Origin of the sequence: Lentzea sokolovensis (assembly GCF_033949975.1) — a bacterium.
GTDB lineage: Bacteria > Actinomycetota > Actinomycetes > Mycobacteriales > Pseudonocardiaceae > Lentzea > Lentzea sokolovensis.
Genome location: NZ_JAXAVU010000012.1, coordinates 449,322 through 492,712, shown reverse-complemented (window position 1 = coordinate 492,712; position 43,391 = coordinate 449,322). Strand labels below are relative to the sequence as shown.

Annotated in this window: 49 protein-coding genes (1 of these 49 only partly in view); 26 read left to right on the top strand and 23 right to left on the bottom strand. The window is 68.3% G+C overall.

Features of this window, described 5'->3' with window-relative positions; all coding sequences use genetic code 11:
- Positions 1 to 48: 48 nt before the first annotated feature.
- On the bottom strand, positions 49 to 990 hold the full coding sequence (locus SK854_RS31155) for a helix-turn-helix domain-containing protein (RefSeq protein ID WP_319978674.1): 942 nt from the start codon (positions 988 to 990) through the stop codon (positions 49 to 51).
- 147 nt (positions 991 to 1,137) lie between these two features.
- Between SK854_RS31155 and SK854_RS31150 the strand changes: the two genes are divergently transcribed.
- Positions 1,138 to 1,941, top strand: a complete 804-nt coding sequence (locus SK854_RS31150; RefSeq protein WP_319978673.1) for an alpha/beta hydrolase — start codon at positions 1,138 to 1,140, stop codon at positions 1,939 to 1,941.
- A complete protein-coding gene (locus tag SK854_RS31145; RefSeq protein ID WP_319978672.1) occupies positions 1,938 to 2,717 on the top strand; it encodes an MBL fold metallo-hydrolase in 780 nt (259 codons plus the stop codon). Before SK854_RS31150 ends, SK854_RS31145 begins: the two co-directional genes overlap by 4 nt.
- On the opposite strand, the gene SK854_RS31140 is transcribed toward SK854_RS31145, so the two are convergent.
- Positions 2,714 to 4,933, bottom strand: coding sequence for a P-loop NTPase fold protein (locus tag SK854_RS31140; RefSeq protein WP_319978671.1), 2,220 nt, complete (start codon positions 4,931 to 4,933; stop codon positions 2,714 to 2,716). The genes SK854_RS31145 and SK854_RS31140 overlap by 4 nt on opposite strands.
- Positions 4,934 to 5,022: 89 nt before the next feature.
- Between SK854_RS31140 and SK854_RS31135 the strand changes: the two genes are divergently transcribed.
- From SK854_RS31135 to SK854_RS31115, 5 genes are read left to right on the top strand one after another with little or no spacing between them, the layout of a single operon-like run.
- On the top strand, positions 5,023 to 6,654 hold the full coding sequence (locus SK854_RS31135) for a circularly permuted type 2 ATP-grasp protein (protein WP_319978670.1): 1,632 nt from the start codon (positions 5,023 to 5,025) through the stop codon (positions 6,652 to 6,654).
- A gap of 13 nt (positions 6,655 to 6,667) precedes the next feature.
- The gene (locus SK854_RS31130) at positions 6,668 to 7,615 is read left to right on the top strand and encodes an alpha-E domain-containing protein (RefSeq protein WP_319978669.1); all 948 of its coding nucleotides are present in this window, start codon (positions 6,668 to 6,670) and stop codon (positions 7,613 to 7,615) included.
- A 2-nt stretch (positions 7,616 to 7,617) separates the two neighbouring features.
- The gene (locus tag SK854_RS31125) at positions 7,618 to 8,460 is read left to right on the top strand and encodes a transglutaminase family protein (RefSeq protein WP_319978668.1); all 843 of its coding nucleotides are present in this window, start codon (positions 7,618 to 7,620) and stop codon (positions 8,458 to 8,460) included.
- A 59-nt stretch (positions 8,461 to 8,519) separates the two neighbouring features.
- Positions 8,520 to 9,365 (top strand): helix-turn-helix domain-containing protein, encoded by an 846-nt coding sequence (locus tag SK854_RS31120; RefSeq protein ID WP_319978667.1) that lies wholly within the window; start codon positions 8,520 to 8,522, stop codon positions 9,363 to 9,365.
- Complete coding sequence (locus SK854_RS31115; RefSeq protein WP_319978666.1) at positions 9,340 to 9,516, top strand: DUF397 domain-containing protein; 177 nt, start codon at positions 9,340 to 9,342, stop codon at positions 9,514 to 9,516. Before SK854_RS31120 ends, SK854_RS31115 begins: the two co-directional genes overlap by 26 nt.
- On the opposite strand, the gene SK854_RS31110 is transcribed toward SK854_RS31115, so the two are convergent.
- Positions 9,501 to 9,929 (bottom strand): type II toxin-antitoxin system PemK/MazF family toxin, encoded by a 429-nt coding sequence (locus tag SK854_RS31110; protein ID WP_319978665.1) that lies wholly within the window; start codon positions 9,927 to 9,929, stop codon positions 9,501 to 9,503. The two genes, SK854_RS31115 and SK854_RS31110, sit on opposite strands and share 16 nt — an antisense overlap.
- A gap of 83 nt (positions 9,930 to 10,012) precedes the next feature.
- Here SK854_RS31110 and lepA point away from each other — a divergent pair, with 83 nt between their 5' ends.
- Positions 10,013 to 11,848 (top strand): translation elongation factor 4, encoded by a 1,836-nt coding sequence (gene lepA, locus SK854_RS31105; RefSeq protein ID WP_319978692.1) that lies wholly within the window; start codon positions 10,013 to 10,015, stop codon positions 11,846 to 11,848.
- Between the two features lie 75 nt (positions 11,849 to 11,923).
- Here the strand turns inward: lepA and SK854_RS31100 are convergent, their stop codons facing one another.
- The 3 genes from SK854_RS31100 to SK854_RS31090 all read right to left on the bottom strand — a co-directional run bounded on the left by SK854_RS31100 (position 11,924) and on the right by SK854_RS31090 (position 13,869).
- Entirely contained in the window at positions 11,924 to 12,829 is a 906-nt protein-coding gene (locus tag SK854_RS31100) for an AAA family ATPase (protein ID WP_319978664.1), read from the bottom strand.
- 96 nt (positions 12,830 to 12,925) lie between these two features.
- A complete protein-coding gene (locus SK854_RS31095; protein ID WP_319978663.1) occupies positions 12,926 to 13,285 on the bottom strand; it encodes a PPOX class F420-dependent oxidoreductase in 360 nt (119 codons plus the stop codon).
- Positions 13,282 to 13,869, bottom strand: coding sequence for a dihydrofolate reductase family protein (locus SK854_RS31090; protein WP_319978662.1), 588 nt, complete (start codon positions 13,867 to 13,869; stop codon positions 13,282 to 13,284). The genes SK854_RS31095 and SK854_RS31090 overlap by 4 nt, the downstream gene beginning before the upstream one ends.
- 90 nt (positions 13,870 to 13,959) lie before the next feature.
- Between SK854_RS31090 and SK854_RS31085 the strand changes: the two genes are divergently transcribed.
- Positions 13,960 to 14,421: a winged helix-turn-helix transcriptional regulator gene (locus SK854_RS31085; protein WP_319978661.1), complete on the top strand. Its 462-nt coding sequence runs from the start codon at positions 13,960 to 13,962 to the stop codon at positions 14,419 to 14,421.
- A 37-nt stretch (positions 14,422 to 14,458) separates the two neighbouring features.
- Complete coding sequence (locus SK854_RS31080) at positions 14,459 to 15,070, top strand: class I SAM-dependent methyltransferase (protein WP_319978660.1); 612 nt, start codon at positions 14,459 to 14,461, stop codon at positions 15,068 to 15,070.
- A 53-nt stretch (positions 15,071 to 15,123) separates the two neighbouring features.
- Here the strand turns inward: SK854_RS31080 and SK854_RS31075 are convergent, their stop codons facing one another.
- Positions 15,124 to 15,351 (bottom strand): hypothetical protein, encoded by a 228-nt coding sequence (locus SK854_RS31075; protein ID WP_319978659.1) that lies wholly within the window; start codon positions 15,349 to 15,351, stop codon positions 15,124 to 15,126.
- A 73-nt stretch (positions 15,352 to 15,424) separates the two neighbouring features.
- A complete protein-coding gene (locus SK854_RS31070; RefSeq protein ID WP_319978658.1) occupies positions 15,425 to 15,856 on the bottom strand; it encodes a phosphohydrolase in 432 nt (143 codons plus the stop codon).
- A gap of 97 nt (positions 15,857 to 15,953) precedes the next feature.
- Here SK854_RS31070 and SK854_RS31065 point away from each other — a divergent pair, with 97 nt between their 5' ends.
- From SK854_RS31065 to SK854_RS31050, 4 genes are all read left to right on the top strand, one after another.
- Positions 15,954 to 17,426, top strand: coding sequence for a chitinase (locus SK854_RS31065; RefSeq protein WP_319978657.1), 1,473 nt, complete (start codon positions 15,954 to 15,956; stop codon positions 17,424 to 17,426).
- Between the two features lie 129 nt (positions 17,427 to 17,555).
- Entirely contained in the window at positions 17,556 to 18,602 is a 1,047-nt protein-coding gene (locus SK854_RS31060; protein ID WP_319978656.1) for an NAD(P)H-dependent flavin oxidoreductase, read from the top strand.
- Positions 18,603 to 18,612: 10 nt separating this feature from the next.
- A complete protein-coding gene (locus SK854_RS31055; protein WP_319978655.1) occupies positions 18,613 to 20,136 on the top strand; it encodes a DUF885 domain-containing protein in 1,524 nt (507 codons plus the stop codon).
- Positions 20,136 to 21,668, top strand: coding sequence for a DUF885 domain-containing protein (locus tag SK854_RS31050; RefSeq protein WP_319978654.1), 1,533 nt, complete (start codon positions 20,136 to 20,138; stop codon positions 21,666 to 21,668). Before SK854_RS31055 ends, SK854_RS31050 begins: the two co-directional genes overlap by 1 nt.
- On the opposite strand, the gene SK854_RS31045 is transcribed toward SK854_RS31050, so the two are convergent.
- Both SK854_RS31045 and SK854_RS31040 read right to left on the bottom strand, forming a co-directional pair.
- Positions 21,643 to 23,061 carry an amino acid permease gene (locus SK854_RS31045; RefSeq protein ID WP_319978653.1) on the bottom strand — a complete coding sequence of 473 codons (1,419 nt, stop codon included), beginning with the start codon at positions 23,059 to 23,061 and terminating at the stop codon, positions 21,643 to 21,645. The two genes, SK854_RS31050 and SK854_RS31045, sit on opposite strands and share 26 nt — an antisense overlap.
- A gap of 69 nt (positions 23,062 to 23,130) precedes the next feature.
- The gene (locus tag SK854_RS31040) at positions 23,131 to 24,099 is read right to left on the bottom strand and encodes a zinc-binding dehydrogenase (RefSeq protein WP_319978652.1); all 969 of its coding nucleotides are present in this window, start codon (positions 24,097 to 24,099) and stop codon (positions 23,131 to 23,133) included.
- A gap of 79 nt (positions 24,100 to 24,178) precedes the next feature.
- Here SK854_RS31040 and SK854_RS31035 point away from each other — a divergent pair, with 79 nt between their 5' ends.
- The 4 genes from SK854_RS31035 to SK854_RS31020 are packed head-to-tail and all read left to right on the top strand — an operon-like array spanning position 24,179 to position 25,557.
- Positions 24,179 to 24,391, top strand: a complete 213-nt coding sequence (locus SK854_RS31035; protein WP_319978651.1) for a hypothetical protein — start codon at positions 24,179 to 24,181, stop codon at positions 24,389 to 24,391.
- Entirely contained in the window at positions 24,388 to 24,837 is a 450-nt protein-coding gene (locus SK854_RS31030) for a ribonuclease domain-containing protein (protein WP_319978650.1), read from the top strand. The genes SK854_RS31035 and SK854_RS31030 overlap by 4 nt, the downstream gene beginning before the upstream one ends.
- A complete protein-coding gene (locus SK854_RS31025) occupies positions 24,834 to 25,097 on the top strand; it encodes a barstar family protein (protein ID WP_319978648.1) in 264 nt (87 codons plus the stop codon). The genes SK854_RS31030 and SK854_RS31025 overlap by 4 nt, the downstream gene beginning before the upstream one ends.
- A gap of 43 nt (positions 25,098 to 25,140) precedes the next feature.
- Entirely contained in the window at positions 25,141 to 25,557 is a 417-nt protein-coding gene (locus SK854_RS31020) for a hypothetical protein (RefSeq protein WP_319978647.1), read from the top strand.
- Between the two features lie 4 nt (positions 25,558 to 25,561).
- Here SK854_RS31020 and SK854_RS31015 read toward each other — a convergent pair whose 3' ends face one another.
- Complete coding sequence (locus SK854_RS31015; RefSeq protein WP_319978646.1) at positions 25,562 to 26,329, bottom strand: enoyl-CoA hydratase family protein; 768 nt, start codon at positions 26,327 to 26,329, stop codon at positions 25,562 to 25,564.
- A gap of 62 nt (positions 26,330 to 26,391) precedes the next feature.
- Between SK854_RS31015 and SK854_RS31010 the strand changes: the two genes are divergently transcribed.
- Positions 26,392 to 27,006 (top strand): DJ-1/PfpI family protein, encoded by a 615-nt coding sequence (locus SK854_RS31010; protein WP_319978645.1) that lies wholly within the window; start codon positions 26,392 to 26,394, stop codon positions 27,004 to 27,006.
- Positions 26,993 to 27,445: a MarR family winged helix-turn-helix transcriptional regulator gene (locus SK854_RS31005; protein ID WP_319978644.1), complete on the top strand. Its 453-nt coding sequence runs from the start codon at positions 26,993 to 26,995 to the stop codon at positions 27,443 to 27,445. The genes SK854_RS31010 and SK854_RS31005 overlap by 14 nt, the downstream gene beginning before the upstream one ends.
- Before the next feature lie 30 nt (positions 27,446 to 27,475).
- On the opposite strand, the gene SK854_RS31000 is transcribed toward SK854_RS31005, so the two are convergent.
- From SK854_RS31000 to SK854_RS30950, 11 genes are all read right to left on the bottom strand, one after another.
- On the bottom strand, positions 27,476 to 28,090 hold the full coding sequence (locus tag SK854_RS31000; protein WP_319978643.1) for a cyclase: 615 nt from the start codon (positions 28,088 to 28,090) through the stop codon (positions 27,476 to 27,478).
- Between the two features lie 163 nt (positions 28,091 to 28,253).
- On the bottom strand, positions 28,254 to 28,883 hold the full coding sequence (locus SK854_RS30995) for a hypothetical protein (RefSeq protein ID WP_319978642.1): 630 nt from the start codon (positions 28,881 to 28,883) through the stop codon (positions 28,254 to 28,256).
- 173 nt (positions 28,884 to 29,056) lie between these two features.
- A complete protein-coding gene (locus SK854_RS30990) occupies positions 29,057 to 29,752 on the bottom strand; it encodes a sirohydrochlorin chelatase (protein ID WP_319978641.1) in 696 nt (231 codons plus the stop codon).
- Positions 29,749 to 30,621 carry an ABC transporter permease gene (locus tag SK854_RS30985; protein ID WP_319978640.1) on the bottom strand — a complete coding sequence of 291 codons (873 nt, stop codon included), beginning with the start codon at positions 30,619 to 30,621 and terminating at the stop codon, positions 29,749 to 29,751. The genes SK854_RS30990 and SK854_RS30985 overlap by 4 nt, the downstream gene beginning before the upstream one ends.
- Positions 30,605 to 31,381 carry an ABC transporter ATP-binding protein gene (locus SK854_RS30980; protein WP_319978639.1) on the bottom strand — a complete coding sequence of 259 codons (777 nt, stop codon included), beginning with the start codon at positions 31,379 to 31,381 and terminating at the stop codon, positions 30,605 to 30,607. Before SK854_RS30980 ends, SK854_RS30985 begins: the two co-directional genes overlap by 17 nt.
- Positions 31,382 to 31,412: 31 nt before the next feature.
- Complete coding sequence (locus SK854_RS30975; RefSeq protein WP_319978638.1) at positions 31,413 to 32,462, bottom strand: ABC transporter substrate-binding protein; 1,050 nt, start codon at positions 32,460 to 32,462, stop codon at positions 31,413 to 31,415.
- A gap of 14 nt (positions 32,463 to 32,476) precedes the next feature.
- Positions 32,477 to 33,823 (bottom strand): sulfate adenylyltransferase subunit 1, encoded by a 1,347-nt coding sequence (locus SK854_RS30970; RefSeq protein ID WP_319978637.1) that lies wholly within the window; start codon positions 33,821 to 33,823, stop codon positions 32,477 to 32,479.
- Positions 33,824 to 34,723, bottom strand: a complete 900-nt coding sequence (gene cysD, locus SK854_RS30965; protein WP_177320624.1) for a sulfate adenylyltransferase subunit CysD — start codon at positions 34,721 to 34,723, stop codon at positions 33,824 to 33,826. It lies immediately after the preceding gene.
- Positions 34,720 to 35,415: a phosphoadenylyl-sulfate reductase gene (locus SK854_RS30960; RefSeq protein ID WP_319978636.1), complete on the bottom strand. Its 696-nt coding sequence runs from the start codon at positions 35,413 to 35,415 to the stop codon at positions 34,720 to 34,722. Before SK854_RS30960 ends, cysD begins: the two co-directional genes overlap by 4 nt.
- Positions 35,412 to 35,570: an Insertion element protein gene (locus SK854_RS30955; protein WP_090006108.1), complete on the bottom strand. Its 159-nt coding sequence runs from the start codon at positions 35,568 to 35,570 to the stop codon at positions 35,412 to 35,414. Before SK854_RS30955 ends, SK854_RS30960 begins: the two co-directional genes overlap by 4 nt.
- Positions 35,567 to 37,246 (bottom strand): nitrite/sulfite reductase, encoded by a 1,680-nt coding sequence (locus SK854_RS30950; protein ID WP_319978635.1) that lies wholly within the window; start codon positions 37,244 to 37,246, stop codon positions 35,567 to 35,569. The genes SK854_RS30955 and SK854_RS30950 overlap by 4 nt, the downstream gene beginning before the upstream one ends.
- A 369-nt stretch (positions 37,247 to 37,615) precedes the next feature.
- Between SK854_RS30950 and hemW the strand changes: the two genes are divergently transcribed.
- Positions 37,616 to 38,824: a radical SAM family heme chaperone HemW gene (gene hemW / locus SK854_RS30945; protein WP_319978634.1), complete on the top strand. Its 1,209-nt coding sequence runs from the start codon at positions 37,616 to 37,618 to the stop codon at positions 38,822 to 38,824.
- On the opposite strand, the gene SK854_RS30940 is transcribed toward hemW, so the two are convergent.
- Entirely contained in the window at positions 38,825 to 39,019 is a 195-nt protein-coding gene (locus SK854_RS30940; RefSeq protein WP_319978633.1) for a hypothetical protein, read from the bottom strand. It abuts the gene before it with no gap.
- 125 nt (positions 39,020 to 39,144) lie between these two features.
- On the opposite strand from SK854_RS30940, the gene hrcA reads away from it, so the two are divergent.
- The 5 genes from hrcA to SK854_RS30915 all read left to right on the top strand — a co-directional run.
- A complete protein-coding gene (gene hrcA / locus SK854_RS30935; RefSeq protein WP_319978632.1) occupies positions 39,145 to 40,167 on the top strand; it encodes a heat-inducible transcriptional repressor HrcA in 1,023 nt (340 codons plus the stop codon).
- A gap of 43 nt (positions 40,168 to 40,210) precedes the next feature.
- Positions 40,211 to 41,359 carry a molecular chaperone DnaJ gene (gene dnaJ / locus SK854_RS30930; protein ID WP_319978691.1) on the top strand — a complete coding sequence of 383 codons (1,149 nt, stop codon included), beginning with the start codon at positions 40,211 to 40,213 and terminating at the stop codon, positions 41,357 to 41,359.
- Positions 41,356 to 42,087 carry a 16S rRNA (uracil(1498)-N(3))-methyltransferase gene (locus SK854_RS30925; RefSeq protein ID WP_319978631.1) on the top strand — a complete coding sequence of 244 codons (732 nt, stop codon included), beginning with the start codon at positions 41,356 to 41,358 and terminating at the stop codon, positions 42,085 to 42,087. The genes dnaJ and SK854_RS30925 overlap by 4 nt, the downstream gene beginning before the upstream one ends.
- 541 nt (positions 42,088 to 42,628) lie before the next feature.
- Positions 42,629 to 43,285: an alpha/beta hydrolase family protein gene (locus SK854_RS30920; RefSeq protein WP_319978630.1), complete on the top strand. Its 657-nt coding sequence runs from the start codon at positions 42,629 to 42,631 to the stop codon at positions 43,283 to 43,285.
- Between the two features lie 9 nt (positions 43,286 to 43,294).
- Positions 43,295 to 43,391, top strand: partial view of a TetR/AcrR family transcriptional regulator gene (locus SK854_RS30915; protein WP_319978629.1) — the start only. Its footprint extends 494 nt past the window's final position; only the first 97 of its 591 coding nucleotides appear in the window; it begins with the start codon at positions 43,295 to 43,297; its stop codon lies beyond the right edge, outside the window.

The following is a 43,391-nucleotide window of genomic DNA, read 5'->3' as shown; positions in this document are numbered from 1 at the left end:
AATTTGCCCTGCGGGTCGAGCGCCACAAGCGCTCCCCGCAGGGCTTTTTCACGTACTGCGCCATTCGCTCGGCAGCATGCCGAACGCGAGCCGGAACCTTCGCGTGAAGTGCGTCTGGTCCTTGAAGCCCCACCGCCGGGAGATCGTGCCGATGGACCGGTGCCGGGAACTGGGATGGACCAGCTCGGCCTTCGCCTGTTCCAGCCGGCACGCGATGATCCACTGCTCCAGGCGCAGGTTGGCATTGGAGCAGACGCGGTGCAGGTGACGGGGTGAGATGGCGAGCGCCGCGGCGATGTTGCCGGGACCGAGATCCGGATCACGCAGGTGCTGCCGCACGTAGGCGCGGATCTGGACGATCAGGGTCTGCTCGACGATGTCACGCGTGCTGGCGAAGTCGTCGACGGCCGTCGCGATGAGAGCGCGGGCGAGCTCTATGCTCGCGGCACCCAGCATGCCGGCCGCCGGGCTGTCGCTGAGCAGGTCCGCGTTCCTGGTGATGTCCAGCACGTGGCGGCTGAACAGCCCGTACAGCGGGCTCGATCTCAGTCTTGGCCCAGCCCGCCGCACGAGGTCGGCCGGCAGAGCCAGGTCCTCGGTCCACGTGTTGAGCGACTGCGCCGCACCGAATCCGCGCCAGCCGAAGGTGAACGGCTGGCTGACGTCCACCACCAGGATCTCCCCGCAGGACACCATCCGCAGGGTCGATCCAACCTGGTAGCGGGCCACACCGCTCTCGTGCACACCGATGGCGATGTGCTCGCCCGATTCCGCACGGGCGGCCTTCGCGGTGCGGACGTTGGCGAACGCGGTCGACTCCGCGCGCAGGATCGACGCGGAACCGAACGACCAGAGGTCCACCCTGGCCCGCACCGGCTCGTCGTCCTCCACATCCACCCGCGTCACCCCGGCGGCCTCGCGCATCGTGGTGATCAGCGCGTCCCGCCGATCGCGCGGCGCGAGCGTTGCGGTGTCGAGCAGAACGGCCATGCGAGATCCCCCTGTAGCGACGGCTGGTTGGCGTTGTGAGCCGACGGCACGGCGTTGTGGACCGATTTTGGCGCGCAGGCTTGATCTTAGGCTCGGACCGTCCTGGCGCGGACAGCTCGCATTCGTCGACTTCGGAAGGGCCGCAACATGAAGACCATCGTCCTGGTCCACGGTTTCTGGGTGACGCCCCGCAGCTGGGAGCAGTGGGTCGACCGCTATCAGCGCGCCGGCTACGACGTGGTCGCCCCCGCCTACCCCGGTTTCGAGGTGGAGGTCGAAGCGCTCAACGCCGACCCGTCGCCGATCGAGGCGGTCACCGCGCCCGCGATCATCGAACACCTCGAGTCCGTCATCAGACAGCTCGACGAACCGCCGATCATCATCGGTCACTCCGCAGGGGGTGCGTTCACCCAGGTCCTGCTCGACCACGGCTTCGGCGCCGCGGGCGTGGCGCTCAACTCCGCGCCGACAGAGGGCGTGCTCGTCACGCCGCTGTCGCAGATCAGGTCGACGCTGCCGGTGCTGAAGAACCCGGCCAACCGGCACAAGGCCGTCGGCCTCACCGCGGAGCAGTGGCGCTACGCGTTCACCAACACCTTCACCGAGGAGGAGTCGCTGGCGCTCTACCAGCGCTACCACGTCCCGGCCTCGGGGCGGATCCTTTGGGACGGTGTGCTGGCCAACTTCATCCCCGGCCCGCAGGACATCCACGTCGACTACCACAACGACAAGCGCGCGCCGCTGCTGTTCGTGTCCGGCAGCGAGGACCACATCATGCCGCCGTCGGTGCAGCGGTCGAACGCCAAGCACTACAAGTCGAACACCGTCACCGAGATCAAGGAGTACGAGGGCATGGCGCACCTGCTGCCCGCCCAGCAGGGCTGGGAGAAGGTCGCCGACGAGGTCCTGGCCTGGGCCGTCGACCAAGCAGGCTGGCCGGCCACCGCGTGAAGGACGTCCGTCTCACGCACATCGGTGGCCCGACGGTCCTCATCGAGGTCCACGGATGGCGCCTGCTCACCGACCCGACGTTCGACGCCCCCGGCCGCAGGTACGCCTTCGGCTGGGGCACGTCGTCGCGCAAGCTGACCGGCCCCGCCATCACTCCCGCCGACCTGGGGCCGGTCGACGCCGTGCTGCTCACCCACGACCACCACGCCGACAACCTCGACGACGCCGGCCGCGCACTGCTCCCCACCGCGGACACCGTCGTCACCACGGTCTCCGGCGCCCGCAGGCTCGGCAACGCCCGCGGCCTCGCGCCGTGGACCACCACCCGCCTCGACAAGCCGGGAGCGCCGTCGATCGAGATCACCGCGACCCCGTGCCGGCACGGCCCACCCCTGTCCCGACCCATCACCGGCGACGTCATCGGCTTCGCACTCCACTGGGACGGCCAGGACCACGGCGCGCTGTGGATCTCCGGCGACACGGTCCTGTACGACGGCGTCCGCGAGGTCGTCACCCGCGTCGAGGTCGACCTGGCCCTGCTGCACCTCGGCGGCGTCCGCTTCCCGATCACCGGGCCGCTGCGCTACACGATGACCGCCGCCGATGCCGTCGACCTGTGCCGCCACCTGCGCCCGCGCACCGTCGTCCCCGTTCACTACGAGGGCTGGCAGCACTTTCACCAGGGCCGCGCCGCCGTCGAACAGGCCTTCGCCGCCGCACCCGACGTCGGCGCGCTCGTTCGCTGGCTGCCGCTGGGACCCGGTGCAGACGCCTAGAAGAGCCTGGTCGTCAGCGCCGCAACCGCTTGCGCATCGCAGTCGCGTAGCAGGTCCCGCAGGTTCGCCGCCGCGTTGCGGTCGGCGTAGGTGAACCCGAGCTTGGCGATCGTCGCGCCCCACCGGACGTCGTCGTCGAGCGCATCGGCCAGGTCCTGCCAGCCACCGCGCAGCCGGTGCAGGTAGGCGGGCCAGCGCGTGGCTATCTCGGCGACGGCGACCAGGTGGCTCGCCTGTCTGACGTCCGCGGAGGCCAGCACGCGCAGGTAGAACTGCCACACGTTGAGCAGCCTCTTCTCCTCACGCACCGACTGCTCGGGCTGGGCCTTGAGCCGGTGCCGCAGATGTTCGCGCACTTCGGCGTGCTGCTCGATCGCGACGACGACCTGGTCGACGGTCGCCTGCTCGGGGACGACCGTCGAGGCCTCCGCGGTGGTGAGCGCCTCGGCCGTGATTTCGGCGCTGGCGTGGGGTTCCTCGCGATGTACTGGCCCGAGCTGGGCTAGCAGGATCCGGTCGACGGCGTCCTCCGTGGTGCGGGGCAGCCGAATCGGGAGCTGGATGAGTTTGCGCAGGAACGTCCACCCCGGACTCGGATCGTCCGGGTGCGTCACGATCTTCGCGTCGGCGAGCTCCTGGTAGGCGTGGTCGACGTGCGATGCGACGACCGTGGTGTCGAGACCCAGCACGAACCTCGTGGCGGGGAAGTCATCCGACAGGAACACGTTGATCGCCTCGAACACCTGGGCCGTGGTGCGCGGGGTGCACCGGTCGAGGTCGTCGATCAGCAGAATGAGCCGGTACCTGTGCGACTCCAGGTCCTTCAACAACGCTCTGATGTCGTGCTGTACCAGGTAGAGGTAGCCGGATCGGGCGTTGTAGTACGGGTCGCGGACCAACGGATCCGTTGTGGTGGTGGAGAAGGCATTGCTGACGACCGGTCCCGCGAACAGCTCACCCGGCAGGAACGCCGAGGCTCTGCCGAAGAGATACCGCAGTCCTGTGTGGACGACACCGGCCGCCGCGAGCCCCGCCGTCGCCCACCACGCCCAGCCGAGGCTGAGTTTGGTGAGCGCGCCCAGCAGGGACAACCCGAAACCGAGGCCCGCGAACGACAACAACGGCGAGGAGATCCGCCTCCACAGCTGACGCTGGAGATGACGGCGGTCCACACGGCCGGCGTTGCGGGAGAACCAGTACCGCTCGCGGTTGTTCTGGTGCGGCATGATCGCCGATTCGGCCGCCTCGGTCACCGCCTTCGCGAGGCCGGCCCACACCTGCTCGCTCGACTGGTGCCGCCACGGGTTGAACGGCACCACCAGCGGGTGCACCATCGGTTTGATCTTCGTCGGCTTCTGCTCGGGCGGCTCCACCACCTCAGGAGGCCGGTACAGCATGCGGTCCGCCTGGCCCGCGGTGAACCTGCGCCGCGGCCGTGTCGTGGTGGGCGGGGTGGGCATCCGGTTCCTGACCAGCTCAAGCAGCGTGCTCTTGCCCGAGCCCCAGGCGCCCTCCACCGCGATCACGGTCGGTCCGTCGTCATCACCTGGCCGGAGAACGTCCCGGAGCGCTTCGACCAGGGTGCCGCGGTCGAGCAGGTCTTCCTGCGCAACGCGGTCGCTGAACCCGCGGGTGGAGACCTGTCCGATGCGCGGAACAGGCGGTAGCAGCGGATTCCAGATCTGCACGTTGCCGTCGTCGTCACCGGAGACGATCCGCGGGCGCCCGTCGGGTCCGACGTAGCTGACCACGTGGTCGACCCGGCTGCCGGGAGCACCGATGCGCTGCTGCTCTCCACTGCGCGGGTCCCAGAGACGGATCGTGCCGCCCAGACTCGCGGACACGACCAGCGGTCCACTCGGTGTCGGGCACGTCGTGACCGTGGTGATCGACGTGGTGTGGCCGCTCAGAGTCCGCCACTCGCCCGTGTCGCCCGTGGTGCGGACGAGGACGTCCTTGCCGTCGACCCGCACGTGAAGCCCGTCGGGCCGGGAGAACCCCGCCAGGTTGTCGGCCGCGGGTCGCCAGTAGACCCGCTGCTCGCCTTCGTAGCGCAGTCCGGTGTTCGCGTGCACGATCTCGTGCACCCGGTGCCCGTGCACTTCGAGCAGCGGATCCGCGGCGACGTCCGTGTTGACCGCGAGCCGTGTGATCGGTTCCCCGAACCCGATGACGCGATCGAGAGTCATCCGCACTGCCTTGTCCGCCGCTGTCACGCCTGGAAAGTACCGAGTTTCGTTTCCGGCAGGTTTCTGTCCGGTCGGACTAGTGCGAAATCGGCCTGAACAGGGTGAAGATGTGGACCATGGAACACCGAGCCCGCACCTCTGGACTGCGCCGCAGCCGCACGGTCACCACGCCGAGGCTCGGTGAGCTGTTCAACGGCTATCTCAATCCGGAACGGCCGCACGCCGGCGCCTACGACGAGATGTTCTCCACGGACAACGGGGTGCGGAGTGCTTACCGCGCGCTGTACGAGTCGGTGGCTCCGTCGCAGGTCAACGAGCTGAACGCGCGCTCCGAGGCCTTGGGACGAGCCTTTGTGGACCAAGGGATCACGTTCTCGTTGAGCGGTCAGGAGCGGCCGTTTCCGCTTGATCTGATTCCTCGGATCATCACCGCGAGTGAGTGGTCGAAGCTCGAAAAAGGCATCGTTCAACGGGTGCGGGCGATGGAGATGTTCCTCGCGGACATCTACGGCGACGCGCAGATCGTTCGGGATGGAGTGTTGCCGCGGCGTCTCATTACGAGCTGCGAGCACTTCCATCGGGAGGCGGCCGGCATCAGTCCGCCCAACGGGGTGCGCATCCACGTGTCGGGTGTGGACCTGGTGCGGGACGAGCAGGGGACGTTCCGGGTTCTCGAAGACAATCTTCGTTGCCCGAGTGGCGTTTCCTACGTCATGGAGAACCGGCGGACGATGGCGCGGGTGTTTCCCGACCTGTTCGCACGGCATCGCGTGCGCGCGGTGGGTGACTATGCGGTGCATCTGCTCAGGGCACTCCGCAACGCTGCCGCGCCTAACGCGGCGGATCCGAACGTTGTTGTGCTGACGCCTGGTCTCGGCAACAGCGCCTATTTCGAGCACTCGCTGCTCGCGCGGCAGATGGGCGTGGAGCTGGTCGAGGGGCGGGATCTGTTCTGCCGCGACAACTTCGTTTACCTCCGGACGACCGAGGGTGAGCGGCAGGTCGACGTCATCTATCGGCGCATCGACGACGACTTCCTCGACCCCGTGCACTTCCGGCCGGACTCGGTGCTGGGCATCGCCGGGCTGTTGAACGCGGCGCGGGCGGGCAACGTCGTCGTGGCCAACGCCGTGGGCAACGGGGTGGCGGACGACAAGCTCGTCTACACGTACATGCCGGAGATCGTGAAGTACTACCTCCAAGAGAAGCCGTTGCTGCCGAACGTCGACACGTACCGGTGCTGGCTGTCCGAGGAGCGGGCGCACGTGTTCGACCGCATCGACGAGCTGGTGGTGAAGCCCGTCGAGGGGTCCGGCGGGTACGGGATCGTGTTCGGGCCGGACGCGACGGTCCGGGAGCTGAACTCGCTGCGGAAGCGGATCAAGAGCAACCCTCGCGGGTGGATCGCGCAGCCTGTCGTGCAGCTGAGCACCGTGCCGACCAAGGTCGGGGACAGGCTCGCGCCGCGGCACGTCGACCTGCGGCCGTTCGCGGTGAACGACGGCAACTTCATCTTCGTGCTGCCCGGCGGGCTCACTCGCGTGGCGTTGCCGGAGGGGAGTCTCATCGTGAACTCCTCGCAGGGCGGCGGGTCCAAGGACACGTGGGTGCTCGCGGCGAAGTCGTCGAACCAGGAACGGGAGCTCGCGGAGCCAGGGCTGGCCGGGCCGGGCGAGATGGAGGCCGCTGCCGCCGAACAAGGGCCGGAGCTGTCCACTTCCCAGCAACAGCAACAACAGCAGCAGTAGGGAGGCGCGCGAAATGCTGGCACGCAACGCGGAGTCGCTGTACTGGATCGGCCGTTACGTTGAACGGGCCGACGACACGGCGCGCATTCTGGACGTCTCGGTCCATCAGCTGCTGGAGGACGCGACCGTCGACCCGGACGCCACGTCGCGGCAGTTGCTGACGGTTCTGGGCATCAAGCCACCGGTCGGGGCCGACCAGTTCGACGTGTGGTCGCTCACGGAACTGGTGGCGTACAACAAGGACAACCCCAGTTCGATCGTGTCGTCGGTCAACAGCGCGCGCGAGAACACGCGTGGTGCTCGCGAAGTCGTGTCGACCGAAATGTGGGAGTGCCTCAACGCGATGTGGAACGCCGTCGCGGAACGGCAGACCTACGCGCGCACGATGGGGCCGCACGCGTTCTTCAGCTTTGTGGAGGAACGGGCGGCGATGTTCGCGGGCCTGGCCGACTCCACGATGTCACGGGACGACGGCTGGCGGTTCCTCGTGCTGGGACGGTCGGTCGAACGCGTCGACATGATCGTGCGGCTGCTGTTGGCTCGTGTGGGAGACAAGGCGTCCTCTCCTGGATGGGTCACGGTTCTGCGGTCGGCCGGTGCGCACGACACGTACCTGAGGACGTACCGCGGCGCGTTGGACGCGTCGAGAGTGGTGCAGTTCCTGTTGCTGGACAGGCTGTTCCCGCGGTCGGTGTTCCACGCGCTGAGGCAGGCCGAGTCCTGTTTGGAACAGCTGGAGAACCAGCCGTCGGTGCGTGTGGGGGCGCGGGCGGAGGCGCTTCGGTTGCTGGGCCAGGCGCGCAGCGAGCTGGAGTTCCTGCGGCCGCACGACCTGCTGGACGACCTGCCGAAGCGGCTGGCGGCCTTGCAGAAGACGGTTCGTGACGTCGGTGAAGCCGTGTCGCAGCAGTACTTCCACGTGGCGCAGTGGGTCGCCTGGACGAACACCGAGGTGGGCTGACCATGAGCTGGCGAGTACGTGTCGTGCACACGACGGGCTACCAGTACGACGCACCTGTTTCGCAGTCGTACAACGAGGCGCGACTGACACCGCGTGGTGACCGCCGACAGAACGTGGTCGTCTCACGCGTCGAGACCACCCCTGCGACCCGTGCGTACCGGTACACGGACTACTGGGGCACGGAGGTCACGTCGTTCGACCTGCACGCTCCGCACAAGGAACTGCAGGTAGTCGCGTCATCGGTCGTCGAGACGAGTTCGGAGATCGAGCCGGTGACCACGGGCACGTGGGGTGACGTGCGCGCGGAGAACATCGTTGACCGCTACACGGAGTTCCTCGAGCCCACCCGCTACACGCCGCGCAACCGCGACCTGCTGGCCGTGGCACGCGACCTCAAGAAGGGGCAGTCGCCCTCGGGTGCGGTGCTCGCGGCGTCGCAGTGGGTGTGGGAGCAGCTGACTTACCAGCCGGGGTCGACCGGCGTGCACAGTTCCGCCGTCGACGCGTGGCAGGAGAAGAAGGGCGTCTGTCAGGACTTCGCGCATCTGACGTTGGTGTTGTTGCGAGGCATGGGGATTCCGGCGCGTTATGTGTCCGGATACCTGCACACGAAGAAGGACGGCGCGCTGCGAGAGACGGTGCGCGGCGAGTCGCACGCGTGGATCGAGGCGTGGACCGGCGGATGGTGGGGGTACGACCCCACGAACGCGATGCCGGTCGGACCTCGGCACGTGTGGGTGGCGCTCGGCCGCGACTACGCGGATGTGGCTCCGTTGAAGGGGATCTACTCGGGTAGCGCGGCGACCGCGTTGGAGGTGACGGTCGACATCACGCGCCTCGCGTAGGACGTTTTCACCCGAATGAGCACCTTATTTGGACCTGCTACAAACCCTAGTTTCGGCCTATGACTGTGATCACATCCACTGCGTACAGCCGGGACCTCGGGGAAGAACTGCGTCGGTTGCGGGAGACCTGCACCGAGCTGGGTGGCCGCGCGATGGCCATCCGGCTCGGCTGGGATCCGAGCAAGATGTCCACCATTGAGCACGGCAAGGCTCGTGCGACCGAGATCGACCTGGTGCAGTTCCTGACCGCATGCGGCAAGGACGCCGACTTCTTCGAGGAGTTCCGGCGGCGCTACGCGAAGGCCTTCGACGAGTACATCGTGCAGGTGCCGGACAACACGCGGACGATGGCTCTGGCCGAGGCGACCGCCAAGACGATCACCAGTTACGACCCGCGGTCCGTGCCCGGTCTCTCCCAGACGCCGGAGTACGCCGACGCGCTGTACCGGCTGGGCGGCTTCATCGCGGAGGAACGAATCCCGACGATCGTGCAGTTCCGCATCGAACGCCAGGCGATCCTGCGACGACACGATCGGCCGACTTGCTTGTTCTACGTCCACGAGCTCGCACTGCGGCAGCAGGTCGGGAACGACCAGATCATGGAAGACCAGTGCGCGAAGCTCCTGTTCGGAGCGCCCGAGATCCGGATCGTGCCGGCGCACGTCGTGGTTCCGTCGTCGGGCTGCGTGCTCTGGGAGTACGAGAAGGCGTACCCGGTCGCCTTCGGTGAGACCGACCTCGCAAAGGTGTTCGTGCAGGATCCAGGGGCCATCGCGCGCACCAGGCTGCTCTTCGACCACCTGGATGAGGTCGCGCTGGATGCGGAACAATCGCGGAGCAAGCTGGCGGAGTACGTCAGCCCACCGCGAGAGGAATTCGATGGCCGAGGACCGCGCCTGGCGTAAGAGCAGCTACAGCGATGCGACCGAGGACGGGAACTGCGTCGAGGTCTCGATCGCTCAGGACGTGCTGGTTCGTGACTCCAAGAACGCCGACGCGGGCACGCTGAGCTTCAGCGCACCCGCGTGGCGTGCGTTCGTTCAGCGCCAGCCGTGACGTTCGCGTAGGACGTCCACGACCTGGCCGAAGGCGGCGGGTGCCAGCACGGCACCCTCACGCCGGATGTCGTCATCCGAGTCGAGGGCGAAGACGCGGTCGAGGCGCAGGTAGGAAGGCCTGCCCTCGCGGTCCCAGGCGCCCGCGCCCAGTTCCAGGAAGTCGTCGCGCGGCTCCTTCGACGAGAGCATCAGCGCCACGAGATCGGTGCCCGCATGGCCCACGACCAGCAGCGGGCGGTCCTTGCCGCGGTTGGCGTCCTCCTCGAAGGGCACCCACGCCCACACGACCTCACCGGGGTCGGCGTCGCCGTCCATGGTGGGCGCGTAGTCCAGCTTGGCGGCCTGTGCCGCGTCGAAAACCTCACGGACCGCGCCCTTCGCCGGGCGGGGGTCTTCACCGTTCGTCTGCACGGACGCACCCTAGTGGTGCAGGGCACAGCGACCTCTATGGGACCATAAGGGGACACCCGTCCGATTTCCTGTTGAGGACTGCCTTGACCTCGTTCGCCGACACGACCTTCACGCCGCCGGAGCTCATCCGGAACTTCTGCATCATCGCGCACATCGACCACGGCAAGTCGACGCTGGCCGACCGCATGCTGCAGCTCACCGGCGTGGTCGACGCGCGGGCGATGCGGGCGCAGTACCTCGACCGCATGGACATCGAGCGTGAGCGCGGCATCACCATCAAGGCGCAGAACGTGCGCCTGCCGTGGCAGCTCGACGGGCAGGACCACGTCCTGCACATGATCGACACGCCTGGGCACGTCGACTTCACCTACGAGGTGTCCCGCGCACTGGAGGCCTGTGAGGGCGCCGTGCTGCTGGTCGACGCCGCGCAGGGCATCGAGGCGCAGACGCTGGCGAACCTGTACCTGGCGATGGAGAACGACCTCACCATCATCCCGGTGCTGAACAAGATCGATCTGCCCGCCGCGGACCCGGACAAGTACGCGAAGGAGATCGCGCACATCACCGGCTGTGAGCCGGACGAGGTGCTGCGCGTCTCGGCGAAGACCGGTCTCGGCGTCGGCGCGCTGCTCGACGAGGTCGTGAAGAAGGTGCCGGCGCCCGTCGGCAGCGACGACGCCCCGGCCCGCGCGATGATCTTCGACTCGGTCTACGACACCTACCGCGGCGTCGTCACCTACATCCGCGTCGTCGACGGCAAGATCACGCCGCGCGAGCGCATCAAGATGATGTCGACCGGTGCGACCCACGAGATCCTCGAGGTCGGCATCGTCTCGCCGGAGCCCAAGCCGTCGCAGGGCCTCGGCGTCGGCGAGGTGGGCTACCTGATCACCGGCGTGAAGGACGTGCGCCAGTCCAAGGTCGGCGACACCGTCACGTCGGAGCGCAAGGGCGCCACGGAGCCGCTGGCCGGCTACCGCGAGCCCCGCCCGATGGTCTACTCCGGCCTGTACCCGGTCGACGGCTCGGACTACCCGGAGCTGCGCGAGGCGCTGGACAAGCTCCAGCTCAACGACGCTGCTCTGACCTACGAGCCGGAGACCTCCGCCGCGCTGGGCTTCGGCTTCCGCTGCGGCTTCCTCGGCCTGCTGCACCTGGAGATCACCCGCGACCGCCTGGAGCGCGAGTACGGTCTCGACCTCATCTCCACGGCCCCGAACGTCGTGTACCGCGTGGTGATGGAGGACGGCGCCGAGATCGTCGTGACGAACCCGTCCGACTGGCCGGAGGGCAAGCGCGCCGAGGTCTACGAGCCCATCACGAAGTGCACCATCATCGCGCCGTCCGACTACATCGGCCCGATCATGGAGCTCTGCCAGTCCAAGCGCGGCCAGCTCGGCGGCATGGACTACCTGTCCGAGGACCGCGTCGAGCTGCGCTACACGATGCCGCTCGGCGAGATCATCTTCGACTTCTTCGACTCCCTGAAGTCGCGCACCCGCGGTTACGCGTCGCTGGACTACGAAGAGTCCGGCGAGCAGGACGCGGAGCTCGTCAAGGTCGACATCCTGCTGCAGGGTGAGACGGTCGACGCGTTCAGCGCGATCGTGCACAAGGACTACGCCTACGCGTACGGCACGCGCATGGCGACCCGTCTGCGTGAGCTCATCCCCAGGCAGCAGTTCGAGGTGCCGATCCAGGCCGCGATCGGTGCCCGCGTGATCGCCCGCGAGACGATCCGCGCCATCCGCAAGGACGTGCTGGCCAAGTGCTACGGCGGTGACATCACCCGTAAGCGCAAGCTGCTGGAGAAGCAGAAGGAAGGCAAGAAGCGCATGAAGATGGTCGGCCGCGTCGAGGTGCCCCAGGAGGCCTTCGTCGCCGCGCTGTCCACTGATGAGCCGAAGGGCAAGAAGTAGGTTCGTCGCGTGCTGGAAGCCGGATCCGCTTGGCGGGTCCGGCTTTCGGCTGTTCGAGCAACTGGTTCACGGGCGTCAGGCGGTGATGTGCCGTACGACCGCGGCAAGGGACCGCTCGCTTGGTTGAACGGTGTCCACTGAGAGCGCCTCCCCGTGCCAGGACGGAAAGCTCGCCAGTCGCTGCCGCACGTCGGACCAGTCGCCGGCGTCGTGCCAGCCGGGGATTTCGCGGCTGCGGCCTTCGAGCCTGCCACGGTGGACTTGCGGGTCTGAGCACCGGCACACGACCACACGGAACTCCGCACCGGTCCGGCGGGCCAGGCTGCGCCAGCGGTCCCTGGTCGCGACCCGTTCGGTGGGGTGATCGAGGATGACGGACTGTCCGGCGGCGAGCTGCCGCAGAGCGAGCGTGGTCAGCACCTCTTCGGCGATGGCCAGTGAAGCCTCGAAATGGCGACCGCCGAACGGGGTCAGCGCGCCGAGCAGCCAGTCCGTGGCGAAGACCGGGATCCCCAGCTCGGCACCCGCGGCGTCGGCCAGGGTGCTCTTTCCGCTGCCGGGCACCCCGGAGAACACGACCAGCCGGGCATCCGTGGCGGCGGCAGGCAGGTCGTAGTCGGTGAAATCGGCCGGCAACCTCGGTGTCAGGTCGGTCGGCACCAGTCCGGCAACCCACGTGGAGGCGATTCGATGCGGCCGTGCGGCCTCGACGACGCAGGAAACGACATCAACGGTGCCATCGTGACGGCGGATCCGCGCCCGCGCGGTGGTCTCGCCGACGTCGAGACCGACCACGACGACCGGCGCGTAGTGGGCAGCTCGACCACGGGTGACCTCGACGTACCTCTCGGGCGTGACGACGGCGGTGAACGCGGCCGCGAGCACGTCGGACGCGTCAGCTCCCCAGCCGGGTTTCCCGTCCAGGCCGTCGAGAATCCATTCCAGCCGCTCCAGGGCAGGACTGGCCGCGAAACGGTGCACTGTTCCCCCAGGGCAAGGTGGTCGAGGCGCGCCGATCAAGCCTAGCGAGGGCTGCCCGGAGACAGGCCGGACGTTCGCTCACGACTGAAAGAGAGCTCAGGAGGCTGCGATGAGCACGACGACCCGTTCTTCGTCGCGCGAGTAGGGCCCACCGATGTACTTCCGGGCGATCGCGTCGATGATCTCCCACGCCGCGTCCCCTTCGAGCCACTCCACGACCCGGCCGCGCAGGACGACCGGCTGGAACGGGTTGTCCGGCGGTGTCAGGGAAATCGCCACGCGCGGGTCACGGCGCAGGTTGCGGGCCTTCTGGGACCCAGGCCCGGTGAGGATCGCGATGTGGTCGCCGTGCGTGCCGATCCACAGCGGCACCGAGTGAGGCGCGCCGTCGGGCAGGAGCGTGGCGAGGTGGGCGATCGGGGTGCCGTCGAGCACCGTGCGGACGTCCGCGTTCATCGCTGCACCTCGTAACGGAGGTGGGTCACGCCGGGGGCAGGGGTGGCGTCGATCAGGGTGAGGCGCACGTGCTTCGGGAGTTCCTGGAAGAACGGGCGGCCGCCGCCCAGCAGGATCGGCACCTGGTGCAGCACGACCTCGTCGACCAGTCCCGCCTGGAGTGCCGCGTTCAGCACGCCGCCGCCCATCAGGCCGACGTCCTTGCCGTCAGCGAGTTCCAGGGCCTTGGCGATCGCGTCCTCGATGGACATGGCCGGCGTCTGGCGGTCGGTCAGGTCCGCGGCTCGATGGGAGAGCAGGACGAGCTTGGCGTTCGGGTGCGGGCTGCCGCCGCCGAAGCTCTCGGAGTCGTCGAAGGTGTTGCGGCCGGCGACCACGGCGCCGACGCGTCCGGCGTGGAAGTCGAAGACCTTCGCGCTCGGCTCGCTCAGCTTGAAGCCGCCGAACTCCTGGCTCTCCACGGAGCCGTTGAAGTACCAGTCGAACAGCATGCCGCCGTCGCCGAGGCCCTGACCCGGACGAGGGTCGTGGCCGGTGATGTACCCGTCGACCGACACCGAGTGGGCGCTGATCACCTTGCTCATCTCGTGCTCCCTTGGAGTTCCTTTAAGAGACTCCAAGACCGTAGCAGGCTGGAGTTCCTTAAGGGAACCCCGAGTTGCTAGAGTGGTGACATGCAGCGGACGAGCTTCAGCGGGATGGCGTGTTCGATCGCGCGCACGCTCGACGTCATCGGGGAGCCGTGGTCGCCGCTGATCCTGCGCGACGTGTGGGTCGGGATGAACCGGTTCGAGCAGCTCCAGGCCGATCTCGGGATCTCGCGCAAGGTGCTGACCGAGCGACTGAATCACCTTGTGGAGCAAGGAGTTCTGGAGCGCCGGCCGTACGACCAGCGGCCGCGCTACGAGTACGTGCTCACGATCAAGGGCACCGAGCTCATCGACCTGCTCATGGTCATGAAGGGCTGGGGTGACCGGTGGCTCGCGGGCGAGGCGGGGCCGCCGGTGCTCTACCGGCATCACGCCTGTGGGGAGATCGCGGACGTCGAACTGCGGTGCGACCACTGTGGTGAGCCGATGCGGGCCGGTGACGTCGACCTGCTGCCCGGCCCCGGCGTTGCCGGATCAGCAACGTAGTTTGCCAATCCGGCACGAACGGGAGCATCGTCGGAGCATGACGACCGCACAGGAGTTCTGGGAGACCTTCTACTCGGAGCGGGACCAGGTCTGGTCCGGCAAGCCGAACCCGTTGCTGGTGCGCGAGGTCGAGCGGCTCACGCCCGGCAGCGCGCTCGACATCGGGTGCGCGGAAGGTGGTGACGCCGTCTGGCTCGCGAAGAGGGGCTGGCGGGTACTGGGCGTCGACGTGTCGCAGGTCGCGCTGGATCGGGCGCTGAAGCACGCGTACGACGCCGGCGTCGAGATCTCGGTGGAGCAGCACGATCTCAAGGCCACGTTCCCCGACGGCCTGTACGACCTGGTGAGCGCGCAGTTCCTGCACTCGCCGGTCGAGGAGGACGGGGAGCGCAACAGCATCCTGAAGCGGGCCTCGAAGGCGGTCGCGCCGGGCGGATACCTGGTCGTCGGCGGGCACGCGGGGGCGCCGTCGTGGTCCGAGCACCAGGACTACTACTTCCCGACGACGAAGGACGTGCTCGACCACCTCGCGCTGAAGGACAACTGGATCATCGTCACCGACGAGGTGGTGGAACGGCCGCTCGTCGGGCCGGACGGCCAGGAGGAGACGCGCAAGGACAACGTCCTGACCCTCAAGAGGTTGTTCTAGAAACGCGAAGGCCACCCTCGGCAACGTTGCCGGGGTGGCCCCAGGGTGACTCGTCAGGCGGACCGCAGAAGGCGGTCCATCGCCTGCCGGTTGATGATCGAACGGAGCTCGCCGGTCTCCTCCGCGCTGTGGCGCGACAGGATGGCGTCCAGTTCGAGGCGGTCGCTCTCGGTGGTGTAGCTGGCCAACTGCCGTTCGAGGCTCCGGCGCGAGAAGCGAGCTTCACGGCGCGAGGCCAGGCTCGAACGCAGGGACTTCACGGACAGGTCGTGGCGGGTCATCGTGTCCTTCCAATCTTGGTTACGATTCGATAATACACCCTGTTCAAGCGACCTGTACCGATGAAGAAGCGAGTTAGCTCACGTACTCCGCGAGCAACCCGAGGGCGCGCGCGTACTTGGTCTTCAAACGATCTTGTGTGGCGGGATCCAGGCGGGCCATGCGAGCGGGGGAGAGGTTGTCGCTGATGTCCGCGCGCTTCACGGAGAGTGCCAACGGGTTCGCGGCGACGCGGCGGAGGTAGTCCTCCTGCGGCTCCTCCGGGAGATGCGACAGGGCCACGACGGCGTCGACCACGACATCGGGGCAGCCGCGCGCGAGGAGATCGTCCGCGGTGACCGGGGTGTCCTCGATGACGTCGTGCAGGACGGCGGCCATCTGCTCCTGCTCGCCCGTCATCGACGCCATGACCCGCAGCGGGTGGCCGATGTACGGCCGGCCCGCCTTGTCGACCTGGCCGTCGTGGGCGGCGGTGGCGATCGTGATGGCGTCTTCGAGGGTGAACACGCCCTCAAGTTAAACCAGGGCTTGACCGAACGCAGTGGTCTAGTCCATTTTTAGTCCACTCACAACATGGCCGCCGCATGATGTGTGGAGGTGGACCATGTCCAAGACCAGACGAGCAGCTGTAGCGCTGCTGTCCGCGCTGTTCGCTTGTGCCGGTCTGGTGTTGGTGATCAACGGAAGCGCTGCCGCCGCGAACCTCGCGGCCAACAGCGGCTTCGAGGCCGGCAACCTGAGCGGCTGGACCTGCACCGAGGGCACGAGCGTCACCAACAGCACGAAGCGCACCGGCACGTACGCCCTGCAGGGCGCACCCGCCGGACAGAGCAACGCGCGGTGCCAGCAAACCGTGACGGTGCAACCGAACACGGCTTACAAGCTGTCCGCGTGGGTGCAGGGCAGCTACGTCTACCTCGGCGTCACCGGTGGCGTGGAGAAGAACACCTGGACGCCCGGCACGAGCGGGTTCTCGCAGCTGACCGTGGACTTCACCACCGGCAGCGCCACCAGCGTCACCATCTACCTGCACGGCTGGTACGGCCAGCCCGCGTACTACGCCGACGACGTCAACCTCGACGGCCCCGGCACGCCGCCGACGACCACGAGCACCACGACGTCGACCACCACCACTACGACGACGACCACGACGACCACCACCACGACCAGCAACCCGCCGAACACCGGTCTGCCGAAGCACGTCCTGACGGGCTACTGGCAGAACTTCTACAACGGTGCGCGCGCTCTGAAGCTGGCGGACGTTCCCACCACCTACGACATCATCGCGGTCTCGTTCGCCGACGCCACGGCGGTGCAGGGCCAGGTCGCGTTCAACCTCGACCCCGGCCTGAGCAGCCAGCTCGGTGGCTACACCGACGCGCAGTTCCGCGCGGACATCAAGACCGTGCAGAACCGCGGTCAGAAGGTGATCATCTCCGTCGGCGGTGAGAAGGGCACGATCAGCGTCGGCAACTCCACGGCGGCGACCAACTTCTCCAACAGCGTCAAGAGCCTGATCTCCAGCTACGGCTTCAACGGCGTCGACATCGACCTGGAGAACGGCGTCAACGCCCAGTACATGGGTCAGGCGCTGCGGGCCATCCACGCCGGCGGCGGCACCGTCATCACCATGGCGCCGCAGACGATCGACATGCAGAACGTCAACGCGGAGTACTTCAAGCTGGCGCTGGCCACCAAGGACATCCTGACCATCGTCAACATGCAGTACTACAACTCCGGCTCGATGCTCGGCTGTGACCAGCAGGTCTACAGCCAGGGCACGGTCAACTTCCTGACCGCGCTCGCGTGCATCCAGTTGCAGAGCGGCCTGCGCGCCGACCAGGTTGGCCTCGGCCTGCCCGCGTCGCCGTCCGGTGCCGGTGGCGGTTACCAGTCGCCGTCCAACGTCAACAACGCGCTCAGCTGTCTCGCCCGCGGCACCAACTGCGGGACGTTCAAGCCGAGCACGACCTGGCCGTCCATCCGCGGCGCCATGACGTGGTCGATCAACTGGGACGCCTCGAACAACTGGCAGTTCGCGAACACCGTTGCCCCTCATCTGGACTCCCTGCCCTAGATGATGGAACCGTCGGCGTCACGTCCACAGTGGACGTGACGCCGACGTCCGTTCGGACCAGTCCTTGCGTCATCAAGGACACAGGGCTTCACCAGGCATTTGCCGGCCGATCCAACTAGGTTGTCTTCCATGTTCCACACGCTGGCCGTGCCTGTGATCGCCGCGCCGATGGCAGGTGGCCCCTCCACCCCCGAACTGGTCGCCGCGGTCAACGAGGCAGGCGGGTTCGGGTTCCTCGCGGCCGGGTACGTCACCGTCGAGCAGCTCGCGGAGAAGATCACACGCACGAGCGAGCTCACCGCGAAGCCGTTCGGGGTCAACCTCTTCGTGCCTGGAACACGGCCTACCAGCGACATCTCGTCCTACGTGCGTCGCGTCACGGCCTGCGCCGAGAAGGTCGGCGCCGCGCTCGGCGATCCCCGCTGGGACGACGACAACTACGCGGCGAAGCTCGAACTCGTGCTGGCGCTGCGGGTTCCGGTGGTGTCGTTCACCTTCGGCCTGCCCGACGCCGACGACGTCCAGCGGCTCAAGGCGGCGGGCTCCACGATCGTCGTGACGGTCACCACCCCGAGCGAGGCGAGGCAGGCCCGGCAGATCGGCGCCGACGTCCTGTGCGTGCAGGGCTCGGACGCGGGCGGCCACCGCGGCACGTTCGCCGACGACGGCATCTCGCCCGGCGGCGGTGAGCTGTACGGCACCCTCGCGGCGATCAGGCTGGTGAAGAGCACCGTCGACCTGCCGGTGATCGCGACCGGTGGTCTCGTCAGCGGCGCCGACGTCGCCGCCGTGCTGGCCGCGGGTGCGGTCGCGGCGCAGCTCGGCACCGCTTTCCTGGGCTGTCCGGAGGCGGGAACCAATGCGACGCAACGAGAAGCGCTCGCCGAAGGAGCCCGGCGCACGGCGCTCACGCGGGCGTTCAGCGGGCGGCCCGCGCGAGGGCTCGTGAACCGGTTCCTGATCGAGCACGGCCCGCACGCTCCCGCCGCGTACCCGAACGTCCACCACTTGACGCGACCAGTGCGCGCGACCGGTGAGGTGGAGGTCATGTCGCTGTGGGCGGGCACCACGTATCCCCTCGCGACGGCCGAACCGGCGGGCGCGGTCGTGAGGCGAATCGGCGCGGAGCTGACCGAAACGATCAAATCCCTGGCTCAGCGGTTCTCTCGCGGCTAAGAAGGAGAGCGTGACCTCGCTCTCCGATGAGATGTTCCACGCTCTGATGGACTGGAACCCGCTGTTCGCCACGCTCGTCGGTGTGCCGGGCTGGGACGACCGGCTCGAAGACCTCAGCGTCGACGGCCACCAGGCACTGCGGGCGCGGCTGACCGGCATCCTCGAGCGCCTCGACGACAGCGACGAGGACCAGGTCTCGCGGGACGTGATCCGGCACCAGGCCGAGTCGATCATCACCCGCGTCGACGCGCGGCTGGTCGAGCACACGGTGTCGCGAGGGGCCAACGCGCCGGTCGCGGGTCTGCTCAGGGCCGCCTCCCAGGTGGACTTCTCGCAGCGGCTGCACCTCGTTCCGCGCTTCCTGGAACAGGCGCAGCGACGGTTGCTCGACACCGACCGCACACCGTTGCGCCGGCACGTGGAGAACGGCGCGGCCTACGTCGAACGGTTCCTCGCCTCTCCCCGTCAGCAGTGGGAGGGCGACGCGGACCTGCGTCCGGCGTTCGCCCGGTACCGCGAGGTCCTGCTCGGCCTGCCGGGACGGGACGACGAGCAGGCCGGTCTCTGCTGGCTGCCCAACGGCGAGGAGAACTACCGCAAGCTCGTTCACGACTACACGACCGCTCCCTACAGTCCCGCCGAACTGCATCGGCTCGGGCTCGACCTGATCGCGTCGCTGCGGGACGAGTACGCGGAGATCGGTTCGCGGGTGTGGGGCATCTCGGACGTGCCGGAGATCTTCCGGCGGCTGCGCACGGATCTGTTGTGGGACAACGAGGACGAGATGCTCGTCAGCGCGGTCGACGCCGTCGCGCGGGCCGAGGCCGAGACGCCGAACTGGTTCGGGCGGTTGCCGAAGGCGCGCTGCGAGATCAGGTTCGTGCCGGAGGTCGACCGCCACAACGCCGCGTTCGCGTACTACGAGGACGCCGCGCTCGACGGGTCTCGTCCCGGCACGTACTTCGTGAACCCGTTGAACGCCACCGGACGCAGCCGCACGGTGTCCGAGGTGACGGCGTTCCACGAGGCCATTCCCGGCCACCACTTCCAGCTCTCGATCGCCGCCGAGACCGAGCTGTCGAACGTGCGCAAGTTCGCGTTCATCGAGTCCTACCTCGAAGGATGGGGCCTCTACACCGAGCGCCTGGCCGACGAGATGGGCCTGTACTCGTCTGACGAGGCCCGCCTGGGCATGCTGGGGCTCGACGCGATGCGCGCCGGCCGGCTCGTGGTCGACACGGGCCTGCACGCGCTCGGATGGCCCCGGCAGCAGGCCGTCGACTACTTGCGCGAGAACACCGCGATGGACGACGCGGAGATCAACTCCGAGGTCGACCGGTACATCGAGGCACCGGGCCAGGCGCTCGCGTACATGGTGGGACGCCTGGAGATCCAGCGTGTGCGCGAGGAGGCCCGGTCCGCGATGGGCGATCGGTTCGACATCAGGGCGTTCCACGATCTCGTGCTGGAGAACGGCATAGTGCCGTTGCCCACGCTCGGCAAACTTGTCTCCGACTGGTCTGGGAGGGCCTGATGTCACTCGCTGATGAGATGTTCCAGGCGATGATGGACTACTCGCCGCTGCGGGCCACGATGCTGGGGGTGCCGGGCTGGGAGGACAAGCTCGAGGACCTGAGCGCGGACGGCGAGCGCGTGATCAGGGATCGGATCGCCGGCATCCTGGACAAGGCCGAGACGGACGACACCGAGGACCCCGTCACGCTCGCGGTCATCAAGCAACAGGGCAAGGCGATCGTCGACCGCATCGACGCCAGGCTGATCGAGCACACCGTCGCCACCGGACTGAGCGCGCCGGTCAACGGCCTGCTCATGATCTCGTCGCGACTCGACGTGTCCGGGCGCGTCGACCAGTTCGCGCGCTACATCGGACAGGCGGGGGAGCGGGTCCGCGACTCCGACCGCCGGCCGTTGCGCCGCCACCTCGAGGTCGGGGCGAAGCGCATGGAGAGCGTGCTGGCCGCGCCGGTGCAGGAGTGGGAGGGCGAGCACTCCGCCGAGATCCGCACGGCCATCGCCGGGTTCCGCGACGTGCTGACGTCGATCGAGGACGGCCGCTCCGACGACCAGCCGGGCCTGTGCTGGTTGCCGGACGGCGAGCAGAACTACACGAAGCTCGCCCGCAACTACACGACGACCACCCGCACTCCCGACGAGCTGCACCGGCTGGGTCTCGACCTGATCGCGTCGCTGCGGGAGGAGTACGCGGAGATCGGCTCGCGGTTGTGGGGCACGAAGGACGTGCCGGAGATCTTCCACCGGTTGCGCACGGAACTGCTGTGGGACAACGAAGAACAGATGATCGAGAACGCCCTGGAGGCGATCGCGCGGGCGGAGGCGGAGGCGCCGAACTGGTTCGGCCGCATGCCCACGGCCGCCTGCCAGGTGCGCGCCGTCGAGGAGGCGGAACGGCCGACGTCGGCGATCGCGTTCTACCAGCCGGGGCTGCCGGACGGGTCACGTCCTGGCACGTACTGGCTGAACCCCTTGGGCGCCACCGAACGCAGCCGCACGCTGTCCGAGGTGACGGCGTTCCACGAGGCCGTACCGGGCCACCACTACCAGTTCTCGATCGCGTCCGAACTCGACCTGCCCAACATGCGCAAGTTCGCGTTCATCGAGGCGTACCTGGAGGGCTGGGGCCTCTACACCGAGCGCCTCGCGGACGAAATGGGTCTCTACTCGTCGGACGAGCAGCGCGTCGGCATGCTGGGTCTCGACGCGATGCGCGCTGGCCGGTTGGTGGTCGACACGGGCATCCACGCGTTCGGCTGGACGCGGCAGCAGGCCGTCGACTACCTGCGCGAGAACACCGTGATGCCGGAGCCGGAGATCAACGCCGAGATCGACCGGTACATCGAGTCGCCCGGCCAGGCGCTCGCGTACATGGTGGGGCGACTGGAGATCCAGCGCGTGCGGGCCGAGGCCGAGACGAAGATGGGCGACCGGTTCGACGTCCGCGCGTTCCACGACCTGGTGGTGGGGAGCGGCGCGGTGCCGCTCTCCGCCCTCGACCAGATCGTCACCGCTTGGGCTGACGCTCCATGACGGAGTGCCGCTTCGAGTAGGTGAAGTAGATGATCAGGCCGATCACGAACCAGATCGCGAACCGCAGCCAGGTCTCCGGGTTGAGGAACGTGATCAGCCAGATCGAGAAGATCACGCCGATGATCGGCACCACGGGCATGCCCGGCGTCCTGAACGTGCGCGGGAGGTCGGGCTGCATGTAGCGCAACACGATCACGGCGATGCACACGACGACGAACGCCAGCAGGATGCCGATGTTGGTGAGCTCGGCGGCCTCCGCGATCGGCAGGAAACCGGCGATGAGCGCCGACGCGATGCCCAGCACCCAGGTGATGCGCGACGGCACGTGCTTCACCGGGTGCGTCTTCGCGAACCACTGGGGCAGCAGGCCGTCGCGGCTCATCGAGTAGCCGACGCGGGCCGCGCCCAGCAGGAACGTGAAGAGCACCGTCGTGATGCCGAGGATCGCGCCGACGCTGATGATGATGCCCAGCGCGGGCAGGCCGACGTCGGCGAACGCCGTGGCGAACGCGGACTCCGCGTCGACGTCCTTGTAGTTCACCATTCCGGTCAGCACCAGGCAGGCCAGCACGTACAGCACCATCGACACCGCGAGCGAGTAGATGATCGCCTTCGGCATGTGCTTCTGGGAGTCCTTCGACTCCTCGGCCGCCGTCGACATGGCGTCGTAGCCGAACACCGCGAAGAACACCGTCGCCGCACCCGTGAGCGCACCCGAGATGCCGAACGGGAAGAACGGGTTGTAGTTGTCGGTGTTGATGTGGAACGCGCCGACGATCACGACCAGGGCCACGACCGCGACCTTCAGGTACACCAACGTGGTCTCGAACCGCGCCGCGTTCTTCATGCCCGTGTTCAGCACGTACGCGATCAGCAGGCACAGCACCACCGCGAACAGGTTGACCTTGTAACTGCCCGCGGCGACGTCACCTGTCTCCGTGCCCGGCGCGCCCAGCATCCACTGCGGTAGGTGGATGTCGAGCAACGACAGCAGTTCGGTGAAGTAGCCCGAGATGCCGATCGCCACCACCGCCACGATCGCCGTGTACTCCAGCAGCAGGTCCCAGCCGATGAACCAGCCGACGATCTCGCCGAGCACCGCGTAGCCGTAGGTGTAGGCGCTGCCGGCCTTCGGGATCATGCCCGCGAACTCCGCGTACGAGAACGCCGCCGCCGCGCTCGCGACACCCGCGATGAGGAACGAGACCAGCACCGCCGGTCCTGCCGTCTTGTTCGCGACGGCGCCCGCGAGCGAGAAGATGCCCGCGCCGATGATGCCGCCGATGCCGATCGCCGTGAGCTGCCACAGGCCCAGTGTTCTGGTGAGCCCGTCGCCCTTGTCCTCGGCGATCTGGTCTATGGGCTTGCGCCTGAAAACGCCCTGTGTGGTCATGGAGACCACTGTCACGCGGTTCGTCCGAACCCGCTGGGCAGAAGGGCGTTTTCAGGCGTCTTGCGCCTTTTACGGGCGGGTGAAGACGATCTTGCCCGCGGTGTCGCCGTCGAGCATCGCCTGCAGGCCCTGCTCGGCGTCCTCGAACTTCAGCTCGGCGCCGATCTGGGGCTTGAGGTCGTTGAGGGCGCAGAACCGGATCAGGTCGCCCAGCTCCTCGCGCGTACCCATGGTCGAGCCGACCACGCGCAGCTGCAGGAAGAACAGTCGCTGGAGCTCGGCCGCGGAGGCGTCGCCGGACGTCGCGCCGGAGATCACCACGATGCCGCCGGGCTTCAGCGCCTTCATCGAGTGCGACCAGGTGGCCTTGCCGACGGTCTCGAACACCGCGTCGACCCGTTCGGGCAGCCTGGCGCCGGATTCGAACGTGTCGTGGGCGCCGAGGGTGGTCGCCAGCGCGCGCTTCTCCTCGCTGCGGCCCGTGACCCACACGCGGAAGCCCGCGGCGCGGCCGAGTTGGATCAGCGCGGTCGAGACACCGCCCGACGCACCCTGCACGAGCATCGTCTGGCCGGGGCGCAGGCCGGACTTCACGAACAGCATCCGGTACGCCGTCAGCCATGCCGTGCCCATGCAGGCGGCCTCGGCGAACGTGAGGTCCGCGGGCTTGGGCAGCGCGTTGTTGGCCGGCACCGTGACGTAGTCGGCGAACGTGCCCTGGTGCTTCTCGGTGAGCAGCGTGCGCTTCGGGTCGAGCGTCTCCTCGCCGGACCAGTTCGGGTCGCCGATGACGGAGTGCAGCACCACCTCGGTGCCGTCGTCGAGGACGCCGGCGCCGTCGCAGCCCAGGATCATCGGGAACTGCTCCGGCTTGATGCCGACCCCGCGCAACGTCCACAGGTCGTGCATGTTGAGGCTGGCCGCCTTGACCGCGACGCGCACCCACCCGGCGGGGACCTCGGGTTCGGGGCGCTCGCCCACGCGAAGCGAGGCCAGCGGGTTCTCGGGACTGGGTTCTGCTGCGTATACGGCGAACATGGTTCGCAACATACCCACCTGGATCGTGGCCAAATGCCGTGACACGGGTCACGGGACAGCAGACGCTAGGCTCGGGGGTGTGGACTGGCTGGTGCAGTGGTGGGACGGGGTCGAGCTGTGGGTCGTGCAGCTGCCCGTCGCCGTGCAGTTCCCCGTCGTGATGATCGTGGTGTTGCCCTTGTGCCTGGGCGTGGCGCGGCTGATCGACCGGGTCGCCGACTGGGGAGCGAACAATCCCGCGTCGGTCCCTGAGCCGGACCCGGAACCCGAATCGGAGAAGGTCGCAGCGTGAGTCCTGGTCGTCGCCTGACCGTCGCACTGGTCGGGCTCGTTGCCCTGGTCGTGGTCGGATGGTTCTTCAAGGACAACTCGTCCGGGCCGCCCACCCAGACCTCGAAGCCCGTGGTCACGAGCGCGGCGCAGGGCGAGACCGTGCCCGGCGCGAACTCCGGGCTGAACGTCGAGGCGCTGTCGAAGCTGCCCGCCGAGGCCGGCAAGACCTGGAAGCTGATCGAGGCGAAGGGTCCGTTCCCGTACCCGCGCAACGACGGCGTGACGTTCCAGAACCGGGAGAAGCGGCTGCCCGCCAAGGACTCCGGGTACTACAAGGAGTACACCGTGCCGACGCCGGGAAGTCCCGACCGAGGTGCGCGGCGCATCGTCACCGGTTCCGAAAAGGAAGTCTTCTACACCGGCGATCACTATTCGTCGTTCATCGTCGTGGACGTGAAGAAGTGAAACGGCACATTCTCGTTTCGGAAAAGTCCGCCGCCATCTCGGCCATTGCCGCCGCGCTCGACTTCCCCGAGTGGTTCGGGCAGAACCTCGACGCCCTGTACGACAGCCTGACCGATCTGTCCTGGCTGCCGGCGGGCGAGTACACGCTGATCGTGCCCGCGAACCTGGACTCCTCCGTTTCGGAAGTGCTGCGTGACGCTGCGAAACAGACCGCCGAATCAGGTGACCGAAAAGTGCGCGTGATTCGCACGGAACGGTGACTGGGGCTGCGGGTTCGGCGTCCGGAGTGGACAGTGCCATTCCATGGGAACGCAATTCCGCCGCTTGAGCTGTGCGCTCGGCGTCGTCGCGGTTGTTGGAGTGCTTTGTCCGGCGGTGTCGTTCGCCGGTGACCCCGACTGCTCGCAGGAGGGGCCCTTCTCGCCGTTCGAGACTCTCGACGGCGACAACCCCGTGACGATGCAGAACGGCCGTGTGGTCGAGCTGCGCGCGTCGAACAAGTCCAAGTGCGCGTGGGGCCGCATCTCGCACGGCACGCCCGGCGAGGAGATCTGGACGGACCGCAAGGACCCCTCGGCCAACGGGCACGAGGGGTTCCTCGGCTACACCAGGATCGACTCGGGGACCGCGAAGTACACCGAGGCGTTCAAGAACGACGGCAAGCTGATGCGCGCGTGCGGGTCCTCGCAGGGCAGGATCGAGTGCACCGGCTGGTTCTAGGGCCCTAGTCCGCCGGCACCCAGGACGGCTTGCGCTTCTCCTTGAACGCCGTGATGCCCTCTTGGCCCTCGGGTCCGCCGAAGTGCTGGGCTGACAGCTTGAGCATGTCCGCGAAGACCTCGCCGAGATTCGTGGACCTCTCCTGCTGCAGCATCTCCTTGGTGGCCGCCAGCGCGTTGGGCGCGCCGAGCGCGAGCATGTCCGTGTAGCGGCGGACCTCCGCGTCGACGTCGTCGGTCGCGGCGTTGAGCAGGCCGATTTCCACCGCGCGCTTGGCGTCGAACGTCTCGCCGGTCAGGAACAGCTCGTGGGCCTGGCGGGGGAGCAGCCGCGGCAGCACCGTCACCGAGATGACGGCCGGCACGACGCCGATCCGGACCTCGCTGAACGCGAACGTGGCGTCGTTGGCGGCGATGGAGATGTCGCACGCCGCGACGATGCCGACGCCACCGGCGCGCGCCGGGCCGTTGAGGGCCGCGACGACCGGCTTCGGGCTGGTCCAGAGCTGTTCGAGGATCGCGGGGAACTCGTTGACGCCCTGGTCGCCCGCGCTCGCCCCGGCGGCCTCCTTGAGGTCCATGCCGGAACAGAACACGGAGCCCGTGTGGGTCAGCACGACCACGCGCACGCCGTCGTCCTTCGCCGCTGTGCTCAGGTGCTCCTTGAGCTCCCGGCGCAGCTGCGACGACAGCGCGTTGCGGTTGTGGGGGGAGTCCAGCGTGATCGTCGCGATGCCACGCCGCACCTCGTGGTGGACCAGCTCATCTGCCATGAGGCTGACCTTAGCCGCGGTGGTGTTTGACAGGATGCTGTCACTTATGACAGTCTACTGTCATGACACAGACGGTGTACCTCGTTCTGGCCGACAAGCTCGCGGACTGGGAGTACGGCCACGTGGCCGCGCAGGTCAGCCTGCAGCAGTTCCAGCAGCAGCCGGGGCGGTACGAGATTCGGACGGTCGGGCTGACCACGGACCCGATCCGCACTGTCGGCGGGGTGCGGATGCTGCCCGACGTCGCGATCGAGGACGTTTCGCTGGACGACGCGGCGATGCTCGTGCTGCCGGGCGGCGACGGCTGGGAGACCGGTGAGCTGGCGGCGTTCGGGAAGCTCGCGCGGCGGTTCCGCGAGGCGGGCAAGCCGATCGCGGCGATCTGCGGCGCGACGGTCGGGCTGGCGGCCGAGGGGTTGCTGGACGACGTGGCGCACACGTCGAACTTCCTTGAGGGGCTTGGTTCTTACGGCGGCGCGGCGCTGTACCGCGACGAGCGCGTGGTGCGCGCTGATGGTGTGATCACGGCCGGTGGCGCTTCAGCTTTGGAGTTCGCCCGCGAGGTGCTGGCGGAGCTGGAGACGTTCTCCCCTCGCACGTTGGAAGCCTGGTACGAGTTCAACCGCGACGACACGCCCGCGGCGTTCGGGAAGCTGGTGGCCAGTGTCCACGAGTGAGTCGGCGTCCAGGACCGAATCAGGTGACGTGCTGACCGACGTCGTGATGAGGACTTTCCGTTTGTACGGAGCGTTTCTCGACGCGGCCGAGGTGATGACGAAGCCGGTCGGCCTCACCGCGGCGTGGTGGCAGGTGCTCGGCGCGGTGCTGCGCGAGCCGTTGTCCGTCTCCGGGATCGCACGGGAGATGGGGCTGGCGCGGCAGTCCGTGCAGCGGATCGCGGACCTGTTGGTGGACAAGGGTTTGGCGGAGTACCTGCCGAACCCGGCGCACGCCCGCGCGAAGCTCGTGCGGCCCACCCCTGAGGGATATGCGGCTATCGAACGGTTGCGGGACGCGCAGCACGAGTGGGCCAACCGCGTCAGTGCGCAGGTCTCCTTGGAAGACCTGCGCACGACGCTCGCCACGATGACCGCGTTGGTCGCGGCTACTTCCTGATGCCCGGCAGGGGGTGGGGCATCGGGGTTTCTAGCCGATCGTGGTGGTGGTGAGCACGGGGTTGGGGTCCGGGTAGCCCTTCGCGGCGGCGTTGATCGGGAACCCGATGACCACGACGACCGCGGTGAAGGTGAGGCCCGGGGCGTCGTAGCTGGTGCCACCCAGCTTCGTGGTGATCGTCCCGGTGCCGCCGGCCTGCAGGTTGATCGTGACGGTCGGCAGTTCGAAGTCGGCGCCGCCCTTGATCGGACCGGGCACGGTCAGCACGACGTCGTTGCCCGACAGGGCGACCGTCGGCGTGCCACCCAGTCCGGAGCCGCCGGACAGCGACGCGGACTGGAACTTCGAGTTGGCCGGCACCGGCAACCGGAGCGCGAGACCCTTGATCTCCCGCACCTGCCGCCCGCCGGCCTCGGTCGGAATCTTGTTGGGAGCGGGGTCGACGGTGACCGCGACCGTGCCGTTGGGTGCGACGGTCGCGGGCGCCGACGCGTCGACGCCCTGGTCGAGTGTGAAGTCCGACGACTGCCCGGCGGCACTCGCCCGGAGCTTGTAGGTGATCGTCTGCGGAGCGGCTGCGGACGCGTTGGCGGCGAACATCAGCATCGGTACCAGTGCGGCTGCGGCAATTCCGGCTAGCTTCATGGCCTCTCCCCGTTGAGTGGACGAGGGACACTTCCAGCACACGGCGTAGTCAACTGACTACTCATGAGTAGGTTTCACGTCAACAGTTCACACTTCACATCGCCCGAACGGCGCTGCGCATTCGATCTTGTGGCGGCGGCCGAAAGTGGCGCCGCGGTGCGGGTCAGCGCCGGGTCGAGGTGCTGTGGCCCAGTGCGCCGATCGCCGTCAGCACGAAGCCGGCGAAGAAGAGACCGAAGCCCAGGCCCAGGTTCGGGCCACCGACGCTCGGGGGCGTGGGCTGCCGGGGGAAGTTCGGCGTCTCGAGCGACCCGAACTCGGGTGACAGCTGGTCGGCCGGGAAGCCAGGGGGCATCGGCTGGTTCGGGAAGCCGGGTGGCATGGGCTGGTTCGGGAAGCCGGGCGGCAGTTGGCCGTCCTGGAAGTCGGGTGGCACGTCGCCGAACGTGACCGCCGTCGGGAAGGCAGGCGTCAGGCGTCTGGCCGGCTCGGGCGCGCCCGAGGGACCCAGGACGCCGAACAGGATCACGCCGAAGCCCGCGATCGCCAGGAGGGCGCCCGTCCACACGAACGCCTTGACCCACGAGGGCGCGCCGGACAGGTCGCGGTAGCCGCGGCGGGAACGGCGTCGGGAGTGCCTGAAGCCGTCGTCGAAGTCCACGGTGTCGGGGTGGCTGAGATCCGCGAGATCGTCGGCACTGCCGTCGAAGATGCCGTCCCGGACGCTGCTGTCATTGGAAACGCTGCTGTCATTGGAAACGCTGCTGTCATTGGACTGGTGTGAGTCGTCCACGTCGCCCCCCGGTGCCGTTGCGGGAATTGGTACCACGTCAGGGCTTCGTGCCGAGGTCGATTCGGCGGATCAAGCCGGCGGTGGCAGCCGGCCGCGGCTCATCGCCACCGTCACGGCCGCTCACGTGCACGGCCTGGCTGGGCGACGGTCGGATACCTGTCGGCGCAGAAGAACTAGGCGGCGACGGTCTGCCGCGCCAGGGCCAGGTCGTAGCGGTCGAGCACGAGCTGCGCGACCTCGACGTCGTCACCCAGGGGCCGCGCCACCACGGCGTCATCCGCGAGCCGCGCGACCTTGTCCGGCAGCAGTCCCGGAGCGAGGAACCACGACGACACGGCGATCCGCTTGGCGCCCTTCCTCCGCAGACGCTCGATCGCCTCGGGCACGGTCGGCGAGGCGATCGACGCGAACGCCGCCTCCACGCCGGCCCAGCCCGACTCGCGAGCCCAGCGCCGGGCCACGCGGGCCACGGCCTCGTTCGCCGGAGCGTGCGAGGAGCCGGCACCGGCGAGCACCACACCCAAAGACCTGTCGTTGAAGTCGACGCCCACTTCGGAAAGCCTCCGGAGCGCGGCCGACTCCAGTCGCGGATCCGGTCCCAGCACGTCCGTCACGATCGCCGGCACCCGAGACTCGGCGACGGCGGCCGGAACGTCGACGCGGGCGTGATAAGCCTTGCCCAGCAACAAAGGCACGACCACCGCGGGCTCGCGCAACACGTCGTGAAGCCGAGGCGCGCACAGGTCGAGGAAGCAGCCGCGCACGTCCAGCTCGGGCCTCAACGACCGCACCACGTCCAGCAGAGCGTGGATCGATGCGGCCGAGCGGGGATCCCGACTGCCGTGCGCTACGGCGACAAGCGGAGTCACAGCGCCCCCGTCAGACCACGAGCCCGCAGCACGGCGCGCTCCAGCGGACGGAACAGCAGCAGCTCGATCCCGATGCCCACCAACAGGATCAGGAAGATCGCCGCGATCACCATGTTGATGTCGTTCAACGACGACCCGTTGTGCAGGTACTGGCCAAGGCCGACGCCGAGCTGGGGCGAGGTCGCGATGATCTCCGCGGCCATCAGCGACCGCCACGAGAACGCCCAGCCCTGCTTCAGCCCGGCCAGATATCCAGGCAGAGCCGCCGGAAGCAGGATGTGCCGAGCCGAAGCCAGTCGTCCCGCGCCCAACGCGCGTCCCACCCGAGGCAGCAGCGGTGGAATCTGGTCGATACCGGCCACCAACCCGTTGGCGATCGACGGCACCGAGCCCATCAGCACCACGAAGTAGATCGTGGACGGCGTGACGCCGAACCACAGGATCGCGGCCGGAACCCAGGCGACGGAGGGGAGCGACTGCAGACCGGTCAGCAACGACCCGATCGCCGCCCGCACCACCCGCACCTTGGCGACCAGCAGGCCCAGCGGCGTGGCGATCAGCACCGCCGCGAGGAACCCGAGCACCGCGCGGTGCAACGAGGTCCACAGGATGCCGAACGCCTCGCCGGTGGAGATCGAGCGGACGAGCTCGTTCCACACGTTGACCGGGGCGGGCAGCTGGAACTCCGGCAGCAGAGCCGAGGCCCAGAGTCCCTGCCACACGCCCAAAAGCAGTGCGAACGCGATGATCGGTGGCACGCCGGTCTTCAGGAAACGCTGCCACCGCGACGCTCTGTACGCCTCGACGGGCGCGTCCAGAGCGTCGAGGCCGGCGCCGACCTTGTCGAGCGTGTCAGGAGGCGTGGCCACTGATGACCTCTCGCAGATGAGTGTTGATCTCGTCCAGAACCTCGTCACGCGAGTCCGTCACGTCCCACTCGCGCACGACGCGGCCGGGACGGGACGACAGCAGCACCACCCGCTGGCCGAGGCGCACGGCCTCGCGCACGTCGTGCGTCACGAAGATGATCGCGGTGTTCGTGGTCTCCCACACCCGGATCAGCTCGGCCTGCAGCACGTCGCGCGTGATGGCGTCGAGCGCGGCGAACGGCTCGTCCATCAGCAGCAGGGCGGGAGCCCCGTCGGCGGACACGGTGGTGGAAGCCAGTGCGCGAGCCAGTGCCACGCGCTGACGCATACCACCGGAAAGCTCGTGTGGACGCTTGTCCGCGACGTCGCCGAGCCGCACCAGTTCGAGCAGTTCCTGAGCGCGACGCCTGCGCGCCAGGCGGCCGACACCGGCGAACCGCAGCGCCAGTTCGACGTTGCGCGACGCCGTCAGCCACGGCATCAGAGCGGGTTCCTGGAACATCACGGCAGGGCGCGACGTGTTGAGCTCCAGCGAGCCCGACGTGGCGCCGTCCAGGCCGGCGACGATGTTGAGCAGCGTGCTCTTGCCGCAGCCGGACGCGCCGAGAAGGCACACGAACTCACCGGGCTTGACCTTGAGATCAACCCCGTCGAGCGCCACCACGGCCGAGTTGCCGTGGCCGAAAACCTTGCGGATGCCGGACAGTTCGACAGCGGTATCCACAGTGGACAGAGAAGTGGTTTCGAGTGTGGCGGTCATGGTCGTGTGCCTTCCCCTCAACGTCTCGGAACTACTTCTTGTCCAGGCCCGCTGCTTGGACCTGCGGCTTGCCCTGTGCCTGCAGAACCTTGTTCAGCAACGTGAAGTCGGCGTACCCGGCGACGTTCGCGGCCTCCTTGGCCACCCCGGCGGTCACGGCGTCCTTCGCGAGCTGCGGGAAGTGCTTGGCCTGCGCGTCCGTGGTCAGCTCGATGTTGTCCCACGCGGCGTCGAGGATCTTGTCGCCGAGCTTCTTGGACGTGAGCTTCTCCAGGTGGGCGTTGGCGGCCTTCTTCGCCTCGTCCTTGTTCGCCTTCGCCCAGTCGATCGCCGCGACGTGACCCTTCAGCACGGCCTCGACCGTCTCCGGGTGCTCCTGCAAGAACTTCGTCCGCACGATGACCACGGTGGTCGGGAACGCCCCGCCGTCCCACAGCGTCTTCTCGTCGAGCAGCACCTTCGCGCCGGCCTCGGCGACCAGGCGTGCCGACCACGGCTGCGGCGCCCAGGCGGCCTGGATGTCGCCCTTCTTGAACAGGTCGAGCGACGCCGCGTTCTCCACGTTCTGCACGGTGACCTGGCCGGTCAGGTTCTTCTCCGCCAGGTACTTCTTCAGCGACACGTCCTGCGTGTTCGCGAGCTGCGGCGTGGCGACGACCTTGCCCTTGAGCTCCTCGATCGAGTTGATCTCGGGCTTCACCACGAGCTGCGCGCCACCCGAGGTGGCGCCCGCGATGAGCTTCACGGCCTCGCCCTTGGACTTCGCGTAGGCGTTGATCGCCGGTCCTGAGCCGATGTAGGCGATGTCGAGGGACTCGCCCAGCAAAGCGTTCACCTCGTCGGGGCCCGCGTTGAACGTCTGCGTCGTCAGCTTGGTGCTGCCGAGCTCCTTGGCGAACAGGCCGTTCTCGACGCCGATCAGCGCGGCGGCGTGGGTGACGTTCGGGAAGTACCCGAGGCGGACCTCGGCGGCGGCACCCTTGGACTCGGCGGCGGGGGTCTCACCGCTGCCGGCGCGGCTGCAACCGGACAGGGCTGTCAGAGCGATCAGGGCGACGGCGATGGCGGGCTTGAGGTTCACGGGGAAGAGGCCTTTCAGGGACCGGGGGAGACGAGGGCATGGGTGTCAGGGGTGGCGTTGACGCCACCCCCGGTACAGCTCTCCACGCCGTCCTCAAGCAGCGGCAGCGGAGCCCCGACCAGTCCGGCGGCGAGCGTGGAACCATCGCTCGCGTCGATCACCAGGAAGGACCCGGTGCGCCGGCTGAAGCTGTAGTCGTCCAGCGGAACGGGCTCCGCGAGACGCAGAGCCACTCGGCCGATCTCGTTGAGCTCCAACGAACTGGGGCTGTCCACGCTGGACAGGTTCTGCTCGTCGAAGCGGTCGCGCAGGTCGGTGACCATCGCCTGCACGGTGCGCGTGCCGTGCTTGACGAGGACTCGGGCGCCGGAGCGCAACGGCTTCTCCGCGAGCCAGCAGAGGGTGGCGTCCAGCTCGTCGGTGACCGTGGGCTCGTTGCCCGCCACCGAGATCAGGTCGCCGCGGGAGATGTCGATGTCGTCCGCCAGCAGCAACGTCACGGACTGGCCCGCCGCCGCCTCGGTCAGTTCGCCATCGGCCGTGTCGATCTTCGTGACCGTCGAGCGACGGCCTGACGGCAGCACCACGATCTCGTCGCCCGGCTTGATCGTGCCGGCCGCGATCAGACCGGCGTAGCCCCGGTAGTCGAGGTGTTCGGCCGTGCGCGGGCGGATCACGTACTGCACCGGGAAGCGGAACGGGGCGTCGTGCGGGTCGGGCTCGACCGGCACGTTCTCCAGGTGCTCCAGCAGGGTCGGGCCGGAGTACCACGGCGTGTTCGCGGACTTGTCCACGACGTTGTCGCCCGCCAGCGCGGACACCGGGATCTCGACGACCGCGTCCTCGGTGTAGCCGAGAGCCGTGGCGTGAGCGGTGAACTCCTTGGCGATGCGGGAGAACGTCACCTCGTCGTAGTCCACGAGGTCGATCTTGTTGACCGCGAGGACGAGCCGGGGCACGCCCAGCAGCGCGAGAACCGCCGCGTGGCGCCGGGTCTGCTCGATGACGCCCTTGCGCGCGTCGACGAGCAGCACCGCGAGCTGCGCGGTGGAGGCGCCGGTGACGGTGTTGCGGGTGTACTGCACGTGGCCGGGGGTGTCCGCGAGCACGAACGACCGCTTCGGCGTCGCGAAGTACCGGTACGCCACGTCGATCGTGATGCCCTGCTCGCGTTCCGACCGCAGGCCGTCGACCAGCAACGACAGGTCCGGCGTCGCGAGACCCCGGTCGGCGCTCGCCCGGTGGACGGCGTCGAGCGTGTCCGCGAGCACGGACTTGGTGTCGTAGAGCAACCTGCCGACGAGCGTGGACTTTCCGTCGTCCACGCTGCCAGCGGTAGCCAACCTCAACAGGTCGCTCATTTAGAAGTAGCCCTCCCGCTTGCGGTCTTCCATGGCGGCCTCGGACAGCCGGTCGTCGGCACGTGTGGCGCCGCGCTCGGTCAGTCGTGACGCGGAGACCTCGGCGATCACCGCGTGGATGTCGGCGGCGTCGGACTCGACGGCACCCGTGCAGGAGCCGTCACCGACCGTGCGGTAGCGAACCGTCTTGCGCAGCAACGTTTCGCCGTCGCGCGCCGTGCCCCAAGGGCCTTCGGCGAGCCACATGCCGTCGCGCAGGAACACGTCGCGCTGGTGGGAGTAGTAGATGTCCGGGAGCTCGATGCCCTCGCGCTCGATGTAGTTCCAGACGTCGAGCTCGGTCCAGTTCGACAGCGGGAACACGCGGACGTGCTCGCCGGCGCGGTGCCGGCCGTTGTAGAGGTTCCACAGCTCCGGGCGCTGGCGCTTCGGGTCCCACTGGCCGAACGCCGTGCGCAGGCTGAAGATCCGCTCCTTGGCGCGGGCGCGTTCCTCGTCCCGGCGGCCGCCGCCGAAGACCGCGTCGTACTTGTGCTGCGTGATGGAGTCCAGCAGCGGCACGGTCTGCAACGGGTTGCGCGTGCCGTCCGGACGCTCTTCCAGGCGGCCGTCGTCGATCCAGTCCTGGACCTTCGCGACCTCCAGGCGCAGACCGTGCTGCGCGACGACGCGGTCGCGGAACTCGATGACCTCGTCGAAGTTGTGCCCGGTGTCGACGTGCAGCAGCGGGAACGGCACCGGGGCCGGGTAGAACGCCTTGATCGCGAGGTGCAGCAGCAGCGTCGAGTCCTTGCCGCCGGAGAAGAGGATCACCGGCCGGTCGAACTCTCCCGCCACCTCGCGGAAGATGTGGATCGCCTCCGATTCGAGGCGTCCCAAGGTGTCGAGCGCGAGTGTCATCCGTGCAACCCACATTCCGTCTTGGACTGACCGGCCCACCGGCCGCTGCGGGCGTCCTGCCCCGGCAACGGCTTCGCGGTGCACGGCAGGCAGCCGATGGAGGGATACCCCTCCTGCACCAACAGGTTCTCGAGGACGCCCTTCTCGCGGATGTAGGCGTTGAACTCGTCGTCGCTCCACGGCGCGATCGGGTTGATCTTCACCAGGCCGTTGCGGTCGTCCCACTGCACGATCGGCGTGTTCGCCCTGGTCGGGGCGTCCACGCGGCGCACGCCGGTGACCCACGCGTCGTACTTCGCGAGCTCCCGGCGCAGCGGCACGACCTTGCGCAGGTTGCAGCAGGTGGCCGGATCCGACTGGTACAGCAGGCCGAACTCGCGTTCCTGGTCCTCGACCGACTGCTCGGCCGCGGCGTTCACGATCCGCACGTCCGGGTAGACGACCCCGACCGCGTCCCGCACGCCGATCGTCTCCGGGAAGTGGTAGCCCGTCTCCAGGAACAGCACGTCGAAGTTCGGCTTCACCTTGGCGGCGAGGTCGATCAGCACGGCGTCCTGCATGTTGGAGGCGACGATGTAGTTGTCGCCGAACGTCCGCGCGACCCACCCCAGCGCCTCTTCGGCGTTCGCGTCCTTCAGCTCCAGCTCGGCGGCCTCGGCGACGATCTTGAGGTCTTCCTTGAGATCGCTCACTTCTTCACCTCCTGCGGCAGGTTGAGCCCGACGAACGAGACCTTGAAGACGCGGCGGCACCCGGTGCACAGCCACGCGTAGCTGGGTTCCTCCTGCGGCCGGAGGTCCTCGTCGCCGCAGTAGGGGCAGTAGAACGGCGTCGCGCGCTCAGTCATCGCAGCGAACCCTCTTCCGCCCGGCCGACCCACTGCGCGAACCGCTCGTCGGTTTCGCGCTGGGCGACGAAGTTCCGCACGATCCGCTCGACGTACTCGGGCAGCTCGTTCGCCGTCACCTTGTGGCCGCGCAGCTTCCGGCCGAACCCGGCGTCGAGCCCGAGGCCGCCGCCGAGGTGCACCTGGAATCCCTCGACCTGGTTGCCCTGCTCGTCCGTGACGATCTGGCCCTTGAGGCCGATGTCCGCGGTCTGGATGCGGGCGCAGGAGTTGGGGCAGCCGTTGATGTGCACGGTGATCGGCGCCGTGACGCCGTCGACGATGTCCTTGAGGTTGGCTTCGAGCTGCGTGACCAGGTCGTTGGCGCGGGCCTTGGTCTCGACGATCGCGAGCTTGCAGAACTCGATGCCGGTGCAGGCCATGATGCCCCGGCGCCACGGCGACGGGTCGACCTGCAGGCCGAGCTTGGCGAGCCCGCTCTTGAGCTCGGGGATCTCGGACTCGGCGACGTCCAGCACGATGATCTTCTGCTGTGGTGTGAAGCGGACGCGCGTGGAGCCCGCCCGTTCGGCGATCTTCGCGACCTCGACCAGGATCGAGCCCGAGACGCGGCCCGCGACCGGCGCGGCACCGACGTAGAACAGGCCGTCCTTCTGCTTGTTCACGCCGATGTGGTCCAGTTGCTGCTTCAGGGTTTCCGGCGCCGGGCCGTCGATCATCTTGCGCTTGAGGTACTCGTCCTCCACGACCTGGCGGAACTTCTCCGGGCCCCAGTCGGCGACGAGGAACTTGATGCGCGCGCGGTGCCGCAGCCGGCGGTAGCCGTAGTCGCGGAAGACGGAGATGACCGCCTCCCACACGTCCGGCACCTCGTCGAGCGGCACCCAGGCGCCCAGACGCTTGCCCAGCATGGGGTTCGTGGACAGACCGCCGCCGACCCAGAGGTCGAAACCGGGCCCGTGCTCGGGGTGGTTCACGCCGACGAACGCGATGTCGTGGATCTCGTGCGCGACGTCCTGCAGGCCCGAGATGGCGGTCTTGAACTTGCGCGGCAGGTTCGAGAACCGCGGGTCGCCGATGTAGCGCTCGAGGATCGTGTCGATCGCCGGCTGCCCGTTGATGATCTCGTCCTCGGAGATGCCCGCGACCGGCGAGCCGAGGATGACGCGCGGGCTGTCGCCACACGCCTCCATCGTCGTCAGGCCGACGGCTTCGAGCTTCTGCCAGATCGTGGGAACGTCCTCGATCGCGATCCAGTGGTACTGGATGTTCTGCCGATCGGTGATGTCCGCGGTGTCGCGCGCATAGGTCTGCGAGATCTCGCCGAGGACCTTCAACTGCTGCGTGGTGAGCGCGCCACCGTCGCTGCGGACGCGCATCATGAAGTACTCGTCGTCCAGCTCTTCCGGCTCCAGCGTGGCCGTGCGGCCGCCGTCGATGCCGGGCTTGCGCTGCGTGTACAGGCCGTACCAGCGGAAACGTCCGCGCAGGTCGGCCGGGTCGATCGAGTCGAAACCACCGTGGGCGTAGATGTTCTCGATGCGGGTGCGGACGTTGAGCGGGTTGTCGTCCTTCTTGCTCCGCTCGTTGGGGTTCAGCGGCTCTCGGTAACCGAGTGCCCACTGTCCCTCGCCGCGACGCTGCTTGGCGCGCGGTGACGTCTGCGGCGGGACCATCGCCATCCTCCGGGGTTTCGAGGCGCTCGGTGCGCATGCGAGCCCGGAGGTGCTTGTGGTGGGGGCGTCGTCAGCGCGCCGGGCGCCGACGGGAACAAATCAGCGCGCGGTCAGGCCGAACGACGGCACATCGCGCTGGAGACACGACGGAAGTCGACGTGGCGGCGGGCCACGAGGCGGACTCCAGTCGAATGCATGTCCCCAGTGTGCCCCGCGTCCAGTACCTGGTCCACCAGCAACCGAATGCTGGGATTGACGAGGGGAAGTTGACATCCTAGGCTGGTTTCACTCCGTAGTACTTCTGTCACCGACAGATACTTTCCCTGGTCGAACACCGCCATTCGGGCCGTGTAGGGGACACTGGGAGTCATGCCCTCCGCTTTGCCCGAAGGCGAGCCCGCGCCCGCCGACGGTGCGCTTCCCGCGTCCGCTCTCGCCGGTGTCGGTTCCCGTCCGTTCGGCATCTACGTGCACGTGCCGTTCTGCGCGACCCGCTGCGGCTACTGCGACTTCAACACCTACACGCCCGGCGAGCTGGGCTCCTCCGCCTCGCCCGAGTCGTGGCTGGAGGGCCTGCGCCGCGAGCTGGACCTGGCCGCGTCCGTTCTCGGGACCGCTCCGTTGGCCGAAACCGTGTTCGTCGGTGGCGGTACGCCCTCTTTGCTGGGTGCTTCAGGTCTCGGCGAGGTTTTGGACGCGGTGCGTCAGTCGTTCGGCCTGGCTCCTGGCGCCGAGGTGACCACCGAGTCGAACCCCGAGTCGACGTCCGTTCCGTTCTTCGAGGGGATCCGTTCCGCGGGCTACACGCGCGTGTCGCTGGGCATGCAGTCCGCGGCCCGGCACGTTCTGGCCGTGCTGGACCGCAAGCACACCCCCGGCCGTCCGGGGGAAGCGGCGCTGGAGGCTCGCAAAGCCGGTTTCGAGCACGTGAACCTGGACCTGATCTACGGCACGCCGGGGGAGCGGCCCTCGGACCTGGCTTCGTCGCTGGACGCCGTGCTGGCCGCGGGCGTCGACCACGTGTCGGCCTACGCGTTGATCGTGGAGGACGGCACCGGCCTCGCCCGCCGCATCCGCCGCGGCGACCTGCCCATGCCCGACGACGACGTGCTGGCCTCGTCGTACGAGATGGTCGATTCCGTTCTGAGCGGCGCCGGGTTCTCCTGGTACGAGGTGTCGAACTGGGCGACCTCCGCCGAGGCCCAGTGCCGCCACAACGTCCTGTACTGGAAGGGCGCGGACTGGTGGGGCTTCGGTCCCGGCGCGCACAGCCACGTCGGCGGAGTGCGCTTCTGGAACGTGAAGCACCCGGCGCGCTACTCGTCCCTGCTGGCCGAGGGCACGTCGCCCGCCGCCGGTCGCGAGCTGTTGTCGGCCGAAGATCAGCGGGTCGAGCGCGTGCTGCTGGAACTGCGCCTCGCCGAAGGACTGCCCGTCGACGTGCTGGACGACGCCGGCCGCGAGGAGGCCAGGCAGGCGATCGCCGACGGGCTGCTGGAGCCGTACGACGACCGTTGCGTGCTGACCGACCGCGGCCGCCTGCTCGCCGACGCCGTGGTCAGGCGCCTGCTGCCGTGATCACCGGGCGCGCAGGTCGTGCTGACTGCGCACCTCGACGATCTCCTGGCCTTCTTTCTCATACGTCACCGTGCCCCACCAGAGCCCGTCCTCCCTGCGGGCCTCTTCCCAGACAACCGTGCCCCTCCACCACTCGTCGCCGCTGAGCACCAGGCATGGTTTGCCGGGTGGCCGCAGCCACACCACGTTGTCCACGTTTGGACCCTAGCGACCGCCACCGACAAAAACCGGAGGCCGGATCGAGCACGACTTCAGAGGGGGCACCAGGCAGGAAACCGGCTGGGTAAACTCGGGAGTAGTGGACACGGAGGTGAACTGCGATGAACGCCGATGAGCGTCGGTTCGAGGTGCTGCGTGCCATCGTCGCCGACTACGTGTCCAACCAGGAGCCCGTCGGGTCGAAGGCCCTGGTCGACCGGCACAACCTGGGAGTGTCGAGCGCGACCGTGCGCAACGACATGGCCGCGCTGGAGGACGAGGGCTACATCGCCCAGCCGCACACCAGCGCCGGACGCGTGCCGACGGACAAGGGCTACCGGCTCTTCGTGGACAGGCTGAGCGAGATCAAGCCGCTCTCGCAGGCCGAGAAGCGGGCGATCCGGAGTTTTCTGGACGGGGCGATCGACCTCGACGACGTGATGCGCCGCAGCGTGCGGTTGCTCGCGCAGCTGACCAGGCAGGTGGCGGTGATCCAGGTGCCGACGCTGTCGCGTGCGGCCGTGCGTCACCTGGAGGTGCTGCCGATCACGCCGTCGCGGCTGATGCTGGTGCTGATCACCGACACCGGCCGCGTCGACCAGCGGATCGTCGAGCTCGGGGACGTGATCAGCGAGGAGCACACGGCGCAGTTGCGCGGCGTGCTGAACCAGGCGATGGCGGGACAGCGGCTCGCCGAGGCGAGTGCCAAGGTCGCCGAACTGCCCGACGAGGTTCCGTCGAACCTCCGCGACCCGATGCTGCGGGTCGCTACTGTGCTCATCGAAACGCTGGTGGAGCACCCAGAGGAACGGCTCGTGCTCGGCGGTACCGCGAACCTCACGCGCAGCATCACCGACTTCCCGGGCTCGCTCCGGCAGGTGCTGGAGGCGTTGGAGGAGCAGGTCGTCGTGCTCAAGCTGCTCGCCGCCTCCCGCGACCCCGGTCGCGTGCTGGTGCGCATCGGCGAGGAGAACGAAGCCGCTGAGATGCGCAGCACTTCCGTGGTGTCCATCGGCTACGGCAGCCGTGACAATCCGCTCGGGGGCCTGGGCGTCGTCGGACCGACGCGCATGGACTACCCCGGAACCATGGCGGCCGTCCGCGCGGTCGCCAACTACGTCGGTGAGATCCTGACCGGTCGTTGACCAGAAACGTCTTGCACTTGAGATGAACATGAAAGCGAACAAGGTGGCCAGGGATTACTACGGCATCCTCGGTGTCTCGCAGAACGCGACACAGGATGAGATCAAGCGCGCCTATCGCAAGCTCGCGAGGCAGCTGCACCCGGACGTCAATCCCAACGAGGAGGCCCGCTTCAAGGAGGTGACGGCCGCCTACGAGGTGTTGTCGAACCCCGAGAAGCGGCGCGTCGTCGACCTGGGAGGCGACCCGCTCGACTCGGGCGGCGGTGGCCGCCCCGGCGGAGACCCGTTCTCCGGCTTCGGCCTCGGCGACATCATGGACGCGTTCTTCGGCGCCTCGACCGGTGGCGGCCGTGGTCCGCGCAGCCGCGTGCAGCCCGGCTCCGACGCGCTCATCCGGCTCGACATGACGCTGGAGGAGTGTGCGGCGGGCGCCACGCGTGAGCTGACCGTCGACACGGCGATCCTGTGCGACCGCTGCCACGGCGCGGGTACCCAGAACAACTCCAAGCCGGTCCAGTGCGACACCTGCCACGGCCGCGGCGAGGTCCAGTCGGTGCAGCGCTCGTTCCTCGGCCAGGTCGTGACGTCACGGCCGTGCCCGGTGTGCCGCGGCTACGGCGAGGTCATCCCCGACCCGTGCCAGCAGTGCGCGGGCGACGGCCGCACGCGGTCGCGCCGCACGATCTCCGTGAACATCCCCGCCGGTGTCGCCGAGGGCATGCGCGTGCGGCTCGCGGGCCAGGGCGAGGTCGGCCCCGGCGGTGGCCCCGCAGGCGACCTCTACGTCGAGGTCGAGGAGCACCCGCACGAGATCTTCGAACGCGACGGCGCCGACCTGCACTGCATCGTCCAGATCCCGATGACGACGGCCGCCCTGGGCGCCACGTTGCCGTTGAAGACTCTGGACGGCGAGGAAGAACTGCAGATCGACCCCGGCACGCAGCCGAACACGCAGCTCGTCATGACGGGCCGCGGCATGCCGAAGCTGCGTTCGACCGGCCGCGTCGACGGCCGCGGCGACCTGCACGTGCACCTCGAGGTCCTCGTGCCGACCAAGCTCGACGCCGCCCAGTCCGCGTTGCTGCGCGACCTCGCCGAGATGCGCGGCGAGAACGAGCCCTCCCTGTCCCACAACGGCAAGGGCGGCGGCGGACTGTTCTCCCGCCTGCGTGCCTCGCGCGGCAACCGGTGACGCTGCCCGTCTTCCTCGTCTCGTCGTTGCCGGCGGGCGAGGAGTTCGTGCTGGACGGCCCGGAAGGCCGCCACGCCGCGACGGTGAAGCGTCTGCGCGTGGGCGAGGAACTCGTGCTGTCGGACGGATCCGGCGCCCAGGTGCGGTGCTCGGTGACGGCGGTGGAGCGCGACTCCTTGGCGTTGCGCGTGGTCGAACGCTGGGTGGAGCCCGAACCGGCGCCACGCGTGGTGCTCGCCCAGGCACTGGTGAAGGGCGACCGCGGCGAACTCGCGGTCGAACTCGCCACCGAGGCCGGGGTGGACGGCGTGGTGCCGTGGCGCGCCGCCCGGTGCATCACCAAGTGGGAGGACGGGCCGCGCGGCGCGAAAGCGCTGGGACGCTGGCGATCCACCGTGCGCGAGGCGGCGAAGCAGGCCCGCCGCTCGCGCGTGCCGGCGGTCGACGAACCCGTGAGCACGACTCAGCTCTCTCAGCGCGTGTCGTCGTCCGCGTTGACCCTCGTGTTGCACGAGAGCGCGACCGAACGGCTTGCCGACGTCCCGTTGCCCGAATCCGGAGACGTGCTGCTCGTCGTCGGGCCCGAAGGCGGAATCACGCCCGAGGAACTCGACGCCCTGCGATCTTCGGGTGCACGGATCGTCCGATTGGGTCCAACCGTTCTGCGTGCATCTACCGCCGCAGCGGTTGCTCTTGGTGCCATTGGGGTACGTACAGCTCGGTGGTGACCCCGATCACTCCTGGGATGAACATCGGATGGATTGGCTTGACGGAAGTTGTAGCGAATCCCAGGCCGATGGGGTTACCCTGGTTTGCAGAGGGGCCGATTGGTCTATCCGGAAACGGCGTAGACGATTAGACCTTCTGACCAAAAGACTCGCCGGACACCTCCCCCCTCGGTCCGGCGTCGGCGCCTCGCGGCGAAGCGACCCCCAGGCTTCGGACCGCGAGGCGCCCCTTTTGGTTTTGGTGCTGGCTGCTCGGCGCTGGCGCGCCTTCGCCGCCTGCACCAAAAGGGTGTCTTTTGGGGGCCGAGCCCCCAAGCCCCACGCCGGGGGCAAGCCCCCGGACCCCCGGCCACCTCGCCTTCGGCATCGGGTGGCCCATCAGGTGGTATGAGGGCGCGGCGGCTTGTTCGGCGTGTGAGGCGCGGCCGCTGTCAGGTGTGTGCAAGTGGGGCTCCTCTTATTCCGTCTGCCTATGGGTGGCGGTTGGTGGCCGTTGTTGTGTCTTCCTTGTTATTTGTTGGCCTTGACGTAAGTTCTGCGTGTGCAGCGAATTGCTTACGGTGACCATCCCAGTCAGTTTGGCGAGCTTTACCTTCCTGATGGTGTTGCTCAGGGTGCTGTTGTCGTCATTCACGGTGGTTTTTGGCATCAGCGGTATGGCTTGGAACTCGGGCGGCCCCTTGCGGACGTGCTCGTCGCCGACGGATTTGCTGTCTGGAACATCGAGTACCGGCGGGTGGGCGGTGGTGGTGGGTGGCCGCGGACCGGTGAGGACGTGCTTGCCGCCATCGACGCCGTCGACATCGGGCCCGTCGTCGCGCTCGGGCACAGTGCCGGGGGGCACCTCGCTGTGTGGGCGGCCAAGCACAGCGCGCGAGTGGTCGGAGCGGTGGCTCAGGCCGCCGTGCTGGACTTCACGCGGCACATCACGCCGCGGGCGTTGGAGCTGTGCACCGAGGAGCAGTTCGCGGAGGCCTCGCCGGCCGCGCTGGTTCCCATCGGCAAGCCGGTGGTGTGCGTGCACGGTGATCAGGACGAGGACGTCCCGGTCGAGCAGTCCATCGGGTTCTGCGCGGCGGAGCCGCAGGCCGAACTCGTCGTGGTGGAAGGGGCCGGGCACATGGACGTGATCACGCCGGGCACCGAGTCCTGGGAGAGGTGCCGCGCGGCTGTCGGGCGCCTTGCGGGCGGCTGCTAAAAAGGGCCGGTGCCGAAGGTTGTCGACCATGAGGAACGCCGCCGCGAACTCGCTGAGGCCGTGTGGCGCATCGTGCAGCGGGACGGGATAGACCACGCTTCCGTAC

What these genes read in the sequence shown, in the direction of transcription:
- SK854_RS31155 (WP_319978674.1), bottom strand. Translation starts at nt 990, where the DNA reads ATGGCCGTTCTGCTCGACACCGCAACGCTCGCGCCGCGCGATCGGCGG.
- SK854_RS31150 (WP_319978673.1), top strand. Translation starts at nt 1,138, where the DNA reads ATGAAGACCATCGTCCTGGTCCACGGTTTCTGGGTGACGCCCCGCAGC.
- SK854_RS31135 (WP_319978670.1), top strand. Translation starts at nt 5,023, where the DNA reads ATGGAACACCGAGCCCGCACCTCTGGACTGCGCCGCAGCCGCACGGTC.
- SK854_RS31130 (WP_319978669.1), top strand. Translation starts at nt 6,668, where the DNA reads ATGCTGGCACGCAACGCGGAGTCGCTGTACTGGATCGGCCGTTACGTT.
- SK854_RS31125 (WP_319978668.1), top strand. Translation starts at nt 7,618, where the DNA reads ATGAGCTGGCGAGTACGTGTCGTGCACACGACGGGCTACCAGTACGAC.
- SK854_RS31120 (WP_319978667.1), top strand. Translation starts at nt 8,520, where the DNA reads ATGACTGTGATCACATCCACTGCGTACAGCCGGGACCTCGGGGAAGAA.
- SK854_RS31115 (WP_319978666.1), top strand. Translation starts at nt 9,340, where the DNA reads ATGGCCGAGGACCGCGCCTGGCGTAAGAGCAGCTACAGCGATGCGACC.
- SK854_RS31095 (WP_319978663.1), bottom strand. Translation starts at nt 13,285, where the DNA reads ATGAACGCGGACGTCCGCACGGTGCTCGACGGCACCCCGATCGCCCAC.
- SK854_RS31090 (WP_319978662.1), bottom strand. Translation starts at nt 13,869, where the DNA reads ATGAGCAAGGTGATCAGCGCCCACTCGGTGTCGGTCGACGGGTACATC.
- SK854_RS31085 (WP_319978661.1), top strand. Translation starts at nt 13,960, where the DNA reads ATGCAGCGGACGAGCTTCAGCGGGATGGCGTGTTCGATCGCGCGCACG.
- SK854_RS31080 (WP_319978660.1), top strand. Translation starts at nt 14,459, where the DNA reads ATGACGACCGCACAGGAGTTCTGGGAGACCTTCTACTCGGAGCGGGAC.
- SK854_RS31075 (WP_319978659.1), bottom strand. Translation starts at nt 15,351, where the DNA reads ATGACCCGCCACGACCTGTCCGTGAAGTCCCTGCGTTCGAGCCTGGCC.
- SK854_RS31065 (WP_319978657.1), top strand. Translation starts at nt 15,954, where the DNA reads ATGTCCAAGACCAGACGAGCAGCTGTAGCGCTGCTGTCCGCGCTGTTC.
- SK854_RS31060 (WP_319978656.1), top strand. Translation starts at nt 17,556, where the DNA reads ATGTTCCACACGCTGGCCGTGCCTGTGATCGCCGCGCCGATGGCAGGT.
- SK854_RS31050 (WP_319978654.1), top strand. Translation starts at nt 20,136, where the DNA reads ATGTCACTCGCTGATGAGATGTTCCAGGCGATGATGGACTACTCGCCG.
- SK854_RS31045 (WP_319978653.1), bottom strand. Translation starts at nt 23,061, where the DNA reads ATGACCACACAGGGCGTTTTCAGGCGCAAGCCCATAGACCAGATCGCC.
- SK854_RS31040 (WP_319978652.1), bottom strand. Translation starts at nt 24,099, where the DNA reads ATGTTCGCCGTATACGCAGCAGAACCCAGTCCCGAGAACCCGCTGGCC.
- SK854_RS31020 (WP_319978647.1), top strand. Translation starts at nt 25,141, where the DNA reads ATGGGAACGCAATTCCGCCGCTTGAGCTGTGCGCTCGGCGTCGTCGCG.
- SK854_RS31015 (WP_319978646.1), bottom strand. Translation starts at nt 26,329, where the DNA reads ATGGCAGATGAGCTGGTCCACCACGAGGTGCGGCGTGGCATCGCGACG.
- SK854_RS31010 (WP_319978645.1), top strand. Translation starts at nt 26,392, where the DNA reads ATGACACAGACGGTGTACCTCGTTCTGGCCGACAAGCTCGCGGACTGG.
- SK854_RS31000 (WP_319978643.1), bottom strand. Translation starts at nt 28,090, where the DNA reads ATGAAGCTAGCCGGAATTGCCGCAGCCGCACTGGTACCGATGCTGATG.
- SK854_RS30980 (WP_319978639.1), bottom strand. Translation starts at nt 31,381, where the DNA reads ATGACCGCCACACTCGAAACCACTTCTCTGTCCACTGTGGATACCGCT.
- SK854_RS30970 (WP_319978637.1), bottom strand. Translation starts at nt 33,823, where the DNA reads ATGAGCGACCTGTTGAGGTTGGCTACCGCTGGCAGCGTGGACGACGGA.
- cysD (WP_177320624.1), bottom strand. Translation starts at nt 34,723, where the DNA reads ATGACACTCGCGCTCGACACCTTGGGACGCCTCGAATCGGAGGCGATC.
- SK854_RS30955 (WP_090006108.1), bottom strand. Translation starts at nt 35,570, where the DNA reads ATGACTGAGCGCGCGACGCCGTTCTACTGCCCCTACTGCGGCGACGAG.
- SK854_RS30950 (WP_319978635.1), bottom strand. Translation starts at nt 37,246, where the DNA reads ATGGTCCCGCCGCAGACGTCACCGCGCGCCAAGCAGCGTCGCGGCGAG.
- hemW (WP_319978634.1), top strand. Translation starts at nt 37,616, where the DNA reads ATGCCCTCCGCTTTGCCCGAAGGCGAGCCCGCGCCCGCCGACGGTGCG.
- hrcA (WP_319978632.1), top strand. Translation starts at nt 39,145, where the DNA reads ATGAACGCCGATGAGCGTCGGTTCGAGGTGCTGCGTGCCATCGTCGCC.